Origin of the sequence: Kribbella rubisoli (assembly GCF_004217145.1) — a bacterium.
In the GTDB taxonomy this organism is placed as follows: Bacteria; Actinomycetota; Actinomycetes; order Propionibacteriales; family Kribbellaceae; genus Kribbella; species Kribbella rubisoli.
The window spans coordinates 225,808-283,478 of the sequence record NZ_SHKR01000019.1; the positions used below are offsets into that span (position 1 = coordinate 225,808).

Sequence of the window (57,671 nt, forward strand, 5' to 3'; positions counted from 1 at the left end):
ACTCGAGCAGGTCGGCCGTCGAGAGCTCATCCAGATCCTTCTCGAACATGTGTTCGATTCTACCTGTTCGAGACTGGCGTGCCAAATCGGTCGAACCGACGAAACCCCTTATTTACAAGACGAACGAGCGCGCGACCCCGCCGCGGCCAGGGTCTGCGGCCGAGGGCAGCGGACTCCGCGAGGACCGGGTTGGCCCCTTGATGAACTGACGACAGACCGGATCGCAGCGCTGGCCGGATCGTCCTCGCCCTGCCTGCCCGGCACAAGCCGAAGACCGGTACGCCGCCTCGCAACTCCAATTCCTCGGCCACGGTGGGTCGATGTCTGTCCACCACGAGCGGGCGGCGAACGCCGTACGGGGTCCTCACACGCTATGCCCACCTGGAACTTCTCAATAGCAAACCTTGCACCCGCTCAGGTCGTTAGCGGCGGACCTGGTAGCGCAGGTGGAGTACTCGGTTGCCCTGGATCACGTCGGGATCCTCGAGCAAGTGCTGGGCGTGGACCGAGCCGAAATAGGGCTTGCCGGAGCCGAGCACGGCGGGTGTGACGTCCATGCGCACCTCGTCGACCAGGCCCGCCGCAAGCATCTGGCCACCGACGTCGCCGGCGGCGACCTCGACGATGCGGTCACCCGCGAGCTCCTGCGCCTTGGCCATGGCTGCCTCGATACCGTCGACGAAGTGGAACGGCGCGTCGGGGTCCCAGCCCTCGGGCGCCGGCCGGTGCGTCACGACGACCACGTGGTCGATCCCGCTCGGCGGCTTCCCGTCCCAGCCGTCGGTTATGTCGAAGACGTGACGACCGGCGATTGTCACTCCGATCTGGTCCCAGTACGGCCGGACGTAGTCGAATGACGTCTGCGACACCTTCACCACGCCGCTCTCGTCCAACGGCACGTCACCGCTGAGCAACCAATCGAACAACGGGCCGGGCTGGTCGTTCTCGTCCGCTATGAAGCCGTCTACCGATACCGAGGCGTACATGACCACCTTGCCCATCGGGGCCCTCCTCTGCTTTGGGGTGCCCACAAATTAGCGTGTCGTGAGCTGCCGCTCTTGTAAGAAATCAATCGGCAGGCAGCGGCCAGCCGTCCAGCGAGTGGCCGGGATGTTCGCGCAGGAACCGCCGCCGGACTTCGACGTACCGGGTCGGTGTGAGCCCGGTGAACGCCCGGAACTCGTGGCCGAAGTGGGCCTGGTCGAAGTAGCCCGCGCGGGCGGCGAGGTCGCCCCAGTCGATCGGTCCGGCGGGGTCGATAGAGAGCACGGTGGCGGTGAAGCGGTAGGTGCGGGCCAGCCGCTTCGGCGTGACGCCGATGAGCTCCTTGAACCGCTGCGCCAAATGAGTGCTGCTGACACCGGCTGCCACGCTCAGGTCGCCGACCGCGGCCGCCCCGCCCGTCGCCGCGAGGACACTGCTCGTATGGCGGACCAGCCCCAGGCCGGCGGTCTCGCTCAGCCGTCGCATAAGTTCATCCTCGAGCAGCGTCAGCATCTCGTGCGGCCCGCCCGCTGTGGCCAGCCGGTCTCGCAGCTCAGCAACGGCGGGCCGGCCCCAAACCTGCTCAATCGTCACCGGCCGGTCACACAGCTCACCCACAGGCATCGGCAGGAACGGCGCCAGCCCCCACGGCTTGAGATGCGCGCCAACGGACCGTGTCCAGCGCGGGTAGCCGAACTCAAACGCACGGGTAGGCATGCTGACCACGCACCCGTCGGCGTACTCACCCATCTCGACATCCGTGCCGCCACGAATGCGAAACGGCGCCCCAAGGTTGACGATCAGCAACGCCCCCGGCATCGGTGGCAACGTCAACCGACCGTACGGCGCCACACCCTCCAGGTAGTAAAGGTCCCCGATCAACCCGTCCAACGGCCCCCGAGGCACCCTGGCCACATACTCCACCCCCAAAGCATCCCCGACCCCCACCGCCCACGCCACCGCTGTCTTTCCTCTGTTCTTCGTGGCATTCGGGAATGCGAGAACCCCCGCACCTGGAGGTGCGGGGGTTCTCGTAGGACAGCCGGAGGAGCTTTCCGGGTAGGGGATCAGCCCTGGCCGGTGAGCTTCTCGCGGAGGGCCTGGAGCGCCTCGTCGGAAGCGAGCGCGCCCTCTACGGGAGCGTCGTCCTTCGGGGCAGCGGCCGAGGAGTACGTCGATGCCTCGCCGGCCTCGACGTCCGCCGTCTTGGCGTCCTCGATCTGCTTCTTGTGGGCCTCCCAGCGCGTGTGGGCCTCGGCGTACTGCCGCTCCCACTCCTCGCGCTGCGCGTCGAAGCCCTCGAGCCACTCGCCCGTCTCCGGGTCGAAGCCCTCGGGGTAGATGTAGTTGCCCTGGTCGTCGTACGTCGCCGTCATGCCGTAGAGCGTCGGGTCGAAGTCGTCCGAGACCGGGTCCAGCCCCTCGTTGGCCTGCTTCAGCGACAACGAGATCCGGCGACGCTCGAGATCGATGTCGATGATCTTGACCATCGTGTCGTCGTTGACCTGGACGACCTGCTCCGGGATCTCGACGTGCCGCTCGGCCAGCTCGGAGATGTGCACCAGACCCTCGATGCCCTCCTCCACGCGGACGAACGCACCGAACGGAACCAGCTTGGTGACCTTGCCGGGCACGATCTGGCCCATCTGGTGGGTCCGGGCGAACTGCTGCCACGGGTCTTCCTGGGTCGCCTTCAGCGACAGCGAGACGCGCTCGCGGTCCATGTCGACGTCCAGCACCTCGACGGTGACCTCCTGGCCGACCTCGACCACCTCGGTCGGGTGGTCGATGTGCTTCCAGGACAGCTCCGACACGTGCACCAGACCGTCGACGCCGCCGAGGTCCACGAACGCACCGAAGTTGACGATCGAGGAGACGACACCCTTGCGGATCTGGCCCTTCTGCAGCTGGGTGAGGAAGTTCATCCGCACCTCGGACTGCGTCTGCTCCAGCCACGCCCGGCGGGACAGGACCACGTTGTTGCGGTTCTTGTCCAGCTCGATGATCTTGGCCTCGATCTCCTGGCCGACGTACGGCTGGAGGTCGCGGACACGACGCATCTCGACGAGCGAGGCCGGCAGGAAGCCACGGAGGCCGATGTCCAGGATGAGTCCACCCTTGACGACCTCGATGACGGTGCCGGTGACGACGCCGTCCTCTTCCTTGATCTTCTCGATCGTGCCCCAGGCCTTCTCGTACTGGGCGCGCTTCTTCGAGAGGATCAGACGGCCTTCCTTGTCCTCCTTCTGGAGAACCAGGGCCTCGACGTGATCGCCGACGTTGACGACCTCGTTCGGGTCGACGTCGTGCTTGATCGACAGCTCGCGGGAGGGGATCACGCCTTCGGTCTTGTAACCGATGTCGAGCAGGACCTCGTCCCGGTCGACCTTGACGATGGTGCCCTCGACGATGTCGCCGTCGTTGAAGTACTTGATGGTCTGATCGATCGCCGCGAGGAAGTCTTCCTCCGACCCGATGTCATTGACCGCTACCTGCGGGGTGGTGCGTACTGCGGGGTCGAGAGGTGCCTCGATGCTGGCCGTCATGTGGTGGGTTGCTCCGTGGACTGGTGGTGTCGTGCGGTTGCGTCATGAACCTTTGGATCGCACCAAACCGCGGGATTGCCTGAAGACGACAGATTCACCACCGACTGCTGCGAGTCACGAGCCTGCTCGGTCCGAGGTCGCGCGGGCCCATAGCGCATCTGACAGAATACCGGTCTTCACGAAGGCAGCACAACCTGGGGCACCCGGTCCCTACCGAGCGCCCGCCGGGGTCTCTCGACGTGCCATTGACCTCAGAGTACGACGTCCAGGTCCGGACGGCCTGCGGAGAGGTCTCCCGTGTCCGCCATTCGGAAGACCAGCCGGTGCGCCGCGGCGGCGATCCCGTGGTCCGGCGCCCGCGTGGCGAGGTCCAGCAGCGCCCACAGATCCGCCGCCCGGCTGAGATCGACGAGCCGCTCCCCCAGCCCGCTCGCCCGCAGCAGCCCGCTCCCGCGCAGTACGTCGAGGACGGCGCCCGCCAGCACCTGGTCCGTGCTGAAACGGAGCAGGTTGCCCAGATCGGCGTACGGCGACCCCGCGTGGGCGAACTCCCAGTCGATGAGCCCCGTGATGCGGACAGTTTTCGGGTCGACCAGCAGGTTCTTCGGGTTGAAGTCGCTGTGCACGAGGCAGAACCGCTCGACGCCCTCGGCCAGCAGGTCCTCGGCGTACGTGAACACGCTCTCCAGGCCCTCCCGCTGCGCCGGCGTCATCCCGAGGTCCAGGCTGTCGACGTACTGCTCGAGGTCCCCGCGCAGTGGCTCGATCCCGAGGTCCCCCTCGCGGAACAGCCCGAACGAGCGGAACGGCATCCCGCTCAACCGAGCCAGCAGCTCCCCCAACTGCTCCCCGACCTGCCGCCGCTCGTCCTCACCGGCGGTCGCCAGGTAGACCTCCAGGTTCACACCCGGCAGCCGCTCGGTGAGCAGGTACGGCGGATCCTCCGGCGCGCCCTCCCGCTTCACGTCGAGCACTCGCGGCACCGGGAGCAGCCCACGCACCAGCTGGAGCAGTGCAGCGTCCACAGCTGCCCGCCCGGGGTCCTTCACGTAGAGCTTGAGTACGGCGTCCTCGCCGCCCGCGCTGACCGCATAGGTCTGGCCCTGATAACCGCCTGGCAACGGAACAGCACTCGCGGCGAAGTCGCTCATGGTTTCGACACTAGAGTGTGCGAGGTGAACAGGCCGGTACGGGTGGAACTGACCGAGGTGGAGACCTCGCGGGCCAGTCGTACCTACTGGGACTCGGCAGCCGACGAGTACCTGGCGGAGCACGGCAACTTCCTCGGCGACGACCGGTTCATCTGGTCCCCGGAGGGTGTCGACGAGGAGGCAGCTCAGCTGCTGGGGCCAGTCCGGGGCAAGCGGATCCTCGAGGTCGGCTGCGGTGCAGCCCAGTGCTCGCGGTGGCTGGTCGGCCAGGGAGCCGATGTCGTTGCCTTCGACATCTCCCTCGAACAGCTCCGCATCGCCAAGGACCTCGACGCCCGGACCGGTACGTCGGTCCGCACCGTCGCCGCGGACGCCGTAGCGCTGCCGTACGCCGACAGCACGTTCGACACGGCCTGCTCAGCCTTCGGCGCACTGCCGTTCGTCGCCGACGTCGGTACGGCGTTCCGCGAGCTGCAGCGAGTCCTGAAGCCAGGTGGTCTGCTCGTGTTCTCGGTGACCCACCCGTTCCGCTGGACCATGCCCGACGACCCGTCGCCGGCCGGACTGCGCATCACCCACTCGTACTTCGACCGGACGCCGTACGTCGAGGTCGACGACTCCGGTACGCCGGTGTATGCCGAGCACCACCGCACCACCGGCGACTGGATCCGCGAACTGACCGGTGCGGGCTTCGTCGTCGACGACCTCCTCGAACCGGAGTGGCCGGCCGGACATGAGCTGGTCTGGGGCGGTTGGGGTCCGGAGCGCGGCCCGTACGTCCCCGGAACTGCCATCTGGACCGCACACAAGGCGCTGAGCGCATGACCCGATTCCCGGCTCTGGACGGGCTGCGGGCAATCGCAGCGCTCCTAGTGGTGATCGCACTGGTCGGCCTGCACACGCATGCGCCGCTCGCCGGTGTCGTGTCCCGGCTGGACGTCGGCTGGGCGATCTTCTGCGCGATCTCCGGCTTCCTGCTCTACCGGCCGCACGTCGTCGCCTGGTTCTCGGCCACCGAGCCGCCGCTCACACTGCCCTATCTGCGCGGCCGTGCGCTGCGGATCCTCCCAGCGCTGCTCATCACCGTCGTACTGTCGGTCGCCTTCGTGCCACACTCGGCGACCACCTATCTCCGGTGGGCCGTCCTGACGCCACTCCCCTTCTACCTGCTCATCCCCGGTCTGGGCCGACTGCTGACCGGCTACGAGCGACCGACTCGGCGCAGTGTCCGCTGGCGGCTCCTTGTCCTGCTCGCGCTGACCGTGCTCGGCCCGGTGTGGATGGCCGCGGTCACCGCGACCGATCACCCACAGGCGAGCCTCTGGCTGCCCGGGTACCTCGGCTGGTTCGCCGTCGGCATGGGGCTGGCTCTGTGGCAGGTCTCCCGCGCCACAGGTCGACTCGGACCGTCTGCCCTCGACGCACTGACCAGAGTCCCCGGAACGCTCTGGGGAATCGCCGCAGCGCTCCTCCTGATCTCCGCGACCCCGCTCGCCGGACCGTACGACCACTCCGCTCCCACACCGGCGCAAGCACTGCTCAAGAGCCTGCTCTACACCGCTGTCGTGGCATGCGTGCTGTTCCCGATCCTGACGCCCTCCGCGAAGACAGTCCGCGTGCTGGGTGGTCGCCCGGCGCAGATCGGTGCGCGACTCTCGTACGGCGTGGTGGTGTACGGGTTCGTCATACTAGGCGTGATGCGTGGCCCGTTCGCAGTACAGCTGCTGGTGACGCTGGTCGGCGCGGTCGTGCTGGCGGCCGCGAGTTACCGCCTGATCGAGCGGCCGGTCCTGCGTTTCGGGAAGAACACGGCAACGGCCAGGACCGCCAGCAGCGCGACCAGTCCGAGCAGCAGCCCGGCGCGGTAGCTCCGGGCCGGCATGAAGCTGGCCGTGACGACCTGCTCGGGTCCGGCCGGCAGGACCCACCCCTGCTGCCAACCGCCGATCCGGATCGGCGTCAGCTTCTGGCCGGTGCTGTCGTATGCCTCCCAGCCCTCGTTGTAGTTCTGCGCGACCGCCAGCACGGACTGCTGGTCCGCATCCGGCACCTCGACGGTCAGCTCAGCCGGGTTCGGACGCCACACGTCCACCCCCTGCACCGGCGTCACAGACACGTCGCCGAATCCAGCCTTGACCAGCGTGGTCTCGATCGGCACGAGCCCACCACCGGCGAGCACCTCGACCCGGTGGCTCCCGGACCGCAGCGCCACCGACGTCGCGCCGCACAGGCTGAACGGCACCGGCCGCCGCTGCAGCAGGTCCCGCATGGTCGCGGTCACCTGTGTCCGAGCCTGTACGCCGTCGATCCGCACCGCCGGACCGTTCCCGCAGTACGTCGGGATCCGGCGGTCCGGATCGAGAGCCTTGCGCAGCTCGTCCGCGCCGAGCACGGCGACCTCTGTCACCCCGACCGGGCTCCGACGCGCGTCCTGCAACGGCTTCGTCGCAGTGAAGTCGATCTTGATCGTCTGCACGTGCCGCGCCGCGAACCGGACGTACCCGTCCGAATCGACCGTGGCCCGGGCCGGTACGCCGCCGTCGAAGTGCAGCATGACCTCGGCCGGCCGCGATCCGTCCAGGTAGGTGTCGGACTGGAAGCGCAGCCCCTGCACATCCTTTGCCGCCGGCAACTTCAGCGTGAGGCTCGGCTTCGGGTCATCCGGATCCGCCAGCCAGCTCGTCCCCGGATCACGGTCGACCGCGGCACCCGGCCTGCCCTCCGGCGCCGTAACCTCCCGCGAGGACGCAGTGGCTGTGATCGCCCCGGCCACCGGCAACAGCTTCTCCAAGGTATTGCCGTCCTGAGGCAACGCCGTGCCCCGCAACTCGTACGACGCCGCCTGCGGTAGCTGCACGCTCCGGCTCAGGCCGTTCTCGGCCGCGGCCGCAGCCTGCTCCTGGCTGCACAACGCCCGCGCCCCGACGTGCAAACAGCCGGACCGCCCGATCTGCTGAGTCCGCAACACCACCGCACTCGGCTGCTGATCGACCGGCTTGCTGACATCGGTCTCGATCAACGGCAGCCCATCAAGCTTGCCCGCGGCGTCTGACCGCAGTACCGCGCCCCCACTCCCACCGAGCGCAGTCACAACAGTCGGTACGTCGTCGGCCGTGCCGTCGACCGCCACGAGCCGTGTCCGCGGGATCAGCCGCCCAGGGGTAGTCGCACCGACGTCATAGATCTCCACGCTCGGGTACGCGATACGGGTCTGCCCGCCGGGGCCGAAGTACGCGACACGTCCGATGCCGGCGTCGGCCAGGCTCTCGTGGATCGCGAGGGTCTCCTCGAGATCATTGCGCACCACGACGTACCGGACGCCGTCGTGCTCGAGCTCCTGCCGCAGCGTCTGGTCGCCGACGCCGGAGTCGACGCGGCGCTTCACGTCGTCCGTGAGTGCGGCCATCGGTCGCTTGACCAGTGCGGTGAGCGGCTCGGTCGTGCTGGACAGGAGCAGGACGCTGCCCGGAGCGGACTGGTCGTCCAGCCAAGCCGCGGCCGCGTTCCAGTGCGCTGGGATCGCGGCTGATGCCCCGTCCGGTCGTAGCAGGACCACGGGCGCGGCTGCAGCCACAGCCAGACATGCGACCACAGCAGGTACGACGCGGCGGTTGACACCTCGGGCCACGGACAGATTGGCCAGACGGCGCAGGTAGTGCGCTGCGGCGAGTGCGAGCGGCAGTCCGATGAGCGCGCCGATCACCGGCAACCAGCGTGGCCCCGGCGGCGCAGCGCCGTACTGGAGTAGCAGCGCGAGCGGTACCAACCACCAGATCGACGCAGCCACCACAAACCCGAGCCAGCCGAGTGCGAGCTTCAGCTTCGCGTGGCTGACCAACCAGATCGCCGGTACGACGAGTGTCGCGGCACCCGCGACCGGGTCTGCTCCACCGATCAGCGCGAACGCCAGCGCCGACCAACTGGCGCGCCACCAGCCGGAGCGGGCGCGAGGCGACACGAGTGGCAGCAGGATCCACGGAGCCATAGCCATCGGCCACACCTCGATGGGGAACTCACCGAACACCCGTGGCACGAGCGCGTAGAGCAGGGCGACCGCGAAGCGGGTCCACGGAACGCCGTACTCAAGAACGTTGCACAGCTTCCAGATACCGAGGAAGGCGACGCAGAGGACCAGCGACCACCACAGGCGTTGGGTGATCCAGTCCGGAACTGACAGCGCGTCCAGCAGCCAGTGGAACGGCCCGATCGGCAGGAGGTAGCCGAAGGCGTCACTCTGCACCTGACCGAAGGCAGTGTGCGGGTCCCACAAGTGCAGCGCCCGCGACAGAAATCGGCCGGGCGCGGCGGTCAACTCGATCCTGCTGTCCGCAAGGATCTTGCCCGGAGCCTGCTGGAAGCACAGAGCCACGAGCGCCAGGCAGCCCAGCACGAGCCGCGCTCGCCAGACCACCTGCTCCGAACCGCCTGCTTTCAGCCTCCCCACCGGCGGGACATTAACGGATCCGGCGGCTTCCGGACGGCATCGTTGCCGTACCGTGAAGTCGGCAATATCACCCCACCGATCTGAGGCCGCACAGAATGACGTCGGGCACCACCCAACCCCACGCGCCCCGCAGTGCGTTCCTGCGCAGCGCCACGGTGGTCGCCGTCGCGATGGCCATCATGAACGTGGCGGCCTACGGCTTCACTCTCATCGCCTCCCGCCGGCTGATGCCAGAGCAGTTCGGGGCGATCACCGCCCTCCTGGGTCTGTTGCTGATCGGCAACGTCGCCTCACTCGGTCTGCAGGCCGCCGGGGCTCGCCAGCTCGCCACGCACACTGGCGACGGCGCAGCCGCGCTGGCCGACGCAATGCTGCGTGCAGGTCGTCGGTCTGCTCTCGGACTCACCGCGCTCTGCCTAGCGCTGACGCCGCTGTTCATGTGGCTACTGCACATCGACTCGGTCGTCGCGATCCTGCTGCTCGCTCCGACGCTGGGTGGCCTCACGCTGATGGGCTCGCAGCTCGGCGTACTGCAAGGCAGCCAGCGCTGGACCGAGCTGGCCGCCGTCTACTTCTCGACCGGGGTCGGCCGATTGGTGCTCGGCGGCGGCGCACTGCTCATCCACCCGTCGCTCGACTGGGCCATGGCCGGTCTCGCGCTCGGTGCCGCCGTACCGGCCCTCCTGGGGCAGTTCTTCCTGCGCGGATCGAGCGGATCGACCACTCAGCAGGTCAAGGACGTACTGCGGGAGTCCGTGCACGGCACTCACACGCTGCTCGCGTTCTTCGCGCTGGCCAACGCGGACGTGCTGTTCGCCCGCGCGTTGCTCGACGAGAAGGACAGCGGGTACTACGCGGCCGGTCTGATCATCGCGAAGGCCTGCCTGTTCCTGCCGCAGTTCGTCATCGTGCTCGTGTTCCCGTCGCTGGCCAACTCCCCCGGCGACACCGTCCGGCTGCGGCGCGCGATCATGGCAGTCGCGGGCCTGGGCGTCTGCGCGGTCGTCGGCACGCTGATCCTGCCGGGCATCGTCGTCGAGGTCATCGGCGGCAAGGAGAAGTACGCGCCACTCGGCCCGTACACCTGGCTGTTCGCGGTCGCCGGCTCCGCGTACGCCGTACTGCAGCTCGTCGTGTACGCCGCGATCGCGCAACAGGAGAAACGCGCCGCGCTGGCGATCTGGATCGGCCTCGTCGTCCTCGCGGTGGCCGCCGGCATCGTGCTCGGAACCCACACCGCCACCGGCCTGAACGGCGTGAAGGTGCTGGTCGCAATGACCAGCACCTGCGCGCTCCTACTCTCGGCCGTCCTGGCGACCGGACTGCACCGCCAGGCCAGCGACTAGCTCACCAGAGGCTCGACTTGGCGAAGCGGCGGGCGAAGGTGTTCGCCAGCACCAGTAGCACCAAGCCGATCACCGATCTGAAAAGCCCGATCGCGGTCGCATAGCTGAACTGCGGCACGGACGACGCCAGACCGATCTTGTAGACGTAGGTGTCGATCACCTCGGCCACATCGAGGTTCAAGCTGTTCTGCATCAGCAGCACCTTCTCGAACCCGACGGACAGGATCCTGCCGATGTCCAGGATCAGCAGGATCACCGCCACCGGCACGATCGCCGGCAGGTCGATGTGCCACATCCGCCGCAACCGTGATGCCCCGTCCACGATCGCCGCTTCATGCAGTTCCGGCGGCACACTGGTCAATGCGGCCAGGTAGATGATCGCTGCGAACCCCATCGTCTGCCAGGCGCCCGACCAGACGTAGAGGTGCCGGAACATCCCGGAGTCCCCCATCAGGTTCTGCGGCCCGATGCCGAACAGACCGAGGAGCTTGTTGGTCACGCCGGTATTCGGGCTGGTCAGTACGACGAGCAGACCCACCACGACGACCGTGGAGATGAAGTGCGGCGCGTAGGTGATCAGCTGTGACGCCCGGCTGAACCACTTCTTCCGGATCGTGTTCAGGCAGAGCGCAAGGATGATCGGCAACGGGAACGTCGCCACCAGCTCGTAGACGTGCAGGTACACGGTGTTCTTGATCAGCCGCCAGAACTGGTACGACTCCACGAACCGGTCGAAGTACTTCATACCGGCCCACGGGCTGCCCCAGATCCCCTGCACCACGTTGTAGTCCTTGAACGCGATGATCACGCCGTACATCGGCCAGTAGGCGAAGATCGCCAGCCAGAGCATCGGCAGCAGGAGCATCGCGTACAGCTGCCAGTTGCGGCGCATCCGCAGCCCGAGGCCGACCGCGTTCTGCGCCGTCCGGGTCCGCTTGTGGGTCGCGGACCGGACGCTCGAACGGGCTTCAGTCGAGGTCGTCATCCCGTCATCCCTTCAGGGAGCCGACCATGGCTCCCTTGACGAAGTGCTTCTGCACGAACGGATAGACCAGCAACGGCGGGATCATGCCGATCACGATCAGCGAGTACTTCAGCTGCTGCTGCAACTCCTGCATCTGCAGCAGCTTGCTGGTGTCCTGCATCTGCGACGGGTCGACCTTGGACTGGATCAGGATCTGCCGCAGTACCACCTGCAGCGGGAACAGGTGCTCGTTGGTCAGGTAGATCAGCGCGTTGAAGAACGAGTTCCACTGCCCGACCGCGTAGAACAACAGGTTCACCGCGATGATCGGCTTGCTCAGCGGCAGCACGACCCGCCAGAAGAAGCTGAAGTCGCTGCAGCCGTCCACCTTCCCGGCCTCGACCAGCTCCTCCGGGATCGTCACCATGAAATAGGTCCGGGTGATGATCACGTTCCAGACCGCCATCGCGGTCGGCAGGATGATCGCCCACCGCGTGTTCAGCAGTCCCAGCTGGTCGACCACCAGGTACGTCGGGATCAGGCCGCCGTTGAACATCATCGTGAACACGAACGCGCCCATGATGAGGCCCTTGCCCGGCAGGCCCTTGCGCGACAGCGGGTACGCCGCCAGCAGCGTCAGGACCGTCGCCACCAGCGCGCCCGCGACCGCGTAGTACACCGAGTTGCCGAAGCTGCTGACGATCGCCTTGTAGTCGAAGATCGCCCGGTAGGCATCCAGCGTGAAGCCGACCGGCCACAGCCAGACCTCGCCGGCCGACACCTTCCTGGTGTTGCTGACCGAGGCGCTGAGGACATAGACGAGCGGGTAGAGGATCGCCAGGCAGAACAGACCGAGCGCGGTGTAGATACACGCCATCGCGATCTTGTCGCCGCGGGTGTCCTGGATCGACGCGCCCACCGCCAGCCGCTGCTCGTCCGGCGGCAGAGTCCCGGCGCTCATCCGTTATAGGTCTCGTAGGCGGCCTGCTGGAGCTCGAGATACGGCTTCACGCCGATCTTGCTCACCCGGTCCTTGTAGTCGTTCCAGGCGCCGTCGTCGTTCGGGTCGAGCTGGCCGGTGAGGAACTTCGCGAACGACTGGTTCACCTCACCCTTGAGGTTGGTCTTCAGCTCCGCCTCCTGCGCGGCCTGGTCCTGGTCCAGGGTGACCGGCGGGAACTGCATCTCCTGCGGCTGCTTCAGCGGGAAGAAGCGCTCCTTGGTCTGCTCGTAGAGCGGCTTCTCGAAGGTCAGGTCGCCCGGCAGCACCCGCTCGCCCAGCCGGAAGTCCTGCGAGCGGTACATCGGGTTGTCCTGACCCCAGTTGAGGTTCTTCTGCGAGTTCCAGGTCGCGTCGAACCCGTACACCGCCTGCTTGCCGTTGATCCCGAGGTCGCCCTTCTTCGCCCACGCGAACTTCGGGCCGCCGTACCCGCGCAAGATCGCCTCCAGCTCGTACTGCGCGTCGGCCCACTGCACCAGCAGGTCCGGCTTGGCGCACTTCTTGGTGATCACCAGGTGCGCCACCTCGACGCCGACGGTCAGGTAGTCCCAGGCGGCGTACTGGACGCCGTTCGGTCCCTTCAGCGGCGGGCAGGCCTCGTACTGGCGCCAGCGGGCGTTCGGGTCCTTCTGGTCGATGTCGAGGAAGTTGCCCCAGTAGTTCGACCGGGCGCCGCCGATCAGCGGTTTGCCCGGCGCGTTGCCGTAGCGCTTCAGCTGGTCCCCGTCGGCGGTGAAGACGTCGCGGCTGATCAGCCCTTCCTTGTAGAGGCCGTTCACGTACTTCAGGCCCTCGCGCCATTCGTCCTTGTCGAACGCGACGTCGACCTTGCCGTCCTTCACCACCAGCCACGGCTCGCCCGGATCGTAGAGGAAGGCGTTCATGAAGAACGGGTCGATCGGAGCCTCGTTGTAACCCGCGAACGGGATGGTCTTGCCGTTGCCGGCCAGGTCCGCCTTCTTGAAAGCACGCAGTACTTCGCGGAACTCGTCGGTGGTCTTCGGCATCGCCAGGCCGACCTGCTTGATCCAGTCGACGTTCAGCCAGCCGCGTCCGTCGATGGCCCGGCAGTGGAAGCAGTCGTTGATCCCCGGGAACGAGTAGATCTTCTTGTCCGGCGCCTGGATCAGCTTGCGGGTCTCCGGGTAGTCCTTCATCGCCCCTTGCAGGTTCAGCGCATAGGCGTCGATGTGCTGGCCGACGTCGGTGAAGAGCCCTTGTGCGCCGTACAGGAAGAGCTGGGAGCGGGTGAACCCGATGCCGAGGAAGGCGTCCGGGATGTCGCCGGCCGCGATCATCGCGTTGACCTTGGTCATCACGTCGTCGTCGGTGCCGCCGATCTGGCTCCACTCGATGTGCACACCGGTCTTCTGCTCGAGCCACTTCGTGAAGGCGTTGGTCTTCCAGTCGCCGATCGTCACGTCCTGCTTGACGACGATCTTGAACGTCACCTTCTCGGTGGTGAGGGGTTTCAGCGTGCGGGCGACCGGCCCGACGTACCCCTCCGGGTACTGCACGGTGGCCAGCTTCGGGCCGAGGGTCACGCTCGGGGCGGCCTCGCCGGCGCCCGCGGCCGCGGCACCGGCGTTGCTCTTGCCACTACACCCACTGAGCAGGCCGCCGCCGGCAGTCGCCGCGGTCAGGCCGAGTGCCCCCGCGATCAATGATCGACGGCTGACTCCAGGGCGCGCGTCATCGTTCGGCATGGTTCCTCCTGGCGGCTGGTCGGAACAAAAGACGAAATATCCGAGAGCAATATCCGATAGGATCTCGGATCTTTGCCCCGGAGAATGACATAGAAAGCGCTTGCACGGAAGACCTCAACAGGCACTGACCGAGATCGGCCCATCACTGTCGGTATCTTGCGCGGCAAACGCTTACCGCTTGCGTTACCCGATCAAACTTTCTTGCAGAAAGAAATCCTCGTCGCCCCGTTCTATAGGGTGCTGGGCATGCCGACGCCGAAGTTCATCCTCGACCTCCGCACGAAGATCGGGCACGACCTGCTCTGGCTCACGGGTATCACCGGGGTCGTCCTCAACGACGCCGACGAGGTCCTGCTCGTGAAGCGCGCGGACAACGGCCGCTGGAGCCTGGTCGCCGGCATCCTCGAGCCCGGCGAGCAGCCGGCCGTCGGCCTGATCCGCGAGATCCAGGAGGAGACCGCCGTCGAGGCCGAGATCGAGCGCCTGGTCAGCCTGGAGTCACTCCCGCCGGCCAGCTACCCGAACGGCGATCAGGTCCAGTTCCTCGACCTGTGCTTCCGGTGCCGCGCGCTGCGCGGTGAGCCGCGCGTCAACGACGACGAGTCACTCGACGTCCGCTGGTGGCCGCTGAACGACCTACCCGACCTGACGGACCGGGAGCGGGCGTCCATCAAGAACGCCCTCTCCCCCGACCCGGCGCCGGTGTATGTAACCCCCTAGTGGGCGGCTTCGTGCCAGGTCCGGCCTACGCCTACCGAGACGTCCAGCGGGACGGTCATGTCGACCGCGTGGCCCATGTCGTGGCGGACCAGTTCCTCAAGTGCCTCGCGCTCGCCGGGAGCGATCTCGAAGACCAGTTCGTCGTGGACCTGGAGGAGCATCCGCGACTTCAGGCCGGAGCCTCGCAGGGACGCGTCGACCTTCAGCATCGCCATCTTGATGACGTCGGCGGCCGAGCCCTGGATCGGGGCGTTCAGGGCCATCCGCTCGGCCATCTCGCGGCGCTGGCGGTTGTCGCTGGTCAGGTCCGGCAGGTACCGCCGGCGGCCCAGGATCGTCTCGGTGTACCCGGTCTTGCCGGCGTCGATCACGATCGACCGCAGGTAGTCCCGCACGCCGCCGAAGCCCTCGAAGTACTCGTCCATCAGGCCCTTGGCCTCGTCCACGCCGATCTTCAGCTGCTGACTCAGCCCGTACGCCGACAGGCCGTACGCGAGGCCGTAGTTCATCGCCTTGATCTTGGCGCGCTGCTCCTGCGTCACCGCGGACGGCTCGACCGAGAACACCCGGGACGCGGTCACCGAGTGGAAGTCCATCCCGGAGTTGAACGCGTCGATCAGGCCCTGGTCGTTCGACACGTGGGCCATGATCCGCATCTCGATCTGGCTGTAGTCCGCCGACATCAGCGACTCGTTGCCCTCGCCGACGATGAAGGCCTCGCGGATCCGGCGGCCCTCCTCGGTCCGGATCGGGATGTTCTGCAGGTTCGGGTCGGTGGAGCTGAGTCGCCCGGTCGCCGCGATGGTCTGGTTGAACGTCGTGTGGATCCGGCCGTCGCGCGGGCTGATCGTCTTCAGCAGGCCCTCGACCGTCTGCCGCAGCCGGGTCGCGTCCCGGTGCGCCAGCAGGTACGCCAGGAACGGGTGCTCGGTCTTCTCGAACAGCGCTTGCAGCGAGTCGGCGTCGGTCGTGTACCCGGTCTTGGTCCGCTTGGTCTTCGGCATCTGCAGCTCGTCGAACAGCACCACCTGCAGCTGCTTCGGCGACCCGAGGTTGATCTCCTTGCCGATCACCTCGTACGCCGAGGCCGCGGCATCGCGCACGCCGGTGGCGAACCGCTCCTCGAGCTGCTCGAGGTACGGCCGGTCGACCGCGATGCCGTCACGCTCCATGGCGGCGATGACCTGGATCAACGGCAGCTCGACCTCGGCGAGCAGCGGCGTACCGGCCTGCTTCTCGAGCTCGGCGTCGAGCGTGTCGGCGAGGTCGGCGATCGCGCGGGCGCGCAGCATCGTGTGGTCCGCGGCCGGGCCACCCTCGACGTCGTCGAAGCTGAGCTGGCCGTTGTCGGCCTCCTCGTTCCGCAGCTCGCGCTTGAGGTACCGCACGGTCAGGTCGGCGAGATCGTACGCACGCTGGTCCGGACGGACCAGGTACGCACTCAGCTGGGTGTCCGAGCTCAGGCCGCCGAGCGTCCAGCCGCGCTCGAGGAAGCCGAGCAGCGGACCGTTCACGTCGTGCAGCGCCTTCGGCTGCTTGTCGTCGGCGAGCCAGGCCTGCCACGCGGACTCGTCGTCCGGCGTCATCATCGTCGGGTCGAACCAGGCCGCCGCGCCAGAGGTGTTCGCCAGCGCCAGCCCGGTGATCTGGCCGGTGCCGCCGCCCCAGCTGCCCTGCACCGCGACGCCGACGCGCTCGCCTGTCATCACGTGTTCCTTGAGCCAGGCAGCCACCTCGCCCGGCTTCAGCTGCGCGCCGTCCAGCTCGAACCCGTGGTCGACGGTCGCGTCGACCTCCTCGTGCTCGGCGACGAGCCGCTCGCGCAGCACCCGGAACTCCAGGCTGTCGAACAGCGTGTGCACCTTGTCGCGGTCCCACGGAGTCCGGGCCAGGTCGTCGACCGTGACGTCCAGCGTCAGGTCGCGGACCAGCTCGTTGATCTGCCGGTTCCGGATGACGTCGGCGAGGTGCTCGCGCAGCGACTCGCCGGCCTTGCCCTTGATCTCGTTGACCCGGTCGACCACGTCGTTCAGCGAGCCGAACTGGTTCAGCCATTTGGCCGCGGTCTTCGGCCCGACGCCGGGCACGCCCGGCAGGTTGTCGCTCTGCTCCCCGACCAGCGCGGCGAGATCCGGATACAGCCGCGGGGTGACGCCGTACTTCTCCTCGATCGCGGCCGGGTCCATCCGGGCGATCTCGGAGACGCCGCGCTTCGGATACAGCACCGTGACGTCCTCGCTGACCAGCTGGAACGAGTCCCGGTCACCGCTGCTGATCAGCACCTCGAAGCCCTGCTCGGACGCCTGCGTGGCAAGCGTGGCGATGATGTCGTCGGCCTCCCAGCCGTCGATCTCGGTGGTCGGGATCCGGAGCGCCTCCAGCACCTCCTTGACCAGCGAGACCTGCCCCTTGAACTCGTCCGGGGACTTCGAGCGACCCGCCTTGTACTCCGCGTACTGCTCCGCGCGGAAGGTCTTGCGGGACACGTCGAACGCCACGCAGATATGCGTCGGCTGCTCGTCGCGGAGCATGTTGATCAGCATCGAGGTGAACCCGTACACCGCGTTGGTGTGCTGCCCGGTGGTGGTGGAGAAGTTCTCCACCGGGAGCGCGTAGAACGCCCGGTACGCCAGCGAGTGCCCGTCCAGCAGCAGGATCCGCGGTCGCCCGGTGGCCGGGGTCGCGGGGTCCTTGGTCATCGTCGAAGTGTCGGTATCTGGAGCCACACACAGACTCTAGTGGGTCCCGTGGACAGTTCTGACACACTGCTTCCGTGACAGATGAAACGAACCTCGGCCCGGGTATGGGCATGGAGGGCACGCTCCTCCAGCTGATGGGAATCGTTGTCAGCGAAGCGTCCCCCGAATTGGTGGTCGCAACGATGCCCGTCAAGGGCAACACCCAGCCGTACGGTCTGCTCCACGGCGGCGCGTCCTGCGTGCTGGCCGAGAGCCTCGGCTCGATCGGCTCCGCGCTGCACGCGGCGACGTACGGGAAGGTCGCGGTCGGTGTCGACATCAACGCGACCCACCACCGCGCGGTCCGCGAGGGAGTGGTCAAGGGCGTCGCGACCCCGATCTACCTCGGCCGTACGACGACGTCGTACGAAGTGATCGTCACCGACGAGCGGGACAAGCGGGTCTGCACCGCGCGGATCACTTGCCAGCTGATTCAGGCTCCGCCGGGGAGCTGACCACCGTGCCGCCGACGTTGCCGCCGACCGAGCCGCCGAGCTGGGCGCGGCGGGCGAAGGCGGAGCGGCGGGACGAGAGCAGGGCCAGCAGGTTCGGCGCGTGCTCGGCGGCGAGCCGGCGACGGACCGTGTGCGTGTTCGCGAACCGCAGTACGCCGGCCTGTCCGAGACCGAGGCGGGCCAGGAACCGGTTTGCCTCGCGGGCGATCGCGGGCGCGACGACGGCCAGGTGGGCGCAGCTCTCGTGCTCGGCCCAGGTGACCGCTTCCGCGATCAGGGCCTTGCCGAGACCGTGCCGGCGGGCGGAGTCGCTGACATGCAGGTACTCGACCGTGACGGTGGTGTCCTCGTGCAGCGGGCTTACCGCCGTACGACGCAGGTAGGCCATGCCGTGGATGTCGCCGTCCAGCTCGACCACGAGCAGGCGGCCGAGCGGATCGTCCAGATGCTTGCTGACGGCAACCTCGGCGGCGGCCGTCGACGGCGGCGCGGGCAACCTGGACGGCAGCCCGGCGGTGGTCAGCTCACGCCACAACGCGACCAGGGCGCCGGCGTCACCCACGCGTGCGTCCCTCACCTCGATGGCTGCCACCACAGCGACCTCCTGGGTCCGGTCCACCCCCGAGGTGAACGGACGGGCCGATACGCTCGTCCTCGCGCAACAGTAGGCCCTCGGGGGTCACATGCAAAGCTGACCAGAGCTGTCGGAGGGACCAGTTTGTTCATCGGAATCGGGACCGTCGTGAACGTCGCGACGGTGCTCGTCGGATCGGTACTCGGCGTACTCGTCGGACACCGGCTCAGTCACCGAACCAGGGACCTGGTCACCGACGCGATCGGCCTGGTCACGCTGCTGATCGCGATCTCCTCGGCACTCACCGTCGGCGACAAGGCGCTCAGCGACGCGGTCGGTGACAGCGCCCCGGTGCTGATCGTGCTGGGCGCGATGCTGATCGGCGGGATCATCGGCTCACTGCTGCACATCGAGGAACGGCTGGAAGGTTTCGGCGCCTGGATGCAGCGCCGGTTCGACCGCGGCGAGGGCGAAGGGAAGTTCGTCGAAGGCTTCGTATCCGCGTCGATGGTGTTCTGCGTCGGCCCGCTGACGTTCCTCGGATCGCTGTCCGACGGGCTGGGGCGCGGCGCGGATCAGCTGTACCTGAAGGCGGTTCTCGACGGCTTCACCTCGATCGCCTTCGCCGCATCCTTCGGCTGGGGCGTCGCCGCGTCGGCTCTCGTCGTACTCGTCGTCCAGGGATCGATGACGGCTGTCGGCGCGCTGCTCGGCGACGTACTGCCTGACGCGCATGTGACCGCACTCGGCGCTACCGGCGGCGTGATGCTGATCGGCGTGGCGCTCAGGTTGCTGAAGCTGAAGCAGGTTGCGGTCGCCGACCTGCTACCGGCGTTGATCGTCGCGCCGCTGCTGGTTCAGTTGATCGTTGTCATCCGCAACTGAACCAGCAGCGACGAACTCTCAGTCCTCGCCCAGATAGGCCTTGCGGACCGAGTCGTTCACGAGCAGGTCGCTGCCGGAACCCGACAGCACGATCTTCCCGACCTCGAGCACGTAGCCGTAGTCGGCCCGCTTCAGCGCGGCCTGCGCGTTCTGCTCGACCAGCAGGATCGTCGTACCCTGCCGCTGCAGCTCGGTCACCGTGGACATGATCCGCTTCATCATGATCGGCGACAGACCCATCGACGGCTCGTCCAGCATCAGCAGCTTCGGCCGGCTCATCATCGCCCGGCCCATCGCCAGCATCTGCTGCTCACCGCCGGAGAACGTGCCGGCCGGCTGCTTGCGCCGCTCCCCCAGGATCGGGAACAGCTCGTACGCCGCGTCCAGATCGGTCCGCACACCCGAGGGGTCCTTGCGGGCGAACGCGCCGAGCATCAGGTTCTCCTCGACCGACAGCCGGGGGAAGATCCGCCGGCCTTCCGGCGAGTGCGCCAGCCCACGCGCCACGATGTCGTGAGCGGCCACCTGCTCGATCCGCTCACCCTGGAACAGGACCTCGCCCGACGTCGGCCGGAGCAGCCCCGAGATCGTCCGCAGCGTGGTGGTCTTGCCTGCGCCGTTGGTGCCGATCAGCGACACCACCTGCCCCTGCTCCACACTGAAGCTGATCTTCTTCACCGCAACGATCTTGCCGTAGGCAACTTCCAGGTCACGGACCTCGAGCATCGCGCTCATGGGGTCTCCTCCCCTTCGGCGGGGGCGTCCTGGAGGCGCTCCACCTCTTCCTCGTCGTCCTCCTCGCCGGTGCCGATGTAGGCCTCGATCACCCGCGGGTCGGACTGCACCTCGTGCGGCGTGCCCTCGATCAGGGCCTCGCCGCGGACCAGGCAGAGCACCCGGTCGCAGAGGTTGAAGATGAACCGCATGTCGTGCTCGATCACCACGACCGACAGCCCCGAGTCCCGGATCTTGAAGATCAGGTCACTGGCCTGCCGGGTCTCCAGCGGGTTCATACCGGCCGTCGGCTCGTCCAGCAGGATGAGCTTCGGGTCGGTGGCCAGCGCCCGCGCGATCTCGAGCCGGCGCTGGTCGCCGTACGGCATGTTCCGGGCGAGGTGCTCGGTCGACTTGCCAAGGCCCACGAACTCCAGGAGCTCCTGGGCGCGCGCCGTGGTGGCAGCCTCCTCGCGGCGGAACTTCGGCCCCCGCAGGACCGACGTGAGCGCGCCCGAGCTGGTCCGGCAGTACCGGCCGACCATCACGTTCTCGAGCGCGGTCATGTTGGCGAACAGGCGGATGTTCTGGAACGTCCGCGCCATCCCGGCCTTGACGACCGCCCGTGGCTTGGGCGGCAGCGGCGTACCGGAGAACCTGACCTGGCCGCTGGTCGGCTTGTAGAGGCCGGTGAGGCAGTTGAAGAAGGTCGTCTTGCCGGCCCCGTTCGGGCCGATCAGGCCGACGATCTCGCCTTCCCGGACGGTCAGGTTGACGTCGTTGACCGCGAGCAGACCACCGAACCGCATGGTCACGCCAGTGGCCTCCAGCACCGCGGCGCCAGGTGCTCGCGCCGGAGCCGGGTTCGTTTCGGTGACGGTCATTTCGCCTCCTCCACCAGTAGATGCTCATCGTCGATCTCGACGGCCAGCTGCTCGTCCTCTTCGTGGAACTCCAGCTGGCGGCGTCTGTTCGCGACCAGACCCTCGGGCCGGAACCGCATCATCAGCACCAGCAGCAGGCCGAACAGCAGCAGCCGGTACTCCGAGAAGAACCGCAGCTTCTCCGGCAGCAGCTTCAGGATCGTTGCACCCAGCAACACACCGGCGATGGTGCCCATACCGCCGAGCACGATCGCGGCCAGCAGGAACGCCGACTCCAGGAAGATGTACTGGTCCGGGCTGACCGCGCCGTCCTGGTGGGCCTTGATGGTGCCCGCCAGACCAGCCAGGAAGGCACCGACCGCGAACGCGAGCAGCTTCAGCCCGAACGTGTTCACGCCCATTGCCTCGGCCGCCTTCTCGTCCTCGCGGATCGCCACCCAGCCACGGCCGATCCGGCTGTTGTTCAGCCGGGAGAAGACCAGGATGACGAACGCGGTCAGGACCAGCAGCAGGAAGTAGTAGTTCGAGAACCGGCCGAGCTCGATCCCGGCGACCGTGTGCACCTCACCGAAGTTGAAGCCGCCGATCTCCAGGTCCGGGATGCCGGGGACACCGTTCGGGCCGTTGGTCAGGTTCGGGCCGTTGTTGCCGTCCAGGTTGAACATCGAGAACCGGAAGATCTCACCGAAGCCCAGCGTCACGATGGCCAGGTAGTCACCTGAGACCCGCAGGGTCGGCGTACCGATGATCAGACCCAGGGTCGCCGCGACGCCGGCACCGATCAGCATGACGACCAGGAACGGCGGCTTCCACCCGACGGTGGCGAACGCCGACGTCGACATGGTGGCGGCGACGTACGCACCGGACCCGAGGAACGCGATGTACCCGAGGTCCAGCAGGCCGGCCAGACCGACCACGATGTTCAGGCCCATCGCGGTCGCCGCGAAGACCAGCACCTGGGTGGCGATCGACATGTTCGCGTCCGACCCGCCCTGGGTGAACGGGAACAGGAACGCCACCAGGAACGCCGACAGCGTGAGCACCTTGCGGTTGCGCTGGCTGACGTGGCCGATCCAGGTCAGCGACCCGGTCCGGAACAGTACGGTCACGAGTGCCGCGAGGAAGACCAGGCAGAGGATGAACGACCAGGCGTCCTCCAGGCCGAGCGCGTACGCCGCGACGAACAGCACCGCGGCCATCAGGACCGCGATCGCGAGGATCTCGAACCAGGCCGGCAGTCGCGCTTCGCTCATGTCCCGCAAGTGCCGCAACGGCAGCATCCAGGCGCTGACCAGGATCAGCACGGCGCCGACGAGCGAGACGTAAGCACCGGGGTTCACGTTGATCAGGCCGTCGGAGTCGGCCGTGATCGCGATCACGACCAGCACCATGTACAGGGTGAGAGTCACGCCCAGTGCCCGCAGACCGGCGGTGGCGTCGAGCCACGCGCCCAGCTTGGTCAGCGGACCCTTCTCGGCCAGCAGCAGGACCAGCGCGACCACGGCAAGAATGATCGCCAGGATCTGCAGGCCGCCGGGATAGAAGTTGATCGACAGATCACCCAGGATCGAGCCGTCGTAGCTCCAGGACAGGAACGAGCCGACGATCACGAGCACCACCCCGGCCAGACCGAGCGGCCAGGCCAGCGGCTTGGCTTCCGGCTCGGCCGCGGTCCCCGGCTCCGCCGGAGGCGTCTTCACACCGGTCATGCCCGGTCCACCACCCTCGCGCCGAGCAGGCCCTGCGGCCTGAACACCAGTACCAGAATCAGGATCACGAAGGCCCAGACGTCCTTCCAGGTGCTACCACCGAACTGGCCCGGGATGTACTGCGTCGCCATCGCCTCGATGACACCGAGCACCAGACCGCCGACGACAGCGCCGTAGACGTTGCCGATACCACCCAGAACGGCGGCGGTGAACGCCTTCAGACCGGCCAGGAAGCCCATCCGGAAGTCGATGTTGTTGTTCTGCAGTCCCTGCGAGACACCCGCGATGGCCGCGAGTACGGCGCCGAGCGCGAACGCGACCACGATGATCCGGTCGACGTTGATACCCATCAGCCGGGCGGTGTCCGGGTCCTGCGACACCGCCTGCATGCCACGTCCGAGCCGGGTCCGGTTGATGAAGAACCACAGCAGGGCGGCACAGATCGCCAGCGCGGCCATGGTGAAGATCGCGGACCGCTGGATCGTCACACCGCCGACATCGAACGCGGTCCCGGTCACCACATCGATCTGCGGGAACGGGATGCGCTGCTTGGCGCTCGGCCAGGTGATGCTGCTGATGAGCTTCTCGAAGAGCACCCAGCCCACCACCGCGGCCACGGCCGCAGCGGCCGCAGCCGCGGCGATCGCCTGGATCTTGATCTCCGTGCGCGCCCTCCGGCGTACCACGAGACCGGCCAGCCAGCCGATCGCCGTACCGACGACCGCGCCGACGACGATGACGAGCGCCACCATCACAGCGGTCAGGTCGCTGTCGACCTGCCGCACCACGACCCAGACGGCGACGGCGCCGACCACGGCGCCGATCAGCGCGGCACGGTCGTACCACTTGCTCACCGGGTGGTTCAGCTCGGCCTTCGCCACTCGCGCGCCGACGTAGTAACCGACGCCCAGCGCCGCGAAGGCGAAGGCGAACAACGTCCAGCCCGGGCGCTCGTAGAACAGCCGGACGAACTCCTGCAGGAAGACCGAGATGCCGATCGCGGTGATCAGCGGTGCGAGTCGTGGCGCGTTCCGCAGGGGACGGTACGCGATACGTTCCATCGCCACGGCCGTGCCGACCGAGGCGAGGATGGCACCGATGATCATGATCGGCAGGATCCACACGCTGGTCTTGCCGTCGAAGAACAACAGGTACGTCGTCAGTGCGCCGAACGCGCCGATCATGAAGACCTCGCCGTGGGCGAAGTTGATGAGCTGCACGATGCCGTAGACGACGGTGTAACCCACCGCGATCAAGGCGTACAGCGAGCCCAAGGTCAGCCCGTTGACGAGCTGCTGGAAGAACTGGTCCACGTCGACCTCCCATCTGCCTCAGTTATGACACGCCACGGGGGTGGGAGGATCGCTCCCACCCCCGAGACATGAGGGTCGACTTTGCTTACTTGTCTTCGAACGCCTTGGTCTCGACGGTGGTCCACTTGCCGCCGGCAACCTTGTAGACGGTGAGCACCTTCGAGGTGGTGTCGCCGTACTGGTCGAAGGAGACCTTGCCGGTCACGCCGTCGAACGAGACCTTGCTCATCGCGTCGACCGTCGCCTGACGCGCGGACTCGACGTCATTGGCGTCCTTCAGCGAGGTCTTCAGCGCCGCGATGATCGCGTTGGCCGCGTCGAAGGAGTAGCCGCCGTACGCCGCGTACGGGTCCTTGTAGCCCGCCGCGTTGTAGTCGGAGACGAACTTCTTCGCCGACTCCAACGTGTCGACCGGCGCGCCGACCGAGGTGGCCAGGTCGTTGTCGCTGGTCTTACCGGCCAGGGTGATGTACTTCGGGTCGTAGATGCCGTCGCCGCCCATCAGCGGGACGTTCAGACCGGCGGCCTTCATCTGCTGCGAGAGCGGACCGGCCTGCGGGTACTCACCACCGTAGTAGACCGCCTGCGGGCCGGACGGCTTGATCGACGAGATCACGGCCTGGTAGTTCGAGTCGTCCGGGTTGATGGTCTGGGCCGCGACGACCTGACCACCCAGCTTCTTGAACTCCTCGGTGAAGGTGCCGACCAGACCCTGGCCGTACGCCTTCTTGTCGTGGATCGTGGCGACCTTGGTGATCTTCGCCGTCTCGTACAGGTACCGGGCCGCGAACGGACCCTGCACCGCGTCGGTGGTGCAGGTGCGGAAGTACGTCGCGTACGGCCGCTTCGGGTCGGTCTGCCAGTTGGCACCCTGGGTCAGGCCCGGGCCGGTGTTGGCCGGCGAGACCTGGACGATCTTCGCCGAGGCGAGAACCGGCTGGACCTGCTGGCTGACGCTGGTGTTCAGCGTGCCGACGACGCCGACCACGTCCTTGTCACCGGCAAGCGCGGTGGCCGCGTTCTTACCCGGGTCCGGCTTCGCCTCATCGTCCTTCGGCACGACCTCGAGCTTCCAGCCCGGGATCGCGTTGGAGTCGTTGGCCTGCTTCACGGCCAGCTCGACGGAGTGCTGGATACCCAGACCCAGGGCCGACAAGTCTCCGGACAGCGGCGCGATGACGCCGATCTTGGCAGTCTTCGTCGAGCCCCCGGAGCTCCCCCCGGAGTCGTTGCCACTGCGTGAGCCGCAGGCAGTCAGGGCCAACGACGCTACGATCAGCGACGCGCCGACCCTTACTACGGAACGCTGGTGCACTGTTCCTCCCATGTCTGGATAGTCCGGCAAAACCCCGGACTCCCGCGTTTGCCGCGAGCATCCGCAGGTTAGACCTCGGGTGGCTCTTCAGGCGATGTGACAGAGCGTGTGTTGTGAGGTCGTTACAGCGGTAAGCAGCATGGGTTCGAATGATTGCTGTACCAACGCTCAGGGCGGTGAGCGGAGAGTGAGTCAGTCGCTACTGCCAGCCTCGTCAACGACCAACTGCGCGACCTGCCGCATCGAAACTCTTTTGTCCATTGCGGTTTTCTGGATCCACCGGAACGAGTCCGGCTCGGACAGCCCGAACTTGGTCTGCAGGATCGACTTGGCCCGGTCGACCAGCTTGCGCGTCTCCAGCCGCTCGGCCAGGTCCGCGACCTCCCGCTCCAGCTCGGCGAGCTCGACGTACCGGGACGCGGCGATCTCGATCGCGGGCAGCAGGTCGGCCTTGGAGAACGGTTTCACCAGGTACGCCATCGCGCCGGCGTCCCGGGCCCGCTCGACCAGCTCCCGCTGCGAGAACGCGGTCAGCATCAGCACCGGCGCGATCCGCTCCCCCGCGATCTTCTCCGCCGCGCTCAACCCGTCCAGCTTGGGCATCTTCACATCGAGAATCACCAGATCCGGCCGCTGCTCCTCCGCCAGCCGGATCGCCTCTTCCCCGTCGCCCGCCTGCCCGACGACGTCATACCCCTCTTCCGCGAGCATCTCAGCCAGATCCATCCGGATCAGAGCCTCGTCCTCAGCGATCACCACACGCTTAGCAGTCACACCCGACACCTTAGCGACCTCACCCCTTCGCCCCCACGAACCCGTCCAACACAGCAACCGCCTCTTTCCGACTGACCGCGATCGCGTTCCGCCTCGGCCGCCGCCAGGCGATCCCGAGCAGATCCAGTGCATCGGTGAGAATCTTCCGAATGTCGTCCGACTCGTTCGAGAACATGTAGCGCACGTAGTAGTACCGCTTCCCGGTCGCCGGCTTACTCGCCCAGTTCACAAACCGGCACCCGTCCGAGTGGAACAGCCCCCGCAACAGCCGTTCGGGGTACTTGGCAACTATCTCCACCTGCCAGGCCTCAAGCTCGATCTTCCGCAAATGCTTCCGCCCAGCCCCATGCTGCGGAAACAAACACGGCCAATGCTTCCACCGCGCCTCCGTCCGGATCGCGCCGTGACCGCCTCGCATGCACGGACTCGCCGTCGGCTTGACCCGCTTGATCGTGTCGGCGATCTCCTGGTTGAGCTCGACGTACCTCGCGTCATTGATGATCTGCAACGTGAAAACGCCACGCCGCGCCCTGGCGATCGATCCGTCCCCCAGATACCACCCCAGCAGCAATGCATAGGCTGCCTCATCCAGCTCAGCCCCATCACACCGCGGACATGGGGTCCCCTGAAAGCCAGTCCCCCGCGGCAACCCACGCCGCTGATACAACCGACGCCACCGCCGGATCGTCTTGATCGCAACGCCGTGGTAGGTGGCATTCGCTCGATCGCTGAAGCCGGCATCCGACATCCGCAACGCCGAGTCCACCGTCTCCTGCGACCTGATGTGAGCCATACCCAATGCTCCGTGACGGCACGGACAGTTTCGGGCCTACGTGTCGATGCGAGACGGCTCCCGGCGATGCGCTAGCATCTGTCTGGTCACACGCCCTGGTATTCCAATTGGCAGAGAATGCGGATTCAAAACCCGTACAGTGTGGGTTCGAGTCCCACCCAGGGCACAGAAATCTGTCGGCGGGGGCCGCGATCCTTCTCTCATGTACGACGGGGAGACGCGGTCGATCGCCCTCGCAGCCATAGCCGCCGGCGAGAGCCTTAACTCGATCAGCAAGCGGCTCGGCGTGAGTCGAGCTACGCTCCGTGATTGGCGTGACCGTGAGGGTCGTGCGTCGTACCCGAGTGACTGTCCTCGTTGCACGAACGGGAAGCTGCCGGGTGCGTCGTACGCGCACTTGCTCGGGCTTTATCTCGGGGACGGGTGTCTGTCGAAGCACCGGCGCGACGTCTACGCCTTACGAATCGCCTGCGACGACGCCTACCCAAGACTCATCGACGAAGCAGCCTCCGCGATAGCTGACGTCCACCCGTCTCGTCCGGTTCATCGCGTCCAAGCGGTCGGCTACACCGCCGTCCTGTCGTACTGGAAGCACTGGCCCTGCCTGTTCCCCCAGCACGGCGCCGGCCCCAAACACCGACGCAAGATCGAACTGGCCCCCTGGCAGCAGGAGATCGTTGCCGAGTACCCCGAACTCTTCCTCCGCGGCCTCTTCAACTCTGACGGCTGCCGAGTCGCAAACTGGGCCACCCGCACAGTCCGCGGCGAGACCAAGCGCTACGACTACCCCCGCTACATGTTCTCCAACGAGTCCCTCGACATCAAGCACCTCTGCCAGCAGTCCCTAGTCCGACTAGCCATCCCCTGGCGCATGCCCCGCCCCAACGCCCTATCCGTCGCCCGCCAAGAAGCAGTCACCCGCCTGGACACCTTCATCGGCCCGAAGTCGTAACCAGAGCCACCACGCCCACCGGTCGTCCGTTAGCCGAACGCGACCAGTCCCCCAAGCCCAGTTCTTAGCTCACCAGGCCGCCAGCTGTCCACCCAGGCCAGCCACAACCCACATCCTCTCGCTCTTGCCCTGCACGAGCCCTACAAGCCACCGGCCGTCCACTCGAGCCGGCCACTTCGCAAATCTCAGTTCTTCGTTCTTGTTCTGTTCCTGCACGAGCCTCACCGGGCCGCCGGCCGCCACCCGAGCCAGTCACTTCTCAGATCTCTTGCTCTTGCTCTGCACGAGCCCTGCGAGCCGCTGGCGTCCGCTCGGGCCGACCACGTCTCAGATGTCTGTCTTTGCTCTTGCTCTTCCCCTGCATGAGCGCCAGCGAGCCGGCGGCCGGTCGCCCGGGCCAGCTACATCTCATAGGTCTTTGTCTTGTTGTTGTTCTGCATGGGTGAGCCGGGCAGTTGGTTGGCTGCCCGGCTCTGTGCAAGCTGTTGTTACGGGTTCTGGCTGCGGTAGGCGGGGGCTATGCCTTCGATGGCGTCACCCATGCGGTGGACCCGGAGGGCGTTGGTGGAGCCGGGGATGCTCGGCGGGGAGCCGGCGACGATGACGACCAGGTCGCCCTTCTTGAGTTTGCCGAGTTCCAGCAGGCGCTGGTCTACCTGGCGGACCATTTCGTCGGTGTGTTCGACGGTCGGGACGATGTACGTCTCGATGCCCCACACGACGCTCAGCCAGGAGCTGACCGACGGGACGGGAGTGAAGGCGAGCAGCGGTACTTCGGTGCGGTAGCGCGCCAGCCGCAGCGCGGTGTCGCCGGACTGCGTGAACGCGATCAGGTACTTCGCGTCCAGCCGCTCCGCCACGTCCGCGGCCGCCCGGGCGATCACGCCCCCCTTGGTCTTCGGCTCCCACTCGATCGCCTGGACACGGCTGAGGCCGTGCTCCTCGGTGGACTCCACGATCCGCGCCATCGTCCTGACGGTCTCGATCGGGAACCGGCCGACGCTGGTCTCACCGGACAGCATGACCGCGTCCGCACCGTCGAGTACGGCGTTCGCGACGTCGGACGCCTCCGCGCGCGTCGGACGCGGCGCGGAGATCATCGACTCGAGCATCTGGGTGGCGACGATGACCGGCTTCGCGTTCAGCCGGGCCTGGTCGATGATCAGCTTCTGGACCAGCGGGACCTCCTCGAGCGGGAGCTCCACACCGAGGTCGCCGCGGGCCACCATGAACCCGTCGAAGGCCTCGATGATCTCGTCCAGGTTGGCGACCGCCTGCGGCTTCTCGATCTTGGCGACGACCGGGAGCCGCAGCCCCTCCTCGTCCATGATCTTGTGCACGAGCTGGATGTCGGCCGCGTCCCGCACGAACGACAGCGCGATCATGTCGGCCGGCAGGTGCAGCGCCCAGCGGAGGTCCTCGACGTCCTTCTCGGACATCGCCGGCACGCTGACAGCGACACCGGGCAGGTTGATGCCCTTGTGGTTCGACACCGGCCCGCCGACGGTGACCCGGCAGACCACGTCGGTCTCGGTCACCTCCTCGGCGACCAGTGCGATCCGGCCGTCGTCGATCAGCAACTGATCGCCCGGGCGGACGTCACCCGGCAGGCCCTCGTACGTCGTCCCGCAGATGGTCTGATCGCCCGGCACCTCCCGGGTGGTGATCGTGAAGCGCTCGCCGTAGGTCAGCGTTGCCTTGCCCTCGGCGAACTCGGCCAGCCGGATCTTCGGGCCCTGCAGGTCGACCAGGATGCCGACGTTGCTGCCGGTCTCCGCCGCTGCGGTGCGGATCCGCTGGTAGATGCGCTCATGCTCGGCATGGGCGCCGTGACTCAGGTTGAGCCTTGCGACGTCCATACCTGCTTGGACGAGTTCCAGGATGCGCTCCGGGGCGGCCGTAGCCGGGCCGAGCGTACAAACGATCTTTGCGCGACGCACGTCACAAAACCCTACTCCTGCAAACCACCTGGCCCGCTGGTCCACCCCCCTTACTGGACGGTTAACACCTGATGGCGATCGTCCGCACCGCCTGAATCGTCAAGAACCCAAGGGGTTGTAGGCCCCGACCGTCACATCTCCGCTGGGTTGGGCGGTGACCGTCTGCAGGCCGACCGGCCGCCCGTCCTGGTACGTGATGAGGGTGACCTCACCCGGCTTCCGCAGCGTGTAGCCGAGGGCGAACGCGTACGCCGCTCCCCCGGTCGTCCCGTTCGTGTACGTCGTGACCTCGTGCTCGCCGAACGCCCTGGTCGTGGGACCGACCTGCCGGTGCAAATGACCAGACAGCAGCAGGGACGCGCACCCGCGCTCGGCAGTGGCGGCGAACGAGGACGGATCGTGGACGACCATCGTCGAGATCCGCTTGTCCTCCGGCTGGTCGCAGGCGACGTCCGCGAGCCGCTGAGACTGGTGCTCGATCGTCTCGTCCCCCGGCGTGTCGGCGCTGCCGAGCCCGGTCTTGGTCGGGTCGCTGTCACCGAGGAACCGGATCCCCTCGACCTCGACGGGCTTGCTGTCGAGCACGGTGAATCCGGCCTTGCGCATGAATTCCTCGACGTGCCCGCCGGCGTCGTGGTTGCCGGCCACCGCGACCACCTTGAAGTCCTTGAAGTGCTGCCGCAGCGAGTTGATGCTGAACGCTTCCCAGCTCTGCCCTGACGACGTGTCGTCACCGGCGTCGATCAGCAGCTTGGCGCCGCCGGCCTTCGCGACCTCGGACGCGAACCCGTCGATGCCGATGTTGTCGTGCCGGTCCGACACCAGCAGCGCGACCTTCTGCTCCTTGCTCGGCTGGTGGATCTCCGGCGCGACGTCGGCGACCCGGTTCTTGAGCCGGCCGTACAGCTCGGTGGACTTCCGGTACGTCTCGACCAGCGTCCGGATCACCCCGACGCCGCCGGTGGTCGAGAACCCGGACGCGACCTCGACCTTCTTCAGCCGGTTGTCGAACGACATCTCCGGCAGCAGCTTGAACAACGGCTGCCACTGCGTCGGCGGTACTTCGGCCGGCCGCATCCGCCCGGGTCCGTAGATCGAGGCGATCGTGATCAGCATCGCGACCAGTACGACGATGGCGCGGTGCTCGAACCGGCGTTCGTGCCGGTGGACCAGGTGCCACAGTTCGCGCCGGCGCCGTACGCCGAGGGCCGTCCAGAGCGTCGCGACCACGACGACCACGAGCAGGCCGGTACCGGCTCCGGCGACGGCGTTGTCGACGGCCATCTGCTGGATGACCTGCTTGATCTGCCCGATTTCACCGTCGGGCTGGGACGCGATCAGCGTGTCGCGGGTGAGCAGCTCCGTGAGGTTGTCGGCGTCGGTCTCCTGTACGTCGATGTTGACGCCGATCTTGCCCGGAGTGTCGGCCGGGATCCGCAACCGCGGGAGTACGGCGCCGAGGTCGAGCGTCGCGTACCCGTCGAAGGTGGGCGACACCGTGGCCGCGTGCGCGCCGATCGTGACCCGCTCGGAGTCGTTCACGAATCCGAGCAGACCCACCACGACCGTCGTCACCGCAAAGAGCAAGCTGAGCGCGGCCCACGGCGCCATCGCCCTGAGCCGCGCTCTTGTCACCAACCGCCTGACCACACCTACAACCTAGCGAAAGCTCACACGGCGAGCGGGCGTGCTGTCGGCGGGATCGGGGTCGGGAGGGTCGACGAACCGGTGAGGAGGGTGTCCACGCCGTTGGCGCAGGAACGGCCCTCAGCGATCGCCCAGACGATCAGGGACTGACCGCGACCGGCGTCACCGCAGGCGAAGACGCCCTCGACCGAGGTCTGGTAGTCGTTGTCCCGCTTGACGTTGCCGCGCTCGTCGAGCTCGACGCCGAGCTGCTCCAGGAAACCCTCGCGCTCCGGGCCGAGGAAGCCCATCGCCAGCAGCACGAGCTGCGCCGGGATGGTCCGCTCGGTCCCCTCGACCGGGTTGAACCGGCCCTCGGAGAACTCGACCTCGACCAGCTTCAGCCCCGAGACGTTGCCGTCGGCATCGGACTCGAAGTTCACCGTCGAGACGGCGTACACCCGGTCGCCGCCCTCCTCGTGCGCGGAGGCGACCCGGTAGATCATCGGGTACGTCGGCCACGGCTGGTGCCCCGGACGGTCGTCCCCCGGACGCGGCATGATCTCCAGCTGGGTCACCGTGCGGGCGCCCTGCCGGTGTGCGGTACCGAGGCAGTCGGCGCCGGTGTCGCCGCCGCCGATGATCACCACGTCCTTGCCGGTCGCAACGATCTGGTCGTCGACGGTCTGTCCGAGCGCGACCCGGTTGGCCTGCGGCAGGTACTCCATCGCCTGGTGGATGCCGCCGTACTCGCGACCCGGCACGGGCAGATCGCGGGCCGCGGTGGATCCGGTCGCGATGACGACAGCGTCGTACCGCTGCTTGAGTTGGGTGCCGGTCACGTCCACGCCGACGTTCACGCCGGAGCGGAAGACCGTGCCCTCCTCCTTCATCTGCTGGATCCGGCGATCGACCTGCAGCTTCTCCATCTTGAACTCGGGAATGCCGTACCGCAGCAGGCCGCCCGGGGTGTCGGCGCGCTCGTACACCGCGACCGTGTGCCCCGCGCGGGTCAGCTGCTGCGCGGCGGCCAGGCCCGACGGACCGGAGCCGACGACCGCGATCGTCTTGCCGGTCAGCCACTCCGGCGGCTGGGGCCGGACGTCGCCGGTCTCCCAGGCCTTGTCGATGATCGCGACCTCGACGTTCTTGATCGTCACCGGATCCTGGTTGATGCCGAGCACGCAGGACGTTTCGCAGGGCGCCGGGCAGAGCCGGCCGGTGAACTCCGGGAAGTTGTTGGTCGCGTGCAGCCGCTCGATCGCGCTCGACCAGTCGTCCCGCCAGACCAGGTCGTTCCACTCCGGGATCAGGTTGCCCAGCGGGCAGCCGTTGTGGCAGAACGGGATACCGCAGTCCATACAACGGCCGGCCTGCTTGGTGATGATCGGCAGCAGGGCCTTGCCCGGTCCACCTGGGTAGACCTCTTTCCAGTCCTGCTTGCGTTCCTCCACCGGCCGCCGCTCGGCGACCTCGCGCGGGGTGGTCAGGAATCCCTTGGGATCAGCCATCAGATGGCCTCCATCATCGCTCGCGTGGTGGCGTCCTCGTCCAGCCCGTCGCGCTCGGCGGCCGCCTTGGCCGCCAGCACCCGGGCGTAGTCGCGGGGCATCACCGTGGTGAACCTGGCGGCCGCGGCCGGCCAGTCGGCGAGCAGCTTGGCCGCCCGTTCCGATCCGGTCTCCTCGAAGTGCCTGCGGACCAGGTCGTGCAGCAGTTCGGACTCGTCCGTGGTGACCGGGTGCAGATCCACCAGCTCCGGGTTCACCAGGGTGTGGTCCAGGTCGATCACGTGGGCCACGCCGCCCGACATGCCGGCCGCGAAGTTCCTCCCGACAGCACCCAGTACGACGACACGCCCGCCGGTCATGTACTCGCAGGCGTGGTCGCCGACCGACTCGACGATCGCGGTCGCACCGGAGTTCCGGACACAGAACCGTTGCCCGACGCCACCGCTGATGAACAGCTCACCCGACGTCGCGCCGTACGCGATCACGTTGCCGGCGATGATCTGGCCGGCCGCGTCGAACCGCGCGTGGCGGTCCGGGCGGATGACCACGCGACCGCCGGACAGGCCCTTGCCGACGTAGTCGTTGGCGTCACCCTCGAGTCGCAGGGTGACTCCGCTCGGCACGAAGGCGGCGAACGAGTTGCCGGCCGAACCGGTGAAGGTCAGGTCGATCGTCCCGTCGGCCAGGCCGGCCGCGCGGTACCGCTTGGTGATCTCGTGGCCGAGCATCGTGCCGACGGTGCGGTTGACGTTCCGGATCGCGAGCTGTGCCCGGACCGGTTCGCCGTTCTCCAGCGCCGGGCGGCAGATCCGGATCAGCTCGTTGTCGAGCGCCTTGTCGAGGCCGTGGTTCTGCTCGACGACCTGGTGCCGCGACGCGCCTTCCGGCAGCGACGGCACGTGCAGGATCGGCGTCAGGTCGAGGCCGTCCGCCTTCCAGTGGTCGACCGCGCGCTGGATGTCCAGCACCTCGGCGTGCCCGATCGCCTCGTCCAGGGTCCGGAATCCCAACTCTGCAAGGTATTCCCGGACCTCCTCGGCGATGAACTCGAAGAAGTTCACAACGAATTCGGGCTTGCCGGAGAACCGCTCCCGCAGTACCGGGTTCTGCGTCGCGACGCCGACCGGGCACGTGTCGAGGTGGCAGACCCGCATCATGATGCAGCCCGATACCACCAGCGGAGCGGTCGCGAAACCGAACTCCTCCGCGCCGAGCAGCGCCGCGATGATCACGTCGCGACCGGTCTTCAGCTGGCCATCGGTCTGTACGACGATGCGGTCGCGCAAACCGTTCAGCAGCAGGGTTTGCTGTGTCTCGGCGAGACCCAGCTCCCACGGACCACCGGCGTGCTTGAGCGACGTCAACGGCGCCGCGCCGGTCCCGCCGTCGTGACCGGAGATCAGTACGACGTCCGCGTGGGCCTTGGAGACACCCGCGGCGATCGTGCCGACGCCGACCTCGGACACCAGCTTCACGTGGATCCGTGCGGCCGGGTTCGCGTTCTTCAGGTCGTGGATCAGCTGCGCCAGATCCTCGATCGAGTAGATGTCGTGGTGCGGCGGCGGCGAGATCAGGCCGACGCCAGGCGTCGAGTACCGCGTACTGGCCACCCACGGGTACACCTTCGGACCGGGCAGCTGCCCGCCCTCGCCGGGCTTCGCGCCCTGCGCCATCTTGATCTGGATGTCGTCGGAGTTCGTCAGGTACTCCGCGGTGACGCCGAACCGTCCCGAGGCGACCTGCTTGATCGAGCTCCGCCGGGTCGGGTCGTACAGCCGGTCGGCGTCCTCGCCGCCCTCACCGGTGTTCGACTTGCCGCCCAGCTGGTTCATCGCGATCGCCAGCGTCTGGTGCGCCTCCATGCTGATCGAGCCGTAGCTCATCGCGCCGGTGGAGAACCGCTTGACGATCTCGCTGACCGGCTCGACCTCGTCGATCGAGATCGGCTGCCGGTCGGAACCGAAGCCGAACAGACCGCGCAGCGTCATCAGCCGCTCGGACTGCTCGTTCACCCGGGACGTGTACTGCTTGAAGATGTCGTAGCGGCCGGTCCGGGTGCTGTGCTGCAGGCGGAACACCGTGTCCGGGTCGAACAGGTGCGGCTCGCCCTCGCGGCGCCACTGGTACTCGCCGCCGATCTCTAGCTTGCGGTGCGCGGGCAGGATCCCGTCCGCAGGGTACGCGCGCAGGTGCCGGCGGCGTACCTCCTCGGCGATCGTGTCCAGGCCGACGCCGCCGATCCTCGACGACGTACCGGTGAAGTAGATGTCGACCAGGAACGGGGACAGCCCGTTCGCCTCGAAGATCTGGGCGCCGGTGTACGACGCGACCGTCGAGACACCCATCTTCGACATGACCTTGAGCACGCCCTTGCCGAGCGACTTCACCACGTTGCGCACAGCCTGCTCGGGCTCGATCCCCGGCAAGTAGGTGCCGTGCCGGCAGAGGTCCTCGACGGACTCCAGCGCCAGGTACGGGTTGATCGCGGCCGCGCCGTACCCCATCAGGAGCGCGACGTGGTGGACCTCGCGGACGTCACCGGCCTCGACGACCAGACCGACCTGGGTGCGGGTCTTCTCCCGGACCAGGTGGTGGTGCACCGCGGAGGTGAGCAGCAGCGACGGGATCGGGGCGCTGTCGGCGTTCGAGTGCCGGTCGGACAGCACCAGGATGCGGGCGCCGTCGCGGATCGCGGCGTCGGCCTCCGCGCAGATCTCGTCGAGCCGGGTCCGGAGCGCCTCGCCGCCGCCTTCGACGTCGTACACGCCGCGCAGGACCGTGGTGGCCAGGCCGGGCATGTCGCCGTCGAGGTTGATGTGGCGGAGCTTGGCCAGCTCGTCGTTGGTGATCACCGGGAACGGGATCACCACCTGCCGGCAGGACGCCGGACTCGGGTTGAGCAGGTTCGACTCCGGGCCGAGCGACGACGACAGCGAGGTGACGAGCTCCTCCCGGATCGCGTCCAGCGGCGGGTTCGTGACCTGGGCGAACAGCTGCGCGAAGTAGTCGAACAGCAGCCGCGGCCGGTCGCTCAGCACCGCGATCGGCGTGTCGGTGCCCATCGAGCCGATCGGCTCGGCGCCGGCCTTCGCCATCGGGGTGAGGATGAGGCGCAGCTCCTCCTCGGTGTACCCGAAGACCTGCTGGCGACGCGTCACCGACGCATGGCTGTGTACGACGTGCTCGCGCTCGTGCAGGTCCTCGAACCGGATCAGGCCGCCGTGCAGCCATTCGTCGTACGGGTGCTCGGTGGCGAGCGCGTTCTTCACCTCGGCGTCGGTGATGATCCGGTGCGCGTCGACGTCGACCAGGAAGATCCGGCCCGGCTCGAGCCGGCCCTTCTCGGTCACGGTGGCCGGGTCGATGTCGAGCACGCCGGCCTCGGACGCGAGTACGACGAGGCCGTCCTCGGTCACCCAGTAGCGCGAGGGGCGCAGTCCGTTGCGGTCGAGGACCGCGCCGACCTTCGTTCCGTCGGAGAAGACCACCGACGCCGGGCCGTCCCACGGCTCCATCAGCGTCGAGTGGAACTCGTAGAACGCGCGCCGCTTCGAGTCCATCGTGGCGGCGTTCTCCCACGCCTCCGGGATCATCATCAGCATCGCGTGCGGCAACGAGCGGCCGCCGAGGTGCAGGAGCTCGAGCACCTCGTCGAAGGACGCGGAGTCCGACGCTCCCGGCGTACAGATCGGGTAGAGCTGCTCGAGGTCACCCGGGATCAGGTCGCTGGCGAGCAGGGCCTCGCGGGCACGCATCCAGTTGCGGTTGCCCTGGACGGTGTTGATCTCACCGTTGTGGGCGATGTACCGGTACGGGTGGGCCAGCGGCCAGGACGGGAACGTGTTCGTGGAGAACCGCGAGTGCACGATGCCGATCGCCGAGGCGAGATCGGGGTCGGTCAGCTCGGGGAAGAACTTGTCCAGCTGGTCGGTGGTGAGCATCCCCTTGTAGGTGATGGTCCGGCCGGACAGCGACGGGAAGTAGGTCTCCGTCTCCTTCTCGGCGCGCTTGCGCAGCCGGAACGCCATCCGCTCCAGCGCCAGGCCGAGCACCCGGCCGGCCTTCGCGCTGACGAACAGCTGCTTGAACGTCGGCATCACCGAACGCGCGGTCGCGCCGAGCAGGTCGGGCGTGGTCGGGATGTCCCGCCAGCCGACGACACTCAGCTGCTCCTCGGCGGCCAACTCCTCGATCCGGTTGATCGCCTTGGCGGCGTCGTCGGGATCGGCGGGCAGGAACGCGATACCGGTCGCGTAGCTGTGCGGCGCCGGCAGCTCGAACTCGCACACCTTGCGGTAGAAGGCGTCCGGGACCTGCAGCAGGATGCCAGCGCCATCGCCGGAATCCGGTTCGGCGCCGGACGCGCCGCGATGCTCGAGATTGCGCAGGGCGGTCAAGGCCTTGGCCACGATGTCGTGGCTCGGTTCACCGGTCAGGGTCGCGACGAAGGCAACACCACAAGCGTCGTGCTCGTGCCGTCCGTCGTACAGACCCTCGCTCGGGAAAGGCGGGCTACCAAACATCCAGGAGCTCCCGTCGTCCTACGGTCAAATACAACTGGCCGCGGGACAACACTGGCCCAAGCCGGGTGTCCCGAGACTACCTCATGACGCCCACCAGATGGACTTCCCGTCCACCGCGCAACGCCTTGATGACCCACAGTAAGCAAGCGCTCACTACTAGCCTCCCATCTTCCCAGCCCACCGCCCCCACAACCACCCACGCACGCCCGAAATTCACCTGTTGAGACCGCCGGATCCTGATAGGCCGTTCCTATGCCCTGGAACCCCTCCCCCGACTGGCAACCGCTCACCTCCGGCACCGGCCAGGCCACTGGCGGCGTCTGGCTGACCCCCGACGGCCAGGTGGTCAAGCGCCTGCTGCCCGGCGTCGAGGATCCACGCCATCAGGCCTACTGGGAGCGGCAGGCGCTGGTCGCCGAATCCGGCGTCGTGGCTGGTACGCCGGGTCTGCGGGCGCCGGTTTGTCTGGGGGTCGGGCGTGATTCGGCGGGGATCACGCTGCGGACGGCCTACACGCCTGCCGCGGAGTGGACCGGAGAGGGGTTGGCTGAGGCTCTAGGGCGGTTCGCGGGGTGTTCGGTGGGTGAGCCCGGGTGGGGTGCTCGGGGCGTACTGCGGGACCGTTTGCGGGCCGTTGAGCTGCGGGGTGGGTGGGATGGGCTCAAGCGAGCCGGGCTGAGTTCGCCGGCGATCGAGGAGCTCTGGATGCGGCGGGAGGCGGCGCTGGGCGTGCTGGATGGGCTTCCACGGGTGCCGACGCACGGGGACGCGCATCCGGTGAACCTGCTCGGACGGGACGGCGAAGACGTCATCGCGATCGACTGGGAGCAGTTCGGGTTGGGGCCTGCCGGGTTCGACCTCGGGTATTTGGCGCTCGCGGTGGACACCCCGCTGGACGAATTGATTGCGGCGCACGGTGGCGACGTACGGCGTGGGGCTGTGCTCGTGGCGGCGTACACCGGGGTGTCACGCGCCGCGTGGGCCCTCACGCAGCCGGAGCCTGGCGATCACGTCGAGCGGTTGGCCAGGTTGTCGCCGATCGTGGACGAGGCGGTCAGCCAGGCGTCGTGAAAGGCCTGGTAGGTCGGGAAGCGGGTGGTGGTGGCTTGGGTGAGGACGGCTTGGAGGGGGTCGGGTGGGGTGGTGAGGAAGATCTGGGCGGTGCGGGCCATCACGTAGGCGGTGGTTTGGGTGTCGATGGGCGCTCCCAGGACGTGCTCCTCGGGCGCCATGTAGCGGCTTGAGCCGAACATCCGGCCCATGGTGTTGACGAACGGGCCGCGGTGGTAGCTGTCGAGGTCTATGACCGTCAGGCGTTGCATCGTGAAGTCGTAGAGCATCGATGAGTGGTAGAAGTCGCCTTCGACCCAGCCGGCCGCGTCGAGGGCGGCGTGGAGGTCGTAGAGGGTGTTGAGGGCGGTGAGGATCTCCTGGCTGGGGAGCGCCTTGAAACGGTCGCGGGCCGGGCCGAGGAGGTCGCCGTCGCGCCAGTCGTAGACGAGCACAGGGCCGGCCGGGGATTCGATCACCGCGTGCAGGGTTGGCAGGGCGGGGTGGTTGACGGAATGCGCGAGTTCGACGGTGTTGCGGAGGAGAGTCACGCGGCCGTCGAAGTCGAGGAACGCCTGGGGATCGGTGGGGTCGCCGGCGGTTTTGACGAAGTACCGGCTGTCGGCGGTCTGCACGCCGTACGAGATGTTGCCGGAGTCTTGGGTAGCGAAGCGGGTGAAGATGGTGCCGAGCTGTTCGAGGTAGGTCGCGGGCGGGACGTCGATCTCACCGGGGAACATTCCGCCGACCCTAGTGGAGGTACACGATGGCACTGAGCGATTTTCCGCGGTACCCGTTGTTGTTCGGGCCCAGCCCGGTGCATCCGCTCGAGCGGTTGTCGGCGTACCTGGGTGGGGCGAAGGTCTGGGCGAAGCGGGAGGACTGCAACTCGGGGCTTGCGTACGGCGGGAACAAGACGCGGAAGCTCGAGTACCTGATCCCGGATGCGCTGGCTCAAGGGGCTGACACGTTGGTGTCGATCGGTGGATACCAGTCGAATCACACCCGGCAGGTCGCCGCGGTCGCCGCGAAGGTCGGGTTGAAGGCGGTGCTGGTCCAGGAGAACTGGGTGGACTGGCCGGACGCGCTCAACGACCGGGTCGGCAACATTCTGCTCAGCCGGATCATGGGGGCCGAGGTGCGGCTCGATCCGGCCGGGTTCGGGATCGGCTTCAAGGACAGCTGGAAGCAGGCGCTCGAGGACGTGCAGGCACGCGGCGGTACGCCGTACGCGATCCCGGCCGGCGCCTCGGACCATCGGCTCGGCGGGCTGGGATTCGCGCAGTGGGCGTACGAGGTGGAGCAGCAGGAACGCGAGCTCGGGGTCTTCTTCGACACGATCGTGGTGTGCTCGGTGACCGGGTCGACGCATGCGGGGATGATCGCCGGGTTCGCCGGGCAGGACCGGCCGCGGCGCGTGATCGGGATCGACGCGAGCGCCAAGCTGCAGGAAACGCGTGATCAGGTCGAGCGGATCGCCCGGGCAACGGCTTCCCTGATCGGGTTGGAGCGCGAACTGCGGGACGACGAGATCACGGTGCTGGAGGGGTGGGCCGGGGACGAGTACGGGATCCCGGTGCGGTCGACGCTCGACGCGATCCGGCTGACGGGGCAGCTCGAGGGGATGATCATCGACCCGGTCTACGAGGGGAAGTCGATGGCAGGTCTGATCGACCTCGTCCGCACCGGCGACATCCCGAAGGACTCCACCGTGCTCTACGCCCACCTCGGCGGGCAGCCCGCGCTCAACGCCTACAGCGGTCTGTTCACGCAGTCTCAGCCGATCGCCGAGTAGCTACCAGCCGCCGGCGAAGAAGGATTCGAGGCCGGGGAGCGGATGCGCCGCGGTGGTCGCGTTCGCCACCACGATGACGGCCAGCGTCAGCGCCAGCAGCGAGACGAAGACGCCGTACGCCGCCAGCAGCCGCCTGGACCGCCGCTCGACCCGATCCGTCCTCGTGAAACCGCGCCACAGCAGGACGCTGAGGACAACGAGACCGATGACCACGATCGTGCCCTCCACAGCCATCACCGCGTGGAACTTGACGTAGTCGCTGCGGATCACGTCGAGGGCAGGTGAGTTCTGACCGTCGGCGAGGTTCTGCCTGATCTGGGCCAGCGTGTCCGGCAGCGGGCCAGCTGAGGCGTTGGGGGCGCCGAAGAGCATCGGCAGCAGGGAGCCGAAGGGCGCCGCCATTCCGTGGATGTTGGCCATGACAGCTGCGAGCGAGACCACGGCAAGAGCGGTGGACAGTACACCGCTCGCTGCGAGAGCCGCTGCCCGAAGACCAGCCGTCCGGAGGAACGCCTGCCAGCTCAGTACGCCGAGGACGATGAGGACCGCCAGCAACACAGCGGCGAGCAGCGCCTTCGCTACGTGGTAGCGGAACCAGTAGTCGACGACCGGCTGCAGTTCGGCGCCGAAGTCGGCTTGGCCGATACGCCAGTACCCGACGAACGCGCTGCGGAAGGTCGCGATGAGGCTCGCCTCGCTGCCGAGGCCGGTGGTCGCCCGAGTGCTCGCGAGTGCGGCGGGAGCCATCACGAAGGCGACGACGAGTGCCGCAGTGGCGGTCGCGGCGGAGGTCAGCGCCTGCCACGGCCGGAAGAAGGTGGTCGACGTCATGGGCTCACGCTAGGCGGACGTGCCTGGCGCGGACCATCACGCAGGATCGACTCTTGGGGTAGCGCCGGCGATACCTTTCGGTCAGCCGATTCCGGGGCCGACGAGGGTGCCGACGAAGTAGGTGAGGGCGGCTGCGGCAGCGCCGAGGAGGAGCTGACGGAGGCCGGAGTACCACCAGGAGCGGGTGGTGACGCGGGAGACGACCGCGCCGCAGACGAACAGGGCCGTCAGGGACAGGATCAGGGACGGTACGACGGTGCCTGAGCCGAACAGGTACGGCGCCAGCGGGATGAAGGCGCCGACCGCGAAGCAGATGAACGACGAGGCGGCCGCGATCAGCGGGTTCGGGAGGTCGCCGGGGTCGATGCCAAGCTCTTCGCGGACGTGCTCCTCCAGGGCCTGGTCCGGGTTCGCGTGGAACTGCTTGGCGACCTTGCTGGCCAGGTCCGGGTCGAGGCCCTTCGCGCGGTACGTCTCGGCGAGCTCGATCTCCTCGTCGAGAGGATGCTTGCGGATCTCCTTGCGCTCGACCTCGATCTCGGCGTGGGCGAGTTCGCGCTGGGAGGCGACGGAGGTGTACTCCCCCGCCGCCATCGAGAACGCGCCCGCTGCCAGGCCGGCGAGGCCCGCCAGGACGATGAACTTCGAGCCCGAGCTGGTGCCGCCGTCCATGCCGGCGATCAGCGCGAAGTTCGACACCAGGCCGTCCATCGCACCGAACACGGCCGGCCGGAGCCAGCCGCCGTTCACATCACGGTGCGTGTGGTCCCCGTGGTGCTCGTTCGAAACCTGAGGCGTCTCAGTCACGAGACCCATCTGAATCGGCGCCGTTCTTCACGTCAACCTTCGGCTGCGGTTCCGCCTCGGCATCCGGCCCTCCGGCCGGCTCGGAGCTCGGGCTCGCGTCTGCGGATGAGCCGTCGTGTGCCTCGTCCGCGGGCGCGGCGTCCGCCTTCGCTTCGCTCGGCTCGGCGGCGGGGGCGTCGGCCGTCGCTTCGCTCGGCTTGCCGGCGGCCGGGCCGGTGGTGATGTCTTCTTGGCCGGGGTATTTGCGGGCGCTGATGATGAAGGCGACTACAGCCAGGACGAACAGGATGAGGGCGGTCCAGACGTTCAGGCGGAGGCCGAGGAAGTGGTTCACGGTGTCGATGCGCATGTTTTCGATCCAGGCGCGGCCGGCGGTGTAGCCGGCGACGTACAGGAAGAAGGCGCGGCCGTGGCCCAGTTTGTAGCGGCGGTCGACGAGGATGACCAGGGCGACGACGCCCAGGTTCCAGATCGCCTCGTACAGGAACGTCGGGTGGAAGGTTGCGAAGTCGGCGTACCCGGCGGGGCGGTGTTCGGGCGAGATCTCCAGGCCCCACGGCTTCGTGGTCGGGCGGCCGAAGAGTTCCTGGTTGAAGTAGTTGCCGAACCGGCCGAACACCTGCGCCAGCGCGATCCCGGGCGCCATCGCGTCCGCGACCGCCAGGAACGGGACCTTCGCCCGCCGGCAGGCGATCCACGCGCCGAGCGCGCCGAATCCGACCGCGCCCCAGATGCCGAGCCCGCCGTGCCAGATCTTCAGCGCGTCGATCGGGTGCCGGCCCTCGCCGAAGTACAGCTCGGCGTCGGTGATGACGTGGTAGATCCGCGCACCGACCAACCCGAACGGGATCGCCCAGAACATGATGTCCGCGAGCACCGGCGCGGATCCGCCGCGGGCCACCCAGCGGCGGCGACCGAGCCAGTATCCGACGAAGATGCCGGCCAGGATGCACAACGCGTACGCGCGGATCGGAAGGCCGAAGACGTGCCAGACACCCTGGCTCGGGCTGGGGATGAACGCCGGAACCATCACGGCGGGAATCAGACTAGACATGGCAAGGGGGAACGCTACTCGACCCACCAGACCACTGCCAGGAGCGCACGGTCACGATGGGGCCTCAGCTTGCAACCGCGTCGACGGCGTTCTGCAGCCCCTCGGAGCTGAGCTGGTCCGCCGGCAACTGCTTGCCGTTGACGTAAACCGTCGGCGTCCCCGTCACACCGCGCTCGTCGGCCGCCTTGCCCACCGACTCCAGCCAGCCCGCGTACGTGTTGTCCTGCAACGCCTTCTGGAACGTCTCGTCACCGACCCCGAGCTGCTGGCCGAGCTCGATCAGCTGGTCCGTGGTCCACGACTTCGAGAAATCGCCGTACATCTCGTCGGCGAAGCTCAGCGCCTTGCCGTTCGCGGCAGCCGCGGCGAACGCGTTGGCCAGCCGCGGCGAGGCGTCCGGGTTGACGAACTGCAGCGGCCAGTAGGTCAGCGTCGCCGTACCGTCCTGGACGAGCTTGTCGACGGTCGAACCGCTCGCCTCCTCGAACTCCGCGCAGTGCGGGCAGCGGAAGTCGAGGTACAGGTCGATGTTGACCTTCGCGCCGGCCTTGCCGACCGTGATGCCCTTCCCGGACGTACCCGGGCCGGTGATGACCGTGGGCTCGGGCCGGCCGTTCGAGCTGACCTCGACCTTGGAGTGACCGCGGTAGTACTGGACGCCGACCCCGCCGGCGAGCGCAAGGACCAGGACGATCACCACGACGATCCCGGGCGAGATCCGGCGCTTGTTCTGCTGCAGCAGCGGATTGGTGTTGCTCACGACGCGGTGACTCCTTGCGGTTCGGATACGACAGCGAACTTACTGACCGGGTACAGCCACAGCCAGACGGCCAGCGCCAGCAGGCCCACGTCCCGGAGGATCTCCTGCAGGTACTTCGTCTGGCCCGCGGCGACCTGACCGCCGCCGCCGAAGCAGCCGCAGTCGATCGACAGACCGCGCGCCCAGGCGGACGACACCGCGGCGATGAACACGATCATGAAAACACCGGCGGCGACGGCCGAGGCGCGGACACCGAAGCCGACGATCAACAGCAACCCGATCGCGATCTCCAGGAACGGCAGCCCCCAGCCGACCGGCTGCACCAGCGACGACGGCAGCAGCTCGTACGCACGGACTGCCTGGGCAGCCGTTTCCGGATCGGTGACCTTCAACGCACCGGCGACCAGCATCACGCTGCCGAGGACGAGCCGGGCGACGAGCGAGACCCAGGGAAACCAGACCTTCACTGGTTGTCCGCCACCAGCTTGCCGAAGTCATGCGCCAGGTCACCGATGGCGGCGTTGGACAGCCAGAGCACGTTCGCCTTGTCGTTCTTGCCGAAGCCGATCACCTGCGCTCCGTGACCGACCTCGTACCCTCCGGAAGGAAGCTTCTGCATCCCCTCCACCGGTACGCCGACCGCCTTCGCGACGTCCTTGATCGACGCCAGCGACCCGGTCAGCCCGGTGAACGACGGATCGAACCGGTCCAGGTACTTGCGGATCACCGGACCGGTGTCCCGCGACGGGTCGGTCGTGATGAACAGCATCTGGATCTGGTCGCGCACCGGCTGATCGAGCTTGGTCAGCGCGGACGCCACATCGGCCATCACCGTCGGGCACACGTCGGGGCAGTTCGTGTACCCGAAGAACACCAGCGTGACCGGCTTCTTCGTCGACGTGACCAGGTTGAACGGATTGCCGCCGGTGTCGGTCAGCGTTGTCGCGGGCATCGAGTACGGCTGGTCCAGCGTGGCGCCGCGCAACCCGTTCGGGTCCTGGCTGCTGCGGATGATCGCCCCGCCCGGATTGTCGGCCTTCTCCTGCTTGCCACTGCAGCCCGCGAGGGCGAGCAGAGCCACCGCGGCCAAAAGGAGTGCCGCGTTCCTGGTTCGACTCACGGCGGTACTAACGTTCGGCGGGCGCGCGGGGTTCCCGGCGTACGCCTTCGGCCAGGTCCTCGGTCAGGGCCCGGACGCCGGCCGCGCCGCCGTCTCCCAGGGCTCTGACGAGCGCCGCTCCGACGATCACAGCGTCCGCGAAAGCGGCCACTCCCGCGGCCTGGTCACCGTTCGAGATGCCCAGCCCGACGCCGACCGGCAGCTCGGTCGCCGCCTTGACCCGCGCCACCAGCGGCGCCGCGAGCTCCGACGGCTTGTCCCGGGCACCGGTGACACCCATCACTGCGGTCGCGTAGACGAACCCGCGGCAAGCGGCCGTCGTCATCGCGATCCGCGCGTCCGTCGACGACGGCGAGACCAGGAACACCTTGTCCAGCTCGTTCTTGTCCGCGGCCGCGATCCACTCCGCGCCCTCGTCCGGGATCAGGTCCGGCGTGATCAGGCCCGCTCCCCCGACACCGGCGAAGTCGGCGGCGAACCGGTCCACGCCGTACCGCTCGATCGGATTCCAGTACGTCATCACGAGCACCGGTACGTCGGAGTACGCCGCGAGCTTCTCGACCGTGCTGAGCACGTCGCGGGTCCGCACGCCGCCGGCGAGCGCGATCTCGGTGGCGCGCTGGATCGTCACGCCGTCCATCACCGGGTCGCTGTACGGCAGGCCGAGCTCGATCACGTCCGCGCCGCCGTCGACCAGTGCCTTCAGGCCGTCCAGCGCTCCGTCGTACGTCGGAAAGCCGGCCGGCAGGTACCCGATCACGGCCGCGCGGCCCGCGTCGTTCGCGGTCCGGATCGCCGCGCCGGCCTTGCCCAGGGCAACGAGCTCACTCACGGCCGGCCTCCTTGTTGCCGAGGCCGAACCAGGTGGCGGCCGTGTCCATGTCCTTGTCCCCGCGCCCGGAGAGGTTCACCAGAATAGTTGCCTCTGGCCCCAATTCGCGGGCGATGTCCAGCGCACCGGCGACCGCGTGCGCGGACTCGATGGCCGGGATGATGCCCTCGGTCCGGGACAGCAGCTGGAACGCGTCCATCGCCTCGGCGTCGGTGATCGGCCGGTACGACGCGCGCCCGGTCTCGGCCAGCCACGCGTGCTCCGGACCGACGCCCGGGTAGTCCAGACCCGCGGAGATCGAATGCGACTCGATCGTCTGCCCATCTTCGTCCTGCAGCAGGAACGACCGCGCACCATGCAGTACGCCGACCTGCCCGGCCGTGATCGTCGCCGCGTGCCGACCGGTCTCGAACCCCTCGCCGCCCGGCTCGATGCCGTACAGCTTCACGGACTCGTCCGGGATGAACGCGGTGAACAGGCCGATCGCGTTCGACCCGCCGCCGACCGATGCGACAGCGGCGTCCGGCAGCTTGCCGAGCAGCTCGAGCGACTGCTCCCGCGCCTCGTCGCCGATCCCGCGGACGAAGTCGCGCACCATCGCCGGGAACGGGTGCGAGCCCGCCGCCGTACCGAGGATGTAGTGGGTCTTGTCCACGCTGGCGACCCAGTCGCGCAACGCCTCGTTGATCGCGTCCTTCAGCGTCCGGCTGCCGGTCTTGACCGAGATGACCTCGGCGCCGAGCAGCCGCATCCGGGCCACGTTCAGCGCCTGGCGCTCGGTGTCGACCTCGCCCATGTAGACGACGCATTCCAGGCCGAGGTACGCGCACGCGGTCGCCGTCGCGACGCCGTGCTGGCCGGCGCCGGTCTCGGCGATCACCCGCGGCTTGCCCATCCGCTTGGTCAGCAGCGCCTGGCCGATCGCGTTGCGGATCTTGTGCGCGCCGGTGTGGTTCAGGTCCTCGCGCTTCAGCAGGATCCGCGCGCCGGCCGCGTCGGACAGCCGGGTCGCGTCGTACAGCAGGCTCGGGGCGCCGATGTACTCGCGCAGCATCCGCTCGAACTCACCGGTGAACTCCGGGTCGGCCATGGCTTCGCGCCAGGCCTGGGTGAGCTCGTCGAGCGGCGCGATCAGCGCCTCCGGCATGAACCTGCCGCCGAAACGGCCGAAGTGCCCGAACTGGTCGGGCAGCACAGTAGACATCCGACAAAACCTTCCAGACCCGGCCCAGACGGCGCGGGAGAGTTACTACCCCTACCCGTTTGGACCGGGAGGAGAGGTCAGTGCCGCTGCTGGATTGCGGGGTGCGATCCGGCGGCGACGAGGTCGGCGACCGAGGCGCGAGGATCGCGGCCGGTCACCAGGGTTTCACCGACGAGGACGACATCGGCCCCGGCGCGCGCGAACTCGATTACATCATGCGGCCCGCGGACCCCGGACTCGGCCACCCGGACCAGCTCGGTCGGGATCGTCGGCGCGACCCGCGCGAACGTGTCCCGGTCGACCTCGAGGGTCTTCAGGTTGCGGTTGTTCACGCCGATGAGCTGAGCGCCGGCGTCCACCGCACGCCGGGTCTCCTCCTCGTCGTGCACCTCGACCAGCGGGCACAGGCCGATCGAGTGCGCACGCTCGATCAGCGAGACCAGGGCCTCCTGCTCCAGCGCCGCCGCGATCAGCAGCACCATGTCGGCGCCGGCCGCCCGGGCCTCCCAGAGCTGGTACGACGAGACGATGAAGTCCTTACGCAGCACGGGCACGTCGACCCGGCCGCGAACCGCGCGCAGGTCGTCGAGGCTGCCGTTGAACCGGCGCTCTTCGGTGAGGACCGAAATCGCCGCGGCGCCGCCCAACTCGTACTCCCCGGCCAGCGCGGCCGGGTCGGTGATCTCGGCCAGCTCGCCCTTGGACGGGCTGGACCGTTTCACCTCGGCGATCACCGCGATCCCGTCACCGCGGAACACGGGCATCGGGTCCTTGGCGTCGGGCTTGCGCTGGGCCTCCTGCTTCAGATCGTCCAGGCTGACCCGCGCCTGGCGCTCCGCAAGGTCCTCGCGGACCCCAGCGAGAATGTCGTCAAGCACAGTCATGTCCGTCCGCCCCTCAGTGGTCGCCGTCAGTCGGGACCCCGAAGCCCAGCAACTGCAGCACCTTGCCGGTCAGCGCACCGAGCACCGCGATCGCGACGGAGATCCAGAACAGCACCCAGTTCGGGCCGAGCACCATCGCGATGGCGCCCACCGTGAACGCGACCAGCACGATCACCACCGCGGTCCACGCCGCGGGGCTGTTGCCGTGCAGATCGTGGGGAGCCTCCTCGTCGATCCGACTAGCTGCTTGATCCGCCACCGTATTGTCCATAGTTGGCGCCACTCCTCCTCGTCGTCCTGTCCTATTGTGGCGGTAGCCCGCCGCGATCAGAGAGTCGGGTCCTCCCCGGCGTCGATCGCCTTCCACTGATCGGCCGGTGAGGCAGCCGGATCACGCTCGTATCGTGCTGTAGGTCGCCGCCACCTGTGGGCCGTCACCGCGGCGATCAGACCCGCCGCGACCAGGGCGATCCCGCCTGCTAGTGCGAACCACGGCGCCACGCCGAGGGTCTGCGTGACCTGGTCGGCGAGTACGTCGCTCAGCTCGGGCCGCAGCCTGCTCAGCTCGGCGCCGCCGGGGCGGACGGTCAGAGCGACGATGACCGCGACCGCTCCGAGCAGCGCCACCAGACCGCCCAGAACCCTCCGCAGCATCGTGCCGGCCAGCTTCGTGACCACGACCGCCACCACCGACGCCAGCGCCAGCGTGACCGGCGCCTTGGTGATCGTGTAGCCGCTGAACACCACGTCGACACGCCCGTTGCCCGGGTTGGCCGAGACCCACGTCAGGTACCCGGACAGGCCGAGCAGCACCAGCGCCACCAGGGCGAGCAGATCGACTATCCGTTGCGGTTTCATACGTCACTGCATACGTCGCTGAAGGTTCCCGCGACCGCGATCGCGTTCAGTACGGCGGCCGCCTTGGTCCGGCACTCGGCGTCCTCCGAGGCCGGGTCGGAGTCCGCGACGATCCCGGCACCGGCCTGCACGTACGCCGTCCCGCCGCGCAGCACCGCGGTCCGGATCGCGATCGCGGTGTCCGCGTCGCCGGCGAAGTCCAGGTAGCCGACCACGCCGCCGTACACACCGCGCCGGGTGACCTCGAGCTTGTCGATGATCTCCATCGCCCGCGGTTTCGGTGCCCCGGACAACGTTCCGGCCGGGAACGCGGCGGTCAGTGCGTCGAACGCGGTCATGCCGGCCTTGAGCTGCCCGGTGACCGTCGACTCGAGATGCATGACGTGGCTGTAGCGCCGCACGTCCATGAAGTCGACCACCTCGACCGTGCCGGGCGCGCACACCTTGCCGACGTCGTTGCGGCCGAGGTCGACCAGCATCAGGTGCTCGGCGCGCTCCTTGGCGTCGGCGCGGAGCTCCTCCTCGAGCGCGTGGTCCTCCTCCGGCGTGGCGCCGCGGCGGCGGGTGCCGGCGATCGGGTGCAGGATCACCTTGTTCTCGGTGACCTTGACCAAGGCCTCCGGGCTCGAGCCCACGATGTCGAAGCCGTCGAGGCGGACCAGGTACATGTACGGGCTCGGGTTGGACCGTCGCAGCACCCGGTAGATGTCCAGGGCGCTCGCGGTGGTCTGCAACTCGAACCGCTGCGAGACGACGATCTGGAACGCCTCGCCGGCCCGGATCTCCTCCTTGGCGTGCTCGACCGCCTCCCGGTACTCCGCGCTGGAGCGCTGCCGGTGCGGGTCGGGCTGCGCCTGCCGGTCGGCACGGACGACGTACGACGGGGTGGGCTGCGCGAGGTCGCGCTCCATCGCGTCGAGCCGCCGGACGGCGTCTGCGTACGCCTCGTCGACGCGCTCGTCGGAGTCGTCCCAGTTGACAGCGTTCGCGATCAGCCAGATCTCGCCGGTCTCGTGGTCGAGGGCGGCCAGGTCGGTCGCGAACAGGAACGTCAGCTCGGGCAGGCCGAGGTCGTCGGTCGTTGTGTCGGGCAACCGCTCCAGGCGGCGCACGGCGTCGTACCCGAGGAAGCCGACCATGCCCCCGGTCAGTGGGGGCAGGTCGGGCAACCGCGGCGTGTGCAGGATCTCGAGCGTCTCACGCAGCGCCTTCAGCGGGTCACCGGTCTGCGGGAGGCCGACGGGCGGGTTGCCGGTCCAGACGGCCTCGCCGTCGCGCTCGGTCAGCGTCGCGGCGGAGCGGACGCCGATGAACGAGTAGCGCGACCAGACTCCGCCGTTCTCCGCCGACTCCAGCAGGAACGTGCCCTCGCGCTCGGCCGCGAGCTTGCCGTAGACACCGATCGGCGTCTCGGCGTCGGCGAGCAGCCGGCGCGTCACCGGGATGACCCGGCGGTCCTTCGCGTACTCGCGGAAGGTCTCCAGCTCCGGAACCGTCACGCCGCCACCTCGATCTCACCGTTCTCGAAGCAGCTGCGGGTGCCGGTGTGGCAGGCGGGGCCTTCCTGGTCGACGAGGACGAGCAGGGTGTCGGCGTCGCAGTCGACGAGGATCTGCTTCACGTGCTGACGGTTGCCGCTGGTCTCGCCCTTGACCCAGTACTCCTGGCGGCTGCGGGACCAGAACGTGCCCCGCTTGGTCTCCGCGGTGCGGCGCACCGCCTCGGCGTTCATCCAGCCCACCATCAGGACCTCGCGCGTGTCGTACTGCTGCACCACCGCGGGTATCAACCCGGCCGCGTCGAAGGTCAACTCGTCGATAGTCACCGATCCATTGTCTCCGATCCGGCCGACAGCTTTTACCACGGGCTGACAAGATGGCGGCATGACGAGTGCGTATCCGGTGATCGACGGCCACAACGATCTGCCCATCGCGTTCTACGAGCTGTGCGAGTACGACCTGGACGCACACGACCTGAGCGGGCCGGTGCCACAGCTGCAGACGGACATCCCGAGGCTGCGGGCTGGGCACGTGGGCGGTCAGTTCTGGTCCTTGTGGGTGCCGCAGGACGAGCACGCGGTCCGGCGGACGTTCGAGCAGCTCGACTTCGTCCACCGGTTCGTCGAGCGGTTCCCCGGCGATCTGCAGCTGACAGACACCGCCGACGAGGTGGAGGCAGCCATCGCGACCGGCCGGATCGCCTCGCTGATGGGGATGGAGGGCGGTCACTCGATCGGCGAGTCCCTCGGCGTACTGCGGGTGATGCGCGAGCTCGGCGTGCGGTACATGACGCTCACGCACAACAACAATGTTTCCTGGGCCGACTCGGCCACCGACGAGCCGGTGCTTGGCGGGCTGAACGACTTCGGCGAGCAGGTCGTCCGCGAGATGAACCGGATCGGCATGCTGGTCGACCTCTCGCACGTCTCCGCCGACACGATGCGGCACGCGCTCCGGGTGACCAGCGCGCCGGCGATCTTCAGCCACTCGTCGTCCCGCGCTGTCTGCGACGTACCGCGGAACGCGCCTGACGACGTGCTCGAGACGCTCGCCGCCAACGACGGCGTCTGCATGGTCACCTTCGTCCCGTACTTCGTCTCGCAGTCGTACGTCGACTGGCTCGACGGCATGCGCGCGCTGGCCAAGGAGCGCGGGCTCGAGGGCAAGGAACACCGCAAGCAGGTCGAGGAGCTGTACGGCGTACCGCGCCCGGACATCACGCTCGCGGACGTGGTCAAGCATGTCGAACACGTCCGCGAGGTGGCCGGGATCGACCACATGGGCGTCGGCGGCGACTACGACGGCTGCCCGGAGTTCCCGATCGAGCTGCCCGACGTGTCGTCGTACCCGGTGCTGTTCGACGCGCTGGCCGACCGCGGCTGGAGCGACGAGGACCTCGGGAAGCTTGCCGGTGGCAACATCCTGCGCGTGCTCCGGGCCGCGGACGACGTCGCCACGGCTTAGGCGTTGCGGTTCTGCGCCCTGATCTCGGCTTGCGGCTCGAGACCGGCGGCCTGGTACGTCGCGACCGCGCCGTCGTTGGACGCCGGCGTACAGGTGTAGATGCTCGAGGCGCCCATTTCCTGCAACGCACGAGCACACGCGAGCACGATCGCGGTGCCGTAGCCACGCCCGCGGTGCAGCCGATGCACGCCCATCGGCTCGATGTAGCCCGGACGTCCTTCCCCGGCTGACCACACGGTCGCGGCGGCCACGGACTCGCCGAGCTTGTTCCGCGCGATCAAGCACCGCGCATCGGCGTACGGCAGGCCGTCGGCCATCGCGAACCAGCGGTCGTTGGTGAACGTCGACCCGTCGAACGAAGCCCGCTGTACACCGGTCCGCTCGTGCGCATCCTCCGACCCGACCACATCGACCCGCATTCCCGGATCGGGCACCGGGCCACTCAGACTGCGCACCAGCGGGATCCACGGCTTGTCCGCGTCCCACCCGTCCTTGAAGAGCAGATCCTGAACGAGCGCCCCCATCGGCGTCTCGACAGCCACCTGGCCCTCAATCAGTACGCCGCTGTCCGGCGTCGAAACGTCCTCGACGATCCGCTGCGCCAACTCGTCGTCCCGCTGCAACTCCGGCGCGATCGCCATCCGCAACCAGTCCGGCTCATCAAGCATCCCCACCGCGACGATCTCCCCGCCCCGCCGCCAAACCCGCGTCGCGGCCGCCGTAGCCTCCGCCCCGAACCGCCAGAACCACCCCAAATCCCCCGGATGCAACTGCACCGGCACCCCGTCGCGCTGCCACCCCCGCAACACCCCTACAACCTCGTCCAGCTCCCCGACACCCGCAGTACTCAACGCAATCGCCATACCCCCGATCACACACCATGCCGCGGACAGTTCGCACACATGTTTGTGATTCTGCGGTGGGGGCACGGGACGGACTCAAGTGTTGACCGACGGATGGAGTGGCTGTGCTTACCCTGACTGAGAACGCGACGCTGGTGATCAAGAGCATCACTGGAGTCGAGGGCGCGCCGGAGGGGGCCGGGGTGCGGATCTCGCAGGAGAACCCGGCGGATCCGGCGCTCGCGGTGACGACTACCGAGGCTCCGCAGCCTGGTGACCAGGTGGTCGAGGAGGCGGGTGCACGGGTGTTCCTCGAGCACAACGCCGCGAATGCGCTCGACGACAAGATCCTGGACGCCGCAGTGGACGACAAGGGCGGTGTCGAGTTCCTGCTGGTGCCGCAGCCGGGCGCGGGCAACGGAGCTGCTCCGACCCCCTGAGGACGAGCGACGAGCCGATCAGGCGCCGACCGCGCCTGATCAGCTGTGCTCTGCGCCGGTCGGGATCTGAATCCCGGCCGGCGCACGCACGTCTGGCCCCTAGACCGCGCTCCGCTGGGCGATCCAGCTGTCGTGCAGGTGCGTGTACACGCCGCCGGCGCCGACCAGCTCGGCGTGCGGTCCGCGTTCGACGATCTCGCCGTCGTCGAAGACCAGCACTTCATCGGCAGCCTCGGCGGTCGAGAGCCGGTGCGCGATCGTCACCGACGTACGCCCGGCCATCAGTCGCTCGAGCGCCGCGTTGACCCGCACCTCGGTGCCCGGGTCGACCGCGGACGTCGCCTCGTCGAGCACGAGCAGATCCGGATCCGCGATGTTCGCGCGGACGAGCGCGACCAGCTGCCGCTCCCCCGCCGACAGCGATTCACCGCGCTGACCGACGGGCGATTGCAGGCCGTCCGGCAGCGACTCCAGCCAGTCCGTCAGCCCGAGCGACTCGAACGCCGTCACCAACTCCGCGTCGGTCACCTCGGGCCGGCCGAACCGCACGTTCTCCGCGAGTGACGCGTCGAACAGGTACCCGTCTTGCGGCACCATCACGACCCGCTCCCGCAGCGACTCGAACGAAATCTCGCGAGCGTCCACCCCATCGAGCTTGACCGCGCCCGACGTCGGATCCATCAACCGGGTCAGCAGCTTCGCGAACGTCGTCTTCCCGGACCCGGTCTCGCCCACGACCGCGACCCGCCGATGCGGCGCGATCCGTACGTCGACGTCGCGCAGTACCAGATCGCCTTCCGGATAAGCGAAATCGACGTCCGCGAACTCGACCGTGATCGGTCCGCGGGCCTGCTTCACGCCGTCCTCGCCGGGGTCCACGACGTCGGCCGGCGTCGCGATCACGCCGAGCACCCGCCGCCAACCGGCGAACGCGCTCTGCGCGTCGGTCAGCACCTGCGTCGCGATCTGCACCGGGTCCGAGAACAGCGACACCAGGAACATGAACGCGAGCAATTCGCCCAGCGTCGCCTTGCCGTCGACCCCGAGCAGTACGCCGACCGTCAGCACGCCCGCGTTCGCGAGACCGGCCGCCAGACCGCCGATCGAGAACGTCAGACCGGTGATCGCCTGCGCCTTGGTCGCGGTCTTGCGGTAGTCCTCGATCGACGCGTCGATGCGGTCCTGAGTCCGCTTCTCGATCGCGTACGAGCGGACCACCTGCGCGCCGACGACCGGCTCCGAGATCGCCGACAGCATCTCGCCGACCTTCGCCCGGACCACGCCGTACGCCGCCGACATCGCGCGCTGCAGGTACTTCAGGCTGGCGAACAGCGGGATGAAGCACAGCAGCACGACCAACGCGAGCTGCCACGAGTAGAAGAACATCACCACGGTCGCCAGCGCCATCTGCCCGAGGCTGACGATGAAGATGAACCCGCCGAACTGCAGGAACTGCGACACCGTGTCCACATCGGACGTGACCCGGCTGACCAGCGCGCCGCGCCGCTCCGTGCTCTGCGTCAGCACCGGCAGATCGTGCACGTGCCGGAACGCCTTGATCCGCATCGTCGCCAGCCCGGACTCCGAGTTGACCGCGAGCCGCACAGTCGTCAGGTACGACGCGCCCGCGGTCAGGATCACGCCCAGCGCGCAGATCAGGCACATCCAGGCGACGTACGACATGTCCGGACCGCCGGCGCCGGACAGTCCCTTGTCGATGGTCTGCTGCACCGCGATCGGTACGACGATCCGCCCGGCCGTCATCGTCAGCGCGAGAATCCCGGTCACCCACCACCCGCGTGCCAGCTCGGGCGAGACCTTGAGGCCGTCCTTCAGGGTCTGAAGTCCACCCGCGTTGTCGCCGTGGTCAAGACGAGACGCTTCCGCCGCGCTCACGCTGACACCCCTTCCTCATCAAGCTCAGCCTCGTCGAGATCGAGTTCGGCCTCTTCCTGCCGGCGCTCGGCGTCCTTCTCGTACGCGTCGACCAGGTCCCGGTACGCCGGTGTCGACGACTGCAGCTCCGTGTGGGTGCCATGCGCGAGGATCCGGCCGTCGTCCATGAACAGCACCTCGTCGGCGAGCGAGATCGTCGCCTTCCGGTACGCGATCACCAGCACGGTCGTCGCCGCGCCGGCCTCGTCGTGTACGGCGCTCCGCAGCCCGGCCAGGATGCGTGCCTCGACCTGCGGGTCGACCGCGCTCGTCGCGTCGTCCAGAATCAGCAGCCGCGGCCGCCGTACCAGGGCACGTGCCAGCGCGATCCGCTGCCGCTGCCCGCCGGACAGCGTCGTACCGCGCTCGCCGACCTTGGTGTCGAGGCCCTCCGGCAGCGCCTTCACGAACCCGTCGCCCTGCGCGATTCGCAGCGCGTCCCACACGTCGTCGTCGCTGTACTCGCCACCGAGCGTGATGTTGCCGCGGATCGTGTCGTCGAACAGGAACGCGGTCTGCGCCACCAGCGCGACCGAGCCGGCCAGCTCGTCGCGCGCCAGCTCCCGCAGATCGACCCCGTCGACCTTGACGGCGCCCTGCTCCGGGTCGACCAGCCGCGTCAGCAGCGTGGTCAACGTGGACTTGCCGGCACCCGTCGGCCCGACCACCGCGACCGTCCGCCCGGGCTCGATCGTGAAGTCCATCCCCGCGAGTACGTCGCGCTCCGGCAGGTACCCGAACCGCACGCCGGCCACCTGCAGCCGGGCCGCCTTCGTCGACGTGAGCCGCGCCTCGCCGTACTCCATGCCGCCCTTGGCGGTCAGCACGCGCTGGACCCGGTCCCAGCCGACGACCGACCGCGGGAGCTCGCCGAGAACCCAGCCGAGCGCCCGGATCGGGAACCCGATCAGCGTGAACAGGAACGCCACCTGGATCACGTCACCGGCATCCGCACCGCCGGACCGCACCCGCCCGACGCCGACCAGCAGTACGGCGAGCACGCCGAGCCGGGGCAGACCGTCGATGACCGGGTCGAACATGCCGCGGGCCTTGTTCACCGCGATGTTCGCGTCGCGCAGCTCGTTCGTCGGGCCGCGGAAGCGCTCGGTCTCGGCCGCCTCACGACCCAGCGTCTTCACCACGAGCGCGCCGTCGAACGACTCGTGCGCGACCTCGGAGACATCCGCGCGGAGCTGCTGGGCCCGGGTCGCGAGCGGTTGCAGGTAGCGCTGGAAGATCACGTTCGCGACGAAGACCAGCGGGAACACCAGGCACCCGACCAGGGCCAGCCAGACGTCGGCCGCGAACATCGCGATCGTCGCGAACACCAGCATCGCGATCACGCCGATCGCCATCGGCAGCGGCGCGATCACGAACCAGGTCGACTCCACGTCGGCGTTCGCGTTCGACAGCAACATGCCGGTCGAGTGCTGGTGGTGCCACTCGAGCGGAAGCTTCAGGTACTGCCGGGTGACGCGGTTGCGGTACGTCGCCTGCAGCCGGAACTGCATCACCCCGGCGCCGAGGCGCCGCCCGACCACGCCGATCGCGTTCAGGATCGCGATCCCGAGGAACAACGAGATCAGGGTCAGGATCGCGCCGGTGGTGGTCTCACCGCTCTCGAACGCGGGCCGGATCACGTGATCGGTCGACCAGCCGAGGGCCCAGCCGCCGGCCACGGTCATCCCGCCGTACAGCATGCTGGCGAGCACGGACAGCGTGAAGATGCCCGGCTCCTCCCAGATCGCGACCCGCAGCACCCCGAACCCCCGCCGGGTGACGCTGCCCTTGTCGGGGACTTTCGGGACAGGCAAGACACACTCCAGGCAGTCAGGTGCATACGTGGGACACAGGCATGACAACGATTGACATTCTGCCACTCCCCAAAACCTCCCTCCTCCTCCTTTTTCTTTCCTTCCTCTCCTCCACCCAGAACAGAAGGAAGGAAAGCGGAGAAGGTGGGAATTAGGATCGAGTTGTGACCGACTACAGCCGGGTAGAACGACTTGCGCTCAGTGACCTGCTCGACCAGCTGGGGCCTGATCAGCCCACGCTGTGCGAGGGCTGGGACACCTATGACCTCGCGGTCCATCTGTACGTCCGGGAAGCTGATCCGATGGTCGGGCCGGGGCTGGTGATCCCGGCGCTCGCGGAGACCACCGCGCGGCGGATGAAGCGCGCGAAGGAGCGCTACAGCTTCACCGAGGTGGTCGACAAGTTCCGGCATGGTCCGCCGGCGGTCTCGATCTTCGCGCTGCCGAAGCTCGGTCACCAGCTCAACACGAGCGAGTACTTCATCCACCACGAGGACGTCCGCCGGGCCCAACCGTCGTACGAGATCCGCACGCTGCCGGCCGAGCAGCAGGAGGGTCTGTGGAAGGGCCTCCGGCTGGGTGCGCGGTCGATGATGCGGAAGGCGGCGAGCGGTGTCGTTCTGGCGCTGCCGGACGGTACGTCGGTCGTCGCGAAGCGCCCCAACGAGCTGGGATCGGTCACGGTGACCGGTGCGCCGGGTGAGCTGGTGCTCTTCTGTTCCGGGCGTCAGCAGGTGGCCGACGTAAAGCTGGACGGTGATGCGGAGCCGATCGAGCGACTCCGCAACGCGTCATTTGGGGTGTGATTTACGCCGGTGGCGCTGGATGAGGCTGCTGACGACGGTGGTGAGGATGACTAGCACGATCGCCGCCAGCACGCCCTGCCACGGCTCGTCGAACAGCGCGTAGCCG

The 57,671-nt window shown here is 68.0% G+C and carries 52 protein-coding genes and 1 tRNA gene (2 of these 53 only partly in view); 13 read left to right on the plus strand and 40 right to left on the minus strand.

All coding sequences use genetic code 11. The features are described 5' to 3' along the window. From EV645_RS41155 to EV645_RS41175, 5 genes are all read right to left on the minus strand, one after another. A protein-coding gene (locus EV645_RS41155; RefSeq protein WP_130450683.1) for a hypothetical protein crosses the window boundary here: on the minus strand, window positions 1-49 show its start. 1,997 nt of this gene lie to the left of the window's left edge; 49 of the gene's 2,046 nt are visible here — the first part of the coding sequence; it begins with the start codon at window positions 47-49; the stop codon falls past the left edge of the window. A 373-nt stretch (window positions 50-422) separates the two neighbouring features. Further along, window positions 423-1,001, minus strand: coding sequence for a dihydrofolate reductase family protein (locus EV645_RS41160; RefSeq protein WP_130450685.1), 579 nt, complete (start codon window positions 999-1,001; stop codon window positions 423-425). 67 nt (window positions 1,002-1,068) lie between these two features. Further along, window positions 1,069-1,899, minus strand: a complete 831-nt coding sequence (locus EV645_RS41165; protein WP_242000984.1) for a helix-turn-helix domain-containing protein — start codon at window positions 1,897-1,899, stop codon at window positions 1,069-1,071. A 152-nt stretch (window positions 1,900-2,051) separates the two neighbouring features. Continuing rightward, window positions 2,052-3,530: a 30S ribosomal protein S1 gene (gene rpsA / locus EV645_RS41170; RefSeq protein WP_130450687.1), complete on the minus strand. Its 1,479-nt coding sequence runs from the start codon at window positions 3,528-3,530 to the stop codon at window positions 2,052-2,054. Window positions 3,531-3,781: 251 nt separating this feature from the next. Beyond that, complete coding sequence (locus EV645_RS41175) at window positions 3,782-4,681, minus strand: phosphotransferase family protein (RefSeq protein WP_130450689.1); 900 nt, start codon at window positions 4,679-4,681, stop codon at window positions 3,782-3,784. A gap of 24 nt (window positions 4,682-4,705) precedes the next feature. Here EV645_RS41175 and EV645_RS41180 point away from each other — a divergent pair, with 24 nt between their 5' ends. Together EV645_RS41180 and EV645_RS41185 are read left to right on the plus strand one after the other, a co-directional pair. Continuing rightward, a complete protein-coding gene (locus tag EV645_RS41180; RefSeq protein ID WP_242000985.1) occupies window positions 4,706-5,506 on the plus strand; it encodes a class I SAM-dependent methyltransferase in 801 nt (266 codons plus the stop codon). Beyond that, a complete protein-coding gene (locus tag EV645_RS41185; protein ID WP_130450691.1) occupies window positions 5,503-6,549 on the plus strand; it encodes an acyltransferase family protein in 1,047 nt (348 codons plus the stop codon). The genes EV645_RS41180 and EV645_RS41185 overlap by 4 nt, the downstream gene beginning before the upstream one ends. Here EV645_RS41185 and EV645_RS41190 read toward each other — a convergent pair. After that, window positions 6,447-9,125 carry an alpha-(1->3)-arabinofuranosyltransferase domain-containing protein gene (locus EV645_RS41190; protein WP_242000986.1) on the minus strand — a complete coding sequence of 893 codons (2,679 nt, stop codon included), beginning with the start codon at window positions 9,123-9,125 and terminating at the stop codon, window positions 6,447-6,449. The genes EV645_RS41185 and EV645_RS41190 overlap by 103 nt on opposite strands. Before the next feature lie 95 nt (window positions 9,126-9,220). On the opposite strand from EV645_RS41190, the gene EV645_RS41195 reads away from it, so the two are divergent. Further along, window positions 9,221-10,471, plus strand: a complete 1,251-nt coding sequence (locus EV645_RS41195) for an MATE family efflux transporter (RefSeq protein WP_130450695.1) — start codon at window positions 9,221-9,223, stop codon at window positions 10,469-10,471. A gap of 1 nt (window position 10,472) precedes the next feature. Here the strand turns inward: EV645_RS41195 and EV645_RS41200 are convergent, their stop codons facing one another. The 3 genes from EV645_RS41200 to EV645_RS41210 are packed head-to-tail and all read right to left on the minus strand — an operon-like array spanning window position 10,473 to window position 14,144. Then, entirely contained in the window at window positions 10,473-11,456 is a 984-nt protein-coding gene (locus EV645_RS41200; RefSeq protein ID WP_130450697.1) for an ABC transporter permease, read from the minus strand. Window positions 11,457-11,460: 4 nt separating this feature from the next. Next, window positions 11,461-12,396, minus strand: coding sequence for a carbohydrate ABC transporter permease (locus EV645_RS41205; protein ID WP_130450699.1), 936 nt, complete (start codon window positions 12,394-12,396; stop codon window positions 11,461-11,463). Then, on the minus strand, window positions 12,393-14,144 hold the full coding sequence (locus EV645_RS41210) for an extracellular solute-binding protein (RefSeq protein WP_130450701.1): 1,752 nt from the start codon (window positions 14,142-14,144) through the stop codon (window positions 12,393-12,395). Before EV645_RS41210 ends, EV645_RS41205 begins: the two co-directional genes overlap by 4 nt. Window positions 14,145-14,390: 246 nt before the next feature. Here EV645_RS41210 and EV645_RS41215 point away from each other — a divergent pair, with 246 nt between their 5' ends. Further along, window positions 14,391-14,864, plus strand: coding sequence for an NUDIX hydrolase (locus EV645_RS41215; RefSeq protein WP_130450703.1), 474 nt, complete (start codon window positions 14,391-14,393; stop codon window positions 14,862-14,864). Here the strand turns inward: EV645_RS41215 and polA are convergent. Beyond that, window positions 14,861-17,563 carry a DNA polymerase I gene (gene polA / locus EV645_RS41220; RefSeq protein WP_130450705.1) on the minus strand — a complete coding sequence of 901 codons (2,703 nt, stop codon included), beginning with the start codon at window positions 17,561-17,563 and terminating at the stop codon, window positions 14,861-14,863. The two genes, EV645_RS41215 and polA, sit on opposite strands and share 4 nt — an antisense overlap. Before the next feature lie 74 nt (window positions 17,564-17,637). On the opposite strand from polA, the gene EV645_RS41225 reads away from it, so the two are divergent. Next, a complete protein-coding gene (locus tag EV645_RS41225; RefSeq protein ID WP_242000987.1) occupies window positions 17,638-18,057 on the plus strand; it encodes a hotdog fold thioesterase in 420 nt (139 codons plus the stop codon). Here the strand turns inward: EV645_RS41225 and EV645_RS41230 are convergent. Further along, complete coding sequence (locus EV645_RS41230) at window positions 18,020-18,649, minus strand: GNAT family N-acetyltransferase (protein WP_242000988.1); 630 nt, start codon at window positions 18,647-18,649, stop codon at window positions 18,020-18,022. The genes EV645_RS41225 and EV645_RS41230 overlap by 38 nt on opposite strands. Window positions 18,650-18,775: 126 nt before the next feature. On the opposite strand from EV645_RS41230, the gene EV645_RS41235 reads away from it, so the two are divergent. Next, window positions 18,776-19,516: a DUF554 domain-containing protein gene (locus tag EV645_RS41235; RefSeq protein ID WP_130450709.1), complete on the plus strand. Its 741-nt coding sequence runs from the start codon at window positions 18,776-18,778 to the stop codon at window positions 19,514-19,516. 18 nt (window positions 19,517-19,534) lie between these two features. On the opposite strand, the gene EV645_RS41240 is transcribed toward EV645_RS41235, so the two are convergent. From EV645_RS41240 to EV645_RS41270, 7 genes are all read right to left on the minus strand, one after another. Beyond that, window positions 19,535-20,251 (minus strand): ABC transporter ATP-binding protein, encoded by a 717-nt coding sequence (locus EV645_RS41240; protein ID WP_130450711.1) that lies wholly within the window; start codon window positions 20,249-20,251, stop codon window positions 19,535-19,537. Next, window positions 20,248-21,114 (minus strand): ABC transporter ATP-binding protein, encoded by an 867-nt coding sequence (locus EV645_RS41245; RefSeq protein ID WP_130450713.1) that lies wholly within the window; start codon window positions 21,112-21,114, stop codon window positions 20,248-20,250. The genes EV645_RS41240 and EV645_RS41245 overlap by 4 nt, the downstream gene beginning before the upstream one ends. Then, window positions 21,111-22,823, minus strand: coding sequence for a branched-chain amino acid ABC transporter permease (locus EV645_RS41250; protein ID WP_130450715.1), 1,713 nt, complete (start codon window positions 22,821-22,823; stop codon window positions 21,111-21,113). The genes EV645_RS41245 and EV645_RS41250 overlap by 4 nt, the downstream gene beginning before the upstream one ends. Next, window positions 22,820-24,136, minus strand: a complete 1,317-nt coding sequence (locus tag EV645_RS43575; RefSeq protein ID WP_130450717.1) for a branched-chain amino acid ABC transporter permease — start codon at window positions 24,134-24,136, stop codon at window positions 22,820-22,822. Before EV645_RS43575 ends, EV645_RS41250 begins: the two co-directional genes overlap by 4 nt. A gap of 85 nt (window positions 24,137-24,221) precedes the next feature. Next, a complete protein-coding gene (locus EV645_RS41260) occupies window positions 24,222-25,451 on the minus strand; it encodes a branched-chain amino acid ABC transporter substrate-binding protein (protein WP_130450933.1) in 1,230 nt (409 codons plus the stop codon). A 192-nt stretch (window positions 25,452-25,643) separates the two neighbouring features. Further along, a complete protein-coding gene (locus tag EV645_RS41265; RefSeq protein ID WP_130450719.1) occupies window positions 25,644-26,234 on the minus strand; it encodes an ANTAR domain-containing response regulator in 591 nt (196 codons plus the stop codon). A gap of 10 nt (window positions 26,235-26,244) precedes the next feature. Next, window positions 26,245-27,018 carry a transcriptional regulator gene (locus EV645_RS41270; protein ID WP_130450721.1) on the minus strand — a complete coding sequence of 258 codons (774 nt, stop codon included), beginning with the start codon at window positions 27,016-27,018 and terminating at the stop codon, window positions 26,245-26,247. Window positions 27,019-27,110: 92 nt separating this feature from the next. Between EV645_RS41270 and EV645_RS41275 the strand changes: the two genes are divergently transcribed. Beyond that, a tRNA-Leu gene (locus tag EV645_RS41275) sits at window positions 27,111-27,184 on the plus strand. Window positions 27,185-27,220: 36 nt separating this feature from the next. Further along, window positions 27,221-27,970 (plus strand): helix-turn-helix domain-containing protein, encoded by a 750-nt coding sequence (locus EV645_RS41280; RefSeq protein WP_130450723.1) that lies wholly within the window; start codon window positions 27,221-27,223, stop codon window positions 27,968-27,970. A 488-nt stretch (window positions 27,971-28,458) separates the two neighbouring features. On the opposite strand, the gene pyk is transcribed toward EV645_RS41280, so the two are convergent. The 4 genes from pyk to gltB form a co-directional block, all read right to left on the minus strand. Beyond that, on the minus strand, window positions 28,459-29,910 hold the full coding sequence (pyk, locus tag EV645_RS41285; RefSeq protein ID WP_130450725.1) for a pyruvate kinase: 1,452 nt from the start codon (window positions 29,908-29,910) through the stop codon (window positions 28,459-28,461). 99 nt (window positions 29,911-30,009) lie between these two features. Beyond that, entirely contained in the window at window positions 30,010-31,545 is a 1,536-nt protein-coding gene (locus EV645_RS41290; RefSeq protein WP_130450935.1) for a metallophosphoesterase family protein, read from the minus strand. 35 nt (window positions 31,546-31,580) lie between these two features. After that, window positions 31,581-33,047: a glutamate synthase subunit beta gene (locus tag EV645_RS41295; RefSeq protein ID WP_130450727.1), complete on the minus strand. Its 1,467-nt coding sequence runs from the start codon at window positions 33,045-33,047 to the stop codon at window positions 31,581-31,583. Next, entirely contained in the window at window positions 33,047-37,570 is a 4,524-nt protein-coding gene (gltB, locus tag EV645_RS41300) for a glutamate synthase large subunit (protein WP_130450729.1), read from the minus strand. Before gltB ends, EV645_RS41295 begins: the two co-directional genes overlap by 1 nt. A 252-nt stretch (window positions 37,571-37,822) precedes the next feature. On the opposite strand from gltB, the gene EV645_RS41305 reads away from it, so the two are divergent. Beyond that, the gene (locus EV645_RS41305; protein WP_130450731.1) at window positions 37,823-38,641 is read left to right on the plus strand and encodes a phosphotransferase family protein; all 819 of its coding nucleotides are present in this window, start codon (window positions 37,823-37,825) and stop codon (window positions 38,639-38,641) included. On the opposite strand, the gene EV645_RS41310 is transcribed toward EV645_RS41305, so the two are convergent. After that, window positions 38,578-39,360 carry a serine/threonine-protein kinase gene (locus tag EV645_RS41310; RefSeq protein ID WP_130450733.1) on the minus strand — a complete coding sequence of 261 codons (783 nt, stop codon included), beginning with the start codon at window positions 39,358-39,360 and terminating at the stop codon, window positions 38,578-38,580. The two genes, EV645_RS41305 and EV645_RS41310, sit on opposite strands and share 64 nt — an antisense overlap. Before the next feature lie 26 nt (window positions 39,361-39,386). Here EV645_RS41310 and EV645_RS41315 point away from each other — a divergent pair, with 26 nt between their 5' ends. Continuing rightward, entirely contained in the window at window positions 39,387-40,415 is a 1,029-nt protein-coding gene (locus tag EV645_RS41315; protein WP_130450735.1) for a 1-aminocyclopropane-1-carboxylate deaminase, read from the plus strand. Here the strand turns inward: EV645_RS41315 and EV645_RS41320 are convergent, their stop codons facing one another. The 13 genes from EV645_RS41320 to hisI all read right to left on the minus strand — a co-directional run bounded on the left by EV645_RS41320 (window position 40,416) and on the right by hisI (window position 50,590). Beyond that, window positions 40,416-41,246 (minus strand): hypothetical protein, encoded by an 831-nt coding sequence (locus tag EV645_RS41320; protein WP_130450737.1) that lies wholly within the window; start codon window positions 41,244-41,246, stop codon window positions 40,416-40,418. An 81-nt stretch (window positions 41,247-41,327) separates the two neighbouring features. Next, window positions 41,328-42,053 (minus strand): VIT1/CCC1 transporter family protein, encoded by a 726-nt coding sequence (locus EV645_RS41325; protein ID WP_242000989.1) that lies wholly within the window; start codon window positions 42,051-42,053, stop codon window positions 41,328-41,330. Then, window positions 42,046-43,107 (minus strand): prolipoprotein diacylglyceryl transferase, encoded by a 1,062-nt coding sequence (lgt, locus tag EV645_RS41330; protein ID WP_198682186.1) that lies wholly within the window; start codon window positions 43,105-43,107, stop codon window positions 42,046-42,048. Before lgt ends, EV645_RS41325 begins: the two co-directional genes overlap by 8 nt. Before the next feature lie 64 nt (window positions 43,108-43,171). Further along, the gene (locus EV645_RS41335) at window positions 43,172-43,867 is read right to left on the minus strand and encodes a DsbA family protein (RefSeq protein WP_130450739.1); all 696 of its coding nucleotides are present in this window, start codon (window positions 43,865-43,867) and stop codon (window positions 43,172-43,174) included. Further along, window positions 43,864-44,334: a DoxX family protein gene (locus EV645_RS41340; protein ID WP_130450741.1), complete on the minus strand. Its 471-nt coding sequence runs from the start codon at window positions 44,332-44,334 to the stop codon at window positions 43,864-43,866. The genes EV645_RS41335 and EV645_RS41340 overlap by 4 nt, the downstream gene beginning before the upstream one ends. Beyond that, window positions 44,331-44,987 carry an SCO family protein gene (locus EV645_RS41345; protein ID WP_198682187.1) on the minus strand — a complete coding sequence of 219 codons (657 nt, stop codon included), beginning with the start codon at window positions 44,985-44,987 and terminating at the stop codon, window positions 44,331-44,333. Before EV645_RS41345 ends, EV645_RS41340 begins: the two co-directional genes overlap by 4 nt. Before the next feature lie 7 nt (window positions 44,988-44,994). Then, complete coding sequence (trpA, locus tag EV645_RS41350) at window positions 44,995-45,819, minus strand: tryptophan synthase subunit alpha (RefSeq protein WP_130450743.1); 825 nt, start codon at window positions 45,817-45,819, stop codon at window positions 44,995-44,997. Next, window positions 45,812-47,023: a tryptophan synthase subunit beta gene (gene trpB / locus EV645_RS41355; RefSeq protein ID WP_130450745.1), complete on the minus strand. Its 1,212-nt coding sequence runs from the start codon at window positions 47,021-47,023 to the stop codon at window positions 45,812-45,814. Before trpB ends, trpA begins: the two co-directional genes overlap by 8 nt. A 77-nt stretch (window positions 47,024-47,100) precedes the next feature. Then, on the minus strand, window positions 47,101-47,907 hold the full coding sequence (gene trpC / locus EV645_RS41360) for an indole-3-glycerol phosphate synthase TrpC (protein WP_130450747.1): 807 nt from the start codon (window positions 47,905-47,907) through the stop codon (window positions 47,101-47,103). Window positions 47,908-47,920: 13 nt separating this feature from the next. After that, a complete protein-coding gene (locus EV645_RS41365) occupies window positions 47,921-48,178 on the minus strand; it encodes an HGxxPAAW family protein (protein WP_198682188.1) in 258 nt (85 codons plus the stop codon). A 56-nt stretch (window positions 48,179-48,234) separates the two neighbouring features. Then, entirely contained in the window at window positions 48,235-48,765 is a 531-nt protein-coding gene (locus tag EV645_RS41370; RefSeq protein WP_130450749.1) for a Trp biosynthesis-associated membrane protein, read from the minus strand. Then, window positions 48,762-50,264, minus strand: coding sequence for an anthranilate synthase component I (locus EV645_RS41375; RefSeq protein ID WP_130450751.1), 1,503 nt, complete (start codon window positions 50,262-50,264; stop codon window positions 48,762-48,764). Before EV645_RS41375 ends, EV645_RS41370 begins: the two co-directional genes overlap by 4 nt. Beyond that, window positions 50,261-50,590 carry a phosphoribosyl-AMP cyclohydrolase gene (hisI, locus tag EV645_RS41380; protein ID WP_130450753.1) on the minus strand — a complete coding sequence of 110 codons (330 nt, stop codon included), beginning with the start codon at window positions 50,588-50,590 and terminating at the stop codon, window positions 50,261-50,263. Before hisI ends, EV645_RS41375 begins: the two co-directional genes overlap by 4 nt. 58 nt (window positions 50,591-50,648) lie before the next feature. Here hisI and EV645_RS41385 point away from each other — a divergent pair, with 58 nt between their 5' ends. Next, entirely contained in the window at window positions 50,649-51,728 is a 1,080-nt protein-coding gene (locus EV645_RS41385) for a dipeptidase (RefSeq protein ID WP_130450755.1), read from the plus strand. Here EV645_RS41385 and EV645_RS41390 read toward each other — a convergent pair. After that, complete coding sequence (locus EV645_RS41390) at window positions 51,725-52,591, minus strand: GNAT family N-acetyltransferase (protein ID WP_130450757.1); 867 nt, start codon at window positions 52,589-52,591, stop codon at window positions 51,725-51,727. The two genes, EV645_RS41385 and EV645_RS41390, sit on opposite strands and share 4 nt — an antisense overlap. Before the next feature lie 104 nt (window positions 52,592-52,695). Between EV645_RS41390 and EV645_RS41395 the strand changes: the two genes are divergently transcribed. After that, window positions 52,696-53,010: a Fe-S cluster assembly protein HesB gene (locus EV645_RS41395; protein ID WP_130450759.1), complete on the plus strand. Its 315-nt coding sequence runs from the start codon at window positions 52,696-52,698 to the stop codon at window positions 53,008-53,010. Window positions 53,011-53,109: 99 nt separating this feature from the next. Here the strand turns inward: EV645_RS41395 and EV645_RS41400 are convergent, their stop codons facing one another. Next, window positions 53,110-54,906, minus strand: coding sequence for an ABC transporter ATP-binding protein (locus tag EV645_RS41400; RefSeq protein WP_130450760.1), 1,797 nt, complete (start codon window positions 54,904-54,906; stop codon window positions 53,110-53,112). Continuing rightward, complete coding sequence (locus EV645_RS41405) at window positions 54,903-56,759, minus strand: ABC transporter ATP-binding protein (RefSeq protein WP_130450762.1); 1,857 nt, start codon at window positions 56,757-56,759, stop codon at window positions 54,903-54,905. Before EV645_RS41405 ends, EV645_RS41400 begins: the two co-directional genes overlap by 4 nt. Before the next feature lie 164 nt (window positions 56,760-56,923). On the opposite strand from EV645_RS41405, the gene EV645_RS41410 reads away from it, so the two are divergent. After that, the gene (locus EV645_RS41410; RefSeq protein ID WP_130450764.1) at window positions 56,924-57,565 is read left to right on the plus strand and encodes a TIGR03085 family metal-binding protein; all 642 of its coding nucleotides are present in this window, start codon (window positions 56,924-56,926) and stop codon (window positions 57,563-57,565) included. Here EV645_RS41410 and EV645_RS41415 read toward each other — a convergent pair. Continuing rightward, window positions 57,551-57,671: the 3' portion of a DedA family protein gene (locus EV645_RS41415; protein WP_130450766.1), read on the minus strand. The gene runs 461 nt beyond the window's last position; only the last 121 of its 582 coding nucleotides appear in the window; the start codon falls outside the window, past its right edge; it ends in the stop codon at window positions 57,551-57,553. The genes EV645_RS41410 and EV645_RS41415 overlap by 15 nt on opposite strands.

Excerpts from the sequence above, each read along its gene's own strand:
- EV645_RS41295 (WP_130450727.1), bottom strand. The coding sequence starts at position 33,047 with ATGGCTGATCCCAAGGGATTCCTGACCACCCCGCGCGAGGTCGCCGAG.
- trpB (WP_130450745.1), bottom strand. The coding sequence starts at position 47,023 with ATGTCTACTGTGCTGCCCGACCAGTTCGGGCACTTCGGCCGTTTCGGC.
- EV645_RS41185 (WP_130450691.1), top strand. The coding sequence starts at position 5,503 with ATGACCCGATTCCCGGCTCTGGACGGGCTGCGGGCAATCGCAGCGCTC.
- EV645_RS41320 (WP_130450737.1), bottom strand. The coding sequence starts at position 41,246 with ATGACGTCGACCACCTTCTTCCGGCCGTGGCAGGCGCTGACCTCCGCC.
- EV645_RS41245 (WP_130450713.1), bottom strand. The coding sequence starts at position 21,114 with ATGACCGTCACCGAAACGAACCCGGCTCCGGCGCGAGCACCTGGCGCC.
- polA (WP_130450705.1), bottom strand. The coding sequence starts at position 17,563 with ATGACCAAGGACCCCGCGACCCCGGCCACCGGGCGACCGCGGATCCTG.
- EV645_RS41210 (WP_130450701.1), bottom strand. The coding sequence starts at position 14,144 with ATGCCGAACGATGACGCGCGCCCTGGAGTCAGCCGTCGATCATTGATC.
- EV645_RS41370 (WP_130450749.1), bottom strand. The coding sequence starts at position 48,765 with ATGAAACCGCAACGGATAGTCGATCTGCTCGCCCTGGTGGCGCTGGTG.
- lgt (WP_198682186.1), bottom strand. The coding sequence starts at position 43,107 with ATGTCTAGTCTGATTCCCGCCGTGATGGTTCCGGCGTTCATCCCCAGC.
- rpsA (WP_130450687.1), bottom strand. The coding sequence starts at position 3,530 with ATGACGGCCAGCATCGAGGCACCTCTCGACCCCGCAGTACGCACCACC.
- trpC (WP_130450747.1), bottom strand. The coding sequence starts at position 47,907 with ATGACTGTGCTTGACGACATTCTCGCTGGGGTCCGCGAGGACCTTGCG.
- gltB (WP_130450729.1), bottom strand. The coding sequence starts at position 37,570 with ATGTTTGGTAGCCCGCCTTTCCCGAGCGAGGGTCTGTACGACGGACGG.
- EV645_RS41205 (WP_130450699.1), bottom strand. The coding sequence starts at position 12,396 with ATGAGCGCCGGGACTCTGCCGCCGGACGAGCAGCGGCTGGCGGTGGGC.
- EV645_RS41385 (WP_130450755.1), top strand. The coding sequence starts at position 50,649 with ATGACGAGTGCGTATCCGGTGATCGACGGCCACAACGATCTGCCCATC.
- EV645_RS41305 (WP_130450731.1), top strand. The coding sequence starts at position 37,823 with ATGCCCTGGAACCCCTCCCCCGACTGGCAACCGCTCACCTCCGGCACC.
- EV645_RS41280 (WP_130450723.1), top strand. The coding sequence starts at position 27,221 with ATGTACGACGGGGAGACGCGGTCGATCGCCCTCGCAGCCATAGCCGCC.
- EV645_RS41315 (WP_130450735.1), top strand. The coding sequence starts at position 39,387 with ATGGCACTGAGCGATTTTCCGCGGTACCCGTTGTTGTTCGGGCCCAGC.
- EV645_RS41175 (WP_130450689.1), bottom strand. The coding sequence starts at position 4,681 with ATGAGCGACTTCGCCGCGAGTGCTGTTCCGTTGCCAGGCGGTTATCAG.
- EV645_RS41160 (WP_130450685.1), bottom strand. The coding sequence starts at position 1,001 with ATGGGCAAGGTGGTCATGTACGCCTCGGTATCGGTAGACGGCTTCATA.
- EV645_RS41270 (WP_130450721.1), bottom strand. The coding sequence starts at position 27,018 with ATGGCTCACATCAGGTCGCAGGAGACGGTGGACTCGGCGTTGCGGATG.
- EV645_RS41240 (WP_130450711.1), bottom strand. The coding sequence starts at position 20,251 with ATGAGCGCGATGCTCGAGGTCCGTGACCTGGAAGTTGCCTACGGCAAG.
- EV645_RS41215 (WP_130450703.1), top strand. The coding sequence starts at position 14,391 with ATGCCGACGCCGAAGTTCATCCTCGACCTCCGCACGAAGATCGGGCAC.
- EV645_RS41200 (WP_130450697.1), bottom strand. The coding sequence starts at position 11,456 with ATGACGACCTCGACTGAAGCCCGTTCGAGCGTCCGGTCCGCGACCCAC.
- EV645_RS41390 (WP_130450757.1), bottom strand. The coding sequence starts at position 52,591 with ATGGCGATTGCGTTGAGTACTGCGGGTGTCGGGGAGCTGGACGAGGTT.
- EV645_RS41195 (WP_130450695.1), top strand. The coding sequence starts at position 9,221 with ATGACGTCGGGCACCACCCAACCCCACGCGCCCCGCAGTGCGTTCCTG.
- EV645_RS41250 (WP_130450715.1), bottom strand. The coding sequence starts at position 22,823 with ATGACCGGTGTGAAGACGCCTCCGGCGGAGCCGGGGACCGCGGCCGAG.
- EV645_RS41365 (WP_198682188.1), bottom strand. The coding sequence starts at position 48,178 with ATGGACAATACGGTGGCGGATCAAGCAGCTAGTCGGATCGACGAGGAG.
- EV645_RS41310 (WP_130450733.1), bottom strand. The coding sequence starts at position 39,360 with ATGTTCCCCGGTGAGATCGACGTCCCGCCCGCGACCTACCTCGAACAG.